We start from the raw sequence: 43,256 nt of genomic DNA, 5'->3' as shown, positions 1-43,256 counted from the left end.
CGGCAACGAGTCCGCCGCCGGTCTCGATCGCCGTGTCTCCGGCGTAGAGAGTGTGCTTGTGCACGAAGACCGGCACGCCGGGCACAGATGACATCCTCGCCTCTTCCTCGGAGGTCGGAATGCGGGCCCGCAGTGAGGTTTCGGTGCGCGTGACCTGCACACCAGCGTCGAGCAGCCACGCCATCGTGGTGCGTCCGGGGACCTCCACCGATGGATCGGTGAGCCCGATCTGCTTGGCAAGCTCGGCACTCATGTAGGAGTCGCTGACCTGGTGGGGAGTTCCGTCCGCGATGTAGGAAAAGGTCCGGTGTAGGACCTTCCCGGTCGTGCCGAGCTGCCCGGCGACATCGGCGGGTGGATCGACGATCGCGTAGGTGATGTTCACGTTCACCCCTGTCTGGATGCTGGTGAGGGTCTCAAAGCTGCGCGACCGCCCTGCCAGTGCCGCGCGGTATTCGCTGCGGTAGGCGTCGAGTTCACGGCGGACGAAGTGTTGCGCTCGCACGCGTACGCCGCGACGGGGTGCTTTCGGATCCGCGATGAGAAGGCCTTCGGCCCGCAGCGCGTTGATCGCGCGCTGAATGACGTTGGGATTGCCCACGTCGTAATGGTCGAGCAGCTGCCGGGAGGTTGGTAGCTGCTCGCCTGGCTGCCACTCACCGTCAGTGATTCGGGCGCGCAGATCGTCGGCGATGTCGCTCCACCGTGAGGGCGGGGGCAAGGGAACCTCCTCGGACTTTGTTACGTAATAACCGTTGCGTCAACGGCTTTGATACGTAACAATACTCCCATAGATTTGCTACGTAGCAAAGCGAGAGGGGAAACCGGATGACGATTCATCGAGATGGCGAGTGGCTCATCGCAACTCGCACCGAGCACGTGGGTTACGAGCTGGAGCAGGGCATGTACCGGCTGTCGCTGCTGCCGCAGCAGCTGGTCACCGCGCCGCAGGCCCTGGCCGGCCTCGCGATCGCCGAGATCGTCGACCAGTGGGGTCCGCTGCTGTGGGAGGACAACCCGAACGTCGACATGGTGTGGCGCCTGATCGCGATGCATGCCAAGACCCTCGGCATGGACGCCTTGGACGTGGTGCTCCGGGTGCTGCAGCTGGAGTGGCCGATGACCGCTGCTGAGCGTGAGGCGTGGTCGCGATGAACATTCCTTCGACCTGGAGCCGCGAGATCTGGCGCCGCGCAGCAACTCCGGTGATCCCCGTGGTACGGGTGATCGACGGGCACATGACCTCCGAGGCGACCAGCCATCACGCCGATTACGTCGGTGACGACCGCTGGGTCGTGGATTTCCTGCCCGGTCGTCAGCTGACCGTCGACCAGGCCCACGCGGCGATGAAGATCGCGGTCGCGCCCCAGCAGCTTGAAGTGCAGCGGTGGGCCGCCGCCCTGGGCATGACCGCGGCCGAGGCACGCGGATATGCGCAGCTGTCGGAGGTTTCGCGATGAGCCGCCGGATCTACCGCACCTACGACGTGTACGTCCCGGTCGGCACCGGTTCGCCGGTGTGGGCGATGTTCGCCCTGTTCGGGCTGTTCGTCGCGGTCGCGGTCGTGGTGATGGTGCTGGTGGTCCTGGCCTTCCCGGGCACGGATTACCCCTCGGTCGAGGTGACCCCGGGCCAGCCCGCGCCGGTCACCGCGGTACAGGGAGGTGCCCGATGATCCCGATCCTGCTCAACGACATCAGCCCGGAGCAGTGGCCGGACCGGGCCTGCCTCGGCGAGGACACCGACGTGTTCTTCGAGGACCTGGGCGCGAGTGCGGCGCAGGCGAAGTCGGTGTGCGCGGGGTGTGACCGGTTGCGTGAGTGCGCGCAGTGGGCGCTGACCGCGGAGTTGACCGACGGCGTGGTCGCGGCGGTGCGGATGCCCGGTGTGGGCCGCAACCGGGACGTGGCGCTGGCCGAGCTGGCCCGGATCGCGGCCACCGGTGCGGTGTTCGAGGCGGGGGAGGCGGCGGCCTGATGACGCACGAGACCGGCCCCGGCCCTCGCCTTTTCGAGCTCCAGCGCGACGTCGACGTCACCGGTTACTCGGGCGTGGGCGTGGTCGCGGACGGCGTGATCTGGCCGGACGGCACGGTCTCGATGCGCTGGCGGGGCGAGATCCGCACGACCACCGAGGCCGCGTGTGTGGCCGACATCGAAGCAATCCACGGCCATGGTGGCGCCTCGCGCGTCGTGCTGGTCGGTGAAGCGGAAGGGGTCCGGTGATGGACCGCAGTGTCAAGGCTCCCGGCGGTTCGGGCGGGTTCGACGAGATGAAGCCGCTGATCGCGGTCGGCGCGGGGTTCGGCCTGGTCGAGGGCGCGGGCGCGTCGCTGCGGATCGGTGAAGCCCTCTACGGCGGGCCCGCTCAGGAGGTGAGCCTGCACCCGGTCAACCTCGCGCTGGGGCTGGCCACCGGGCAGCTGGACTGGACCTGGGCCGCGACCGGGGGCGCGGTGACGCTGGTGGCCGGCCTGGCCGGGACCGCGCTGGGGTCGGCATGGTGCTGGGGCCGGTTGTGCGAGAAGTGCGCCGACCTCAAGGCTGGACGCAAGCGCCCGAAGGGCAAGAAGAGCAAGGAGTCCATCGACGAGCGGGCGAAGTTCATGGCCCGTGGCAAGGATCTGGTCGCGTTGTCGGCCAAGGCGATCCGGGCCAAGGCCGAAAGCCTCGGGGTGCCGTTGGGTGCCTCGGATGCGCCTGGGGTGATGATCGGGCGCGCGGCGATCGACGGGCAGGAGCTGTTCGCCAGCTACGAGGACCTGCACGTCGACATCTGGGGTCCGCGTCAGGGCAAGTCCACCTCGCGGGTGATCCCGGCGATCATGGACGCGATCGGCCCGGTGGTCTCGACGTCGAACAAGCGCGATGTCGTCGATGCGACCCGCGCCTTGCGGGAGAAGCGCACCGGTGAGCGCTCGTGGGTGTTCGACCCGCAGGGCATCGCTGGTGAGGCGCCGTCGTGGTACTGGGACCCGATCGAGTGGGTGTGGGGTGCCGATGGTGACGGCGCGGAGGAACGCGCCGCCGAGCTGGCCGGGATCTTCGCCGCCAGCGGCGGTGACCGTGAGGGCGATCCGTTCTTCACCACCGAAGGCGAGGATCTGCTGGCCGGGCTGATCCTGGCCGCCGCGGTCGGGGCGCGCCCGATCACCGACGTTTACACCTGGGTGACCGACGTCAAGGACAAGACCCCGACGAACCTGCTGCACAAGTCCGGGGACTTCCCGCGCTTCGCGGTCGGCTTGTCGGCGCAGTACGCGATGACGGAGAAGACTCGCTCGGGTGTGTTCACCACCGCCAAGAAGATGGCGGCGTCGCTGCGCTTCGCCAAGACCAGCCGGTGGGTCACCCCGCCCGCGGCGGGCGAGGCTGCGCGGGAGGCGTTCGACGTCGAGGCGTTCGTCACCAGCAAGCAGACCCTCTACCTGCTCTCGGGGGAGAAGAAGGGGTCGGCGGGTCCGCTGATCACCGCGCTGGCGGCCGCGGTCGCCGAGGCCGGTGCCATCGAGGGCAACCGTCGCGGTGGCCGGCTGCCGGTGCCGTTGCTGGTCGTGCTGGACGAGGCCGCCAACATTGTGCGCTGGCCGGACCTGCCCAAGCAGTACTCCCACTTCGGTTCTCGCGGAATCGTGGTAATGACCATCCTGCAGTCGTGGGCCCAGGGCGTGCGCTGCTGGGGCTCGGATGGCATGACCGCGCTGTGGGGGGCCGCCAACGTCAAGGTCCTGGGTTCGGGCCTCGACGATGCCGGGTTCCTGCGGGACCGGTCCGAGCTGATCGGTGACCACTACGAGCTGGTCTCTGCCCTGTCGCGTAGTGAGGGCGGACACCGCTCGACGAACGTCTCCCGGATCACCGAGCGCACCTTGACCACCTCGGACCTGTCGTCGATCCCTCGCGGTCGCGCGGTGGTGTTCACCTCCGGCCGCCCAGCGGTGCTGGTCAAGACCGTGCCCTGGATGGAGCGCGACTACGCCCCCGCGGTGAGCAAGGCGATCGAGCAGGCCGAAAAGGCTGCTGCCTCCAAAACTTCCGATCCCACCACCGCCCGCGCGCGACGCCGGTTCCGCGTGGTCGATGGCGACAACGACAACGGCAACTACAACAGCGAAGGACGTAGCGCATGACCACGACCGACAACCTCGACGTCGCGAATCCGACCGATCCGGTGAGCCCGGCCGAGGAGGCGGTGACTGCCGCGGTGGAGCAGGAGATCACCGCGCTGCTGGATCTGCCCGAGCTGCTCGACGAGGCGGTCAAGACCTCGGTGATGGGTGAGCTGGCGAGTGTGTCGAAGCGGATCGCGCGCGGCGCGGTCAAGGACATGCTCACTGACGACGTGCTGGCCGGGATGGTCGAGACCGCCCGCCACCAGGTCGAGGTGGTGCTGAACCCGGCCGCCGGCGGCAGCGGGCAGCCGGAACCGCAGGAGGAGCAGGAGGAGGAGCCGCAGACCTACTACGCCGACGTGGTCGACTTCGTCGACAACTACCTGGGCGTGAACTACCGCCGCGACGTGCACGACTACGACCCGTCGATGCGCTGGTGCCCGGAATGGATCCGCCATGGCGAGGCCAAGTCCCGGTTGAGCGCGCTGTGGCTGGCGTTCGAGCACCTGCGCCAGGGCGAGCACCTCGAGCAGATCAAGTTCTGGCGCGACTGTGTGGACCCGACGATGGACCGGCTGCTGTCGCCGAGCGGCCCGTTCAAGCACTGCAGCGTCTTCTCCGGCCACTCCGATGCCTACAAGAAGATGCCGACCGCGGCGATCGGCGCCCAGGTCGTCGCGGTGACCCGCCACAGCGGGCACCCCGGCACCTGGGTCGAGACCTCCTCGCAGCTGATCGTCCCGGCCTCGGTGATCGCGGCGCGGGCCACCCGTGATGTGGGTGATCCGTTTTGACCCGCCAGCAGGCCACCCAGGACGCGGGCCCGCGTAGTTGGGTGCGCATCACCACCGCGCTGGAGCAGACGATGGGCCCGGGCCGTCAGGCGGGCAGCTGGATGCAGTACTGCTGCCCGGTGCACGAGAACGACGGTCGCCGTCATCGACCGTCGTTGGCGGTCAAGTACTTCGAGGACAGGGGCAAAACCCAGATCCAGTGCTACGCCAGCTGCGACTACGAGCTGGTGTTGGACGCGATCGGGTTGGCACCCGGCGACCTCTACGACCGGCCCCGCAGCGGGCGAGGCCGGGGACCTCGGTCGGCCAAGCCCGCTCGACCGGTCTCGCGGGTTGAGGCCGCGATCGAGGCGGCCGGGCTGCCACCTCGCAGCACCCGTCCGGATCTGGGTGCGCAGCGGTCGGCGTGGCGCACGACCGCGAGCTATCCCTACATTCGGGCCGATGGCACGGTCGCCGGCGCGGTGCTGCGTCGTGAGGCTCGCTTCGACCGCGGCATCGACAAGGAGTTCGCGCAGCGATCCTGGGACCCGGCAACGGGTTCGTGGGCCAAGACCGGATTCGACAAGATCCCGTACCGGCTGCCGGAGCTGCTGGAAACCATCGCCGAGGGCGAGCGTGTCGTCTACATCGTCGAGGGCGAAAAAGACGTCCACGCCGCCGAATCCGCCGGTCTGACCGCGACGACGAACGCCGGTGGCGCGCTGTCGTGGACACCCGAGCACGCCCGCTGGCTCGCCGGTGCGCCGACGGTGATCATCGTCGCCGATCACGACGCCCCCGGATACCGGCGCGCCGAGAAAGTCATGGACACCTTGGCCGGTGTCGTGCCGCGCGTGCGGGTCGTGACCGCCGCGACCGGCAAGGACCTGCACGACCACCTCCAGCTCGGCCACGAGATCGCCGAGCTGGTGCCGGTGGCGGGCCTGGACCCGTTCACCGCCATTCCTGCGCCCGCGCCGACCACGGCCGCGGGCACCACAACTCCGGGAGGACCCGTCATGCCTGATTACCTGCTCGCCCCCTCTGGTGATGTTCCCGTCCAGCAGTCCGACGAGATCGACCACATGGGGCGGCATTGGGGCCAGTTCGTGCAGATGCTGTTCGCGAAGGTGATGGCGGCCGCGGTGGCCGCAGCCGAACGGCGCAAGCGCGATCTCGAACGCGCCGCCCAGCGCAGCGCCGAGCAGGAGGCGGCCGAGAAGCGGCAGCAGGAGATCGAGCGCAAGAAGATCGAGGCCCGGCTCAAGAAGGTGTTCGACCGGGGCCTGGACAACGCCACCCGCGACGAGCTCGCCGCCGCGGTCAAAGACGCGGCCACCGTCGCGGGAGACTCACCACTGGCCGCTGAAGCGTTGGGGCGCATGGCCAAGCACGTGCGGACCCGCTACGGCATCGACATCGACCCCGCCACCGGCGCGGTGTCGATGACCGAACAGGTCGCCGCGGCACCGGAACTGCTGTCAGCGCTCAAGGCCGCCGAGGGCGAGCGTGCAGATGGTGCGCGGTTGAAGAAGGCCCAAGAGCGGATGGTGGAGATGGTCGCGCGCGCTCCGGGGTTGTCGGAGGAGACGCGCACCGAGCTGTACGCGGCGGTGCAGTCCTGGCGTGAGCGTCCGGGCCAGCCGCAGCTGGAGTCGCTGACCAAGAAGCTCGCCGCCGCCAAGGTCGCCCCCGAGGTGCGGCACCGGATCCGGTTCGTGGCCGCCTATCTGGGCCAGGCCAACGGGATCGAGGCACTGTCGGAGGCCACGACGTTCGAGGCCGCGCTGGCGACCCGCGAACTTCGTCGGGTCGCCGAGCCGCTCGTCGATGCCGGGGAGGAGGCCAAGGCGCGGATCGACAAGCTGCTGGTGCGCTATCAGGACGGCCTGGCCGCTGGCGGCCCGACCGACCGGGTGCGCGAGCAGCTCGCCGACGAGGTCTCGCGCCTGACGCCGGAGGACCAGAAGACCGCCCGCGCGCGCGGTGTCGCGATCCGCGACAACCCGGCAGGCAAGTTCAAGCCGCTGTGGCCCGATCACGTCGACCGCGCCGAGCTGTCGGACACGGTGCAGATGTATGCGGTGCTGGCCTCCCACGCCGAGCGGGTCCAGGCCGAGGCCGGGTCGCTCGAAAGCGTGGCCGAGGACGGGGTGGTCAAACGAGCCGCGGCCGCACGCAAGAAGATCGAGGGCGCCATCGCCAACGGCCAAGGCCTGCACGAGCTGGAGAAGGACCAGCTCAAGGCGGTGATGGCCGACATCAGCGCGGGCAAGACGAAGGTTCCGGCGTTGATGTTCGCCGATGAGCGGTCCGCGGCCGCGCTGGATCGAGCCCGCGCCGACATCTACGCCCGCGACAACGCACGCATCACCCGCCGCAAGGCCGAAGCTGTCCTGGAGTCCTCGGCGGTCCCGGCCGGGACGGCGAGGCGGGCCAAGGCGCAGCTGGTGAGCCTGACCGACGCCACGACCCAGCTCGGCGCTGGGCGGATCAGCCTGCACGAGCACGAGCAGTCCCAGCGGCTGGAGAAGCTCGACGTCACGCTGACCCAGCTCGGGGTGCCCGAGCCGTTGCGCAACCAGGTGCGCGGGATCTTCGAGCAGGGCCGCGAGACTGCGGCGATCGATGGTCGTCAGGCCCGCAACATCGCCGACACGTGGACCGAGCGCGAGGACGGTGTCGTGAAGTCGCGGATGCCCAAGCCCAAGCAGCACGTCCACGACCGGCACGAACGCGCGGCCGCGCTCAAGCGCGGCCTGGCCCAAGTGGGGCTGTCCGCCGACGAAATCGCCCAGCAGGTCGCCGCGGACGCCGACCGGGTGCCGCCGCCGGCGGCCGCAGCGGCCGCGCCGACCGCGCAGTCCACCCGGGGTAGCGCGGTCGGCGGGATGCGCAGCCGCCACCTCGGTCTGCACCACGACCATCCCGAGCCCGAGCTGTGACCCGCCGGAGGATCGACCGGTCATGCCCGACCAGCACGAAGATCTCGATCGCTACGACTGGATGAGCGCTCCCGCGCATTTGAAGACCCGCCGTCAGCTCCGGGCGGCGGGTCTTCGCCCCAACGGCCAGGACGTCGCAGCGCTGATGGTGCGAGAGCGGCGCGGGCGCCGTCTGGTCGCTCACCTCTACGACGTCCGTCTGGCCGCCCCGAAGCGAACTGCGACGCCCGCCCAGCTGATCGCGGTCGCGAAAGCCGTTCGTGGCCACCAGCTCGCCGCCGCTCTGCGCCGCGGCTTCACCGAAGAACAACTCACCACCGTCGCCGATCCCGGCGACGCCTGGACCACCCCGGTCACCCCTGAGAAAGGAAATCCCATGTCGAACAACGAGACCGCCGAGGCCGAGATCACCGACAAGTCGGTCGCCATCGACTACGCCCGCTACCTCGCCGAACAGCTCACCCAAGCCGAGAAGGACGCGCGCACACCCGGGCTGTTCGTCGGCCAGGTCGACGGCGCGCCGACGCGGGCGGTCGGTCCCGCCGAAGGGGTCGGCTGGGTGGTCGAAGAGTCGCGGCGCCAGTTGCACACCCACCTGATCGGGTACCGGTTCCTGCTCGGTGATGCAGCCGAGGAGTGGGCGGAGCATTTCGCCGATATCGACGACGCGTCGGTGATCTCGACCAAAGTGAAGCCGGTCGGGCACGGGCAGCGCTTGGCGCACCTGCACGCGGTCGTCGCGCTGAACCAGTCGCGGCACCGCCGCGAACAGCGTGATCGTGAGCGTGAGATCGCCCTGGGGGAGAGTGTGGAGGCCGGCGTCGAGTTCACCGAGCTGTTGACCGAGGCGCGCGAGGCTGCGGAAGCCCGTTTGTCGCAGCCGATCCGGTGGGCCAACCGCGACCGGGTCGCAATGACCCTGACCGACGCACTGAGCTGGCGCGGCGAGCTCGACATCGCCGACGACGTGGTCACCAAGGTGGTCGGCGCCTACGCCAGCGACTGGGGCGTGATCGTCGATCCGGACAAGCGCACCGTCCGGATCGACGAGAAGCACAATGCCGCCGAGCGACAGGCCTTCGACGAGGTCGCGGTGGTGTGGGACCGGGAGTCCGCGGTGATCGACATCGTGTCCGCCTCCGGCCTGGCCCCGGAGGCGAAAGGGCCGGTGATGGAAGCGATCCACCGCTGGCGCGGCGAGGCGACCGACCTGCAGGACCCGCAACGTCACGTCGCTGACCAGCCCGAGCGGCGCGAGCAGCTGCGCGCGGAGCTGGCCGAGCTGCCGATCCCGGCCGAGGCCCGCGCCTATGTGGAGATGACCGTGGACTACCTGCGCGGCGATGTCTCCGAGGTCGATCTGCTGGCCACCCCGGTGCTGGTCGACCCCGGTCAGGAGGCCCGCGGCCGGATGCGGGGCCTGCTCGACCTCTACGCCGACGGCAGCATCGCCCCGCAGATTATGGCCGAGGAGATCGCGGTGCTGTCTCCGGCCGATCAGCAGATCGTGCGCGAGATCGGGCGCGGCATCCGCGACGGCAAGAACCCGGATCGGGCGGTGTGGGCGGACTACATCGACCGCGACGCCTTCGCCGAGGACCTGCTCAACTACCTCAACGACGCCGAGGAGCAGCGCGCCGAAGCCGACTACATCGTCGAGAACCACCACCCCTACCCCGACCAGCTCGGCATCAACGACGACATCGAGGACCGGCTGCCCCGCATGGCCGCGGCCCGCGACGCCTTGCACGCCACCGTGGAGAAGTCGCAAGGTCTGAACTCGACCGAGCGCCACCAGCTCACCGCGCTGCTGGCCGACATCGAGGTCGGCCGCGTGCTCACCGACGAGCAGCTGCCCGAGCTGCTGTTCCTCGACGAGCGAACCAAGTCCGATGTCGACTCCCGCCGTGAAACCGCTGTCGTCGACGCCGCGATCGCTGACCTCCCGACCGAGGTGAGCACCCTGGTCACCACCAAAACCAACCTCGCCCAGGACAACCCGGTACACCAGGTGATCACCACCGCCGCCAAGAACCTGCACAGCACCGTCCGCGACGTCGCCCGCGGCATCGGTCCCGTCGAGCAGAACCGCGAGCTCTACTCTGCCCAGCGCACCGCCTTGGGCAAGGCGCTGAGCCGGGCGGGAGTCGACCGCGACACCATGGGCGAGATCCGCACGCTGGTCGACACCACCGCCAAAGCCGCTGCCCAGACCCGGATGGCGGCAACGGCGCGACGTGAGCAGTGGCCGGCCAAGGTCGAGAAGGCCTGCGCCGATCGTGACCGTGCTGCCGCCAAACCCCAGGCCCAGGCCGCGTCTGCCCGGGGCTGCCGGACCCGGTTGGACCGCTCGGCGGCGCGGGCCACCGAGGCGACAGCTGACCCTGCGCGAGTGCCCGCTCCTCACTCGGAGATGGCGGAGCAGGGGTTCGAGCGGTGAGCGGCGCCGTGGTCGAGCTGCACGTGATCGCCCGGGTCGACGACGGGGATTGCGCGGCCGACCTGTTCGGATGCGAGACGTACTACGACGTGGACGACGGCGCCGCCGGGCGTGCGGTGACCGGGTTCTGGGAATCGGTGACGGTGCCGCCGGGCGCCGGCGGTCTCGATGAGCTCGATGCCGCGCTCGCCGGGGCGGGCTACACGCGCACCAGCGAATGGCGGCGCCGGGTCACCGCCGCAGGCCAGATCCGCTACTTCACTGACGCCACCATCCGAATCGAGGAAGCGCTGTAGCGACCGCGACCCACCCGGCAAGCCGGTCTCGGCACCGCAAGTAGGCCCGGCCAGGGAAGTTTCCTGGCCGGGCCTACTTGCGTCTGGAGGGCGGTGGGTTCAGTTCGCGGCGAGCATGAAGGCCAGCAGCACGATCACGGCGGTGACGAACACGGCCAGGCGCAGCCGGTTACGCCACGCGGGCTCGGGGTTGTAGCGGACGGCCTGGCGACGTTCGATTTTGGCTAGCACCCGCATCGACGGGTGGAACGGCGGCTGCCGGAATCCGGGCAGCTCGCTTTGGATCGGACAGTCCGAGGTGCGGTGCGAGAGCTCTTTGCAGTGCCAGTTGCGGCACGGGTAGCGACGCTCGTAGGTGACAGAGCCGTCGGGGTGGACGGTCTCGATGTCCACGCCAGGAACCCGGAAGTGGGGCTGGAAAGCCCGCTGCTTCTTCACGTTCTGCCACCTCCTCGCACCGGCGCTCGCCGATGCGAGGGCAGTGTAGGCGCCGCCGGCCGGTCTGGACAGCACGGACAAGCTCGGCGGCGCGCGGATCAGCGCGGGTGTTTGGGTATCGAGACCGCGGTCTCGTCCTCTTCCAGGAGTAGCTTGGCGAGGGTCTGTTCGTCGACCGGATCGCCGGTGACGAGCACGACGCCGGGGGTCTCGGTCGTCTCGAAAGGCACGGTCATCCCTGGTTCTGCCCAGTCGCTGATCGTCGCAGGTACCAGCACTGCCGCCCCGTCGCGTGCGGTGCGGCCCTGCACGATCAGTACGTAGGCGTCGGTGTCGTAGAGCGCGGGGCACCCGTGCTCGGTGGACCCGCAGCCGAGTAGGCGCAGCATCGGCACGAGAACCTCCTCGAGGATCGGAACAGACCGACGCAGGCTACCCCGCCACGTTCCCCGGCTCTTGTGGTGAGGGCTCGGTGTCGGTGCCCGCGCTCACACTGATGGCTCCCCGTCCTTCTCACCAGGGAGCGTCCAACATGACTGAGACAGAGAGCATTTCAGCGCTTCGCCGATCGGGCGACCAACTGCGCCGACAGTTGGCGCACCAGTACGCGACCTCGAGACCCGCGATGACGGCGTTCGCGTTCATCGCCGTCACCGTCTTCACCGCGGCGGCCTCGTTCGGACCCGAGTGGGCCAGGCTCGCAGGTGCGTCGGCCTGGGAGGCTGCGGTGTGGCCGGTCGCGGTCACCGCGGTCACCGTCCAGTCCCTCTACTGCATGGTGCGGGCGGCGCCGGACTGGTACCCGGTCTGGGCGCAGTGGTTGTTCGCCGCTGTCGCTGGGTCGGGGATTCTGCTGGTCGGGACAGGCTGCGGCCTGAATCTCGGTGGCTATCCGCACGAGCTCGGCGACGCTGCTGTGGTGTGGGTGCTCGCGGTGCCCGGGTGGTCGATGTTCCTGTCGGTGATGGTCGCGGCGACCTTCATGCTCGCTGTCCATCTACCGCGGTCGCTGCCGACGGCAGCGATCTCGGCAGCGGTGCCGAAGCTCACTGACGATGACGCCGCGCCGGTGGATATCGACTCTGCGGTTGCTCTGGGGCTGCCCGACTTGCTGGACGGGTTTCCCGGCCGGTCGGGCAACGAATGACCATCACACTCCGGCCGCACGCTCGGCGCATTTCCGCTGATCAGACGATAAAATCGGGGGATGTGGGCAGAGCAGTTCCCGACCGAGTTCGCCAAGCTGACCGATGAGCAGGCGCACGGGCTCGAACGCACGTTGGCCAGCCATGCCCTCGAAGGGCTCGTGCCGGACCGGATGTTCGTGGCGAACCTGGTCGCGGTAGGAACCGGTGTGATCGACCGTGCCGAGTACTGGCGCCGAGGTAGGCGATGGGCAGCACTGCGGCGAGAGAACAGGTTGAGCCACCTCACCTCGTGACCTCGGCCCGATCCTCCTGAACTGCGGGTTGTCCGGTTTCGCGCAAAATAGTGAGAGCAGGATCTGCAGGCGTCACGGACGCACAACGGCCCCGCCGGTTGGCGGGGCCGTTGTGGTCTGCGGGCTAGAGTGCGGTCTGCACGCCGAACCCGCCGTGCTCGGCGGCTCTGTGCAGGAACCGCACGAAGTCCTTGGCGACCTCGCCGGTAGTGGCGGCGGCCAGCGCGCTGCGGCACTCCTGCTGGGTGACCCACCAGTTGTTGCGACCGCCCCTCAGCTTGTGCAGGGCGATGCCCTGGGCGCCGAAAGTATCGACGGACCATGCCCTTTCGGCGGCCTCGATGCTCTCTGTGGTGTCGTCGGTGGATTCAGGGTGCGGGGTGAGGTCGACTTCTTCGCCCATGCCGGCGGCGGCCAGGGCCGCGATCTGGCTGTCGACGTCGACAAGATAGTGGTGCAGGTCGGCCATGGCCGGGCTGGTGGGGACGTCGGGGAAGTGGGGAACAGGTCGGCCGTGGATGTCGAGCAGGTACAGGTCGACAGGAGCGGTCATGGTGGACATGGGGTTACCTCAGCTTCAGGGGAGAAGGACCGGCCGGGCTCAGGGGCCCAGGATTGCGCGGATCTGGTCGGCGGCCCGACGCGCGATTGCCTCGTCGAGCACCGCGATCGGGCTCTCGGCTTCGGCGAACCACGATGGGCCGACCGTGAACGGGGCGCCGGTGAGCGCGACCCCGACGGGGCCGAGGTCGCAGATGATGGCGTCGCCGGACAATGGGTCGGAGACGACCTCGACGATGACGTACTGGCGTCGGATGCGGTTGAAGTCGTCGCTGGACACGATCAGGCACAGCATTCCGCCGGGCAGCACCGATCCCGACGGGGCGTTCCACACCTCGCCGAATCTGGGGTTGGCCATCAGCTGGCCCGGGAGCGGGTGATCAGCTGCGCGGTGAGCGCGCTGGCCCGGTCCGGGGTGTAGCCCGCGGCGTTGAGCGTGGCACTGTCGGTGGCCAGGCGCCGGCGCATGTCGTCTCGGTGGATCAGCGACGCGAGGAATGCCGAGCGGTCCATGCCGGCTTCGTTCGCGCGGCGGGCGAGTATTTCCAGGGTTTCGTCGTCGAAGCTCACTGACGTCTTACGTCCAGCCATACCGCCGATCGTACCGCCGTCAGCGGTACCGGCGGCGGAGATCACGCCCCTTCGTCGTCGGGGTACTTCTCGTCGAGTTCGTCGTTGCTGAGGTAGTAGTCGGTGAACTGGCGCGGATCGGGTCCGATCTGCCAGGTCTCGTCGGCGTTGCCGAGCATGTCCTCTTTGGGCCACTGGTCGCGGTCGTCGTCGGCGATCTCGCGTGCGGTTCGGTTCCGGTAGTCCAGTTCCGTGTCGCCACGATCGGACACTTCGTTGAACTCGGCGTCGTAGACCAGCGCGGTGCGCCCTGCGACGGTTGCCGGGCGCATCTCGTCCGGGTCGGTCACCACGATCACTTTGGTGATCTGGGCGGTTTCGCCGTTCTCGTTGCCTTCGACGCGCACGAACACGGGGGCGTTGAACTGCACCCACCGCACGACGCGATCACCAGTCGCCATGGTCAGCCAACCTAGACCCCCGCTGCCGTGGCCCGCGACCTTTCCGGCTTCGAGGCCACCGGCTCGCAAGGTTCTGGTGGTGCCGAAACTCGCCGACAACTGTCTCTAAAACGATCGTTTTCGGGAACCATCTGCGCGCACCGGATCGCCCAGGTAACATGAGTCGCTAAACTCGGTCCTGGAATCAGCGTTTCAGGACCGCTCTGCAACGGATTAGGGGACATCATGCGCCGGGCGCAGCTGCACAAACTCGTCACCGAGCTGATCGAACAGACCTGGGGCGGCGACGACGCCGATGTCGCCGAAGCGATCCTGGCCGACGACGCCTTCGGCGCGCTCTGCCACCACCTGCACGAGGCCGGCGACGTCGAACCCGTATGGGCCAAGCTCATCGAGTCCTTCGACGACAAGACCCTCGACTTCCTCGCCGAGCGCGCCGACAACCCTGCTGCCTGGCTGGCCAGCCGCGTCCGCGACAGCTACACCCCCGAGCACCTCGCATGACCGTCTACCTTCCCGGCACCCACCCGGAAGAGACCCATCCGGCCGCGATCATCGCGGCCAGGTTGCGGGCACTGCTCCCGCCGGAGTGGCACGAAACCTCAGACGCCCCACGGCATTGGAGGTTCCTCGATTCCGAAGCCGATCCGGAACCCGACGGCAGCCTCAGCGCCTTCATCGAGGTCGACGGCCGCGAACGTCCGGTGCCTGCCCTGGTCCCACAGGTGTCGGGCACGCAGACCGGCCCGACCGTCACCGCCTACCGGGACGGTCGGCAGATGCTGGTGGTCCTGCCCGAGATGCTCGACCGCTGGGACATGGAGGCCGCAATCCGCGCGGCGGCCACGATCGCCAGCGTCGTACTGAGCGAGGAATGGAGGTAGCGGGGTGACCCGATACGGGTACGCGCGGGTCTCGACCCGCGACCAGTCCACCGATCACCAGGTCGACGCGCTGCGTGATGCCGGGATCGCCGCGGAGAACCTCTACGTCGAGAAGGTTTCCGGCAAGCTGTCTTCCAGGCCCAAACTCGATGCCTTGCTGGCGGTCCTGGAACCGGGGGACGCGGTGGTGGTCACCCGGCTGCGGCGCATCGGCCGCAGCCACCAGCACCTGCTCGACCTCGTGCGCCGCTTCGGTGAGGACGGCATCGACTTCGTCGTCCTCGAACAGGGCATCGACACCAGTACCCCTGGTGGGCGGCTGATCTTCCACTTCCTGGCCGCCCTGGCCGAGTACGACCGCGAGCTCATCGTCGAGGGCACCCTCGACGGCCTGGCCGCCGCCAAGGCCCGCGGCCGGGTGGGCGGGCGGCCCGGGGCGCTGAGTCAGGCTCAGCTCGACCAGGCCCAGCGTCTCTACGACGAGGACAACCACACCGTCGATGAGATAGCGGCGATGTTCGGTGTGGGCCGATCGACCCTGTACCGGCACCTGGCCAAGGTCGACGCCCTGTGCGCGCTGGTGATCTACCGCAACAGCCGGGCCAAGGTCGACGACGACAACCGCCGATACGGCGAGACCGCCGCCGGCGAGCGGGTCCAGCACGAGGCAGACCGCAAGTGGTGGAACATCTCCCAGGCCCGCCGCAAGCACCTGCGCGCGGTGGTCTACGTCGTCGACGGCACCGTCGCCCGGGTGCGCGCGGTCGACCCCGATTTGGCGTGGAATCCCGACGACGACCGCGGCTACGCCGACCTCGGAAAGGCGTTGTCGGCACCGATCACCGATCCGGTCCGGGTCGCTGACCTGGTCCCCGCCGGACTTCGGCTGGGCGACAAACGACCTCACGTCAAAGGCAAGATCCGCGAGTACGTCTCGCTTTGACCGTCACCAAGGCCGCGCGCGCGGATGTCTATACATCAGTTGTATAGACAATCCTGGCTGTCACCGGATCGCGGATATGCCCCGCGACCTGCGGGAACCGCCGAGCCGGGTGGGTCGATTTGATCGCCCCACGTACATCACCACGTAAAACCACCACGTATCGCCCCACGGAAAATCCGGCACCACCTCACCCACCCGAGTGTGTACTTGTACGTAGTTCCGATTTCCGCCGCGTGTGACCGTGGACGTAGCCCCGCTACCGAGCCCGAACACGGAGGCAGACACCATGACCACCAACGGTTTCCAGATCATCCCGACACCTTCCGGCCCGGTCGGGATCGACACCGACCTGCCCCGGCGCTACCTCGCGCTGGCTGAGAGCTCCGATCCCGCCGCAGTCGCCAGCGCCGCCGCGATCCGGGCACGTCTGCATGATCCGGACGCCCCGCTGCCCGATAACGCCACCGCCGACCAGCGAGCACGGCTGCGCGGCGTGCTGCCCGATGAGGTCCTGGACCATCCCGACGCAGAGCGTGCGGTGACGCTGGCGGCGGCGGGGATGCTCATCGTCGAGACTCTCTACGGCGGCCCGGCGACCGGGCGGGTGCATCCGATCGTCGGCGACCTCGAGCAGCCCGAATTCGGGGTGTATGCCCACTACCATCACGGATTCGGCCTGCTGGATGCCGTGACGGCCCTGCACCAGCACTTCGTCGCTGACAGCGGCGAGATCGCCGACTTCCTGGACGCGATGGTCGCCGACTTCTTCAGCGACGCTGTCTACGGCCACGGTCGGCGCGCCGACACCGAGACCGGCTACGACGAGCTGCGCTCGGCGCGCCTGGTCTACGGTCACGCCCTGGCCGCCGGCTACGCGAAGGAGCGGGCGGCTCGGCTGCGAGATGCGGTGCTGGGCACGGCGTTCAGTGAGGCCACCGGCGCCCAAGCCGGGCGCGAGGACCACGACCCGGTCGTCGCCGCGGTCGCCGGAGTCGATCTGCACGTCCTCTCCACCCGGGCCTCGGTCGCGGCCGCGATCGAGCTGGCCATCGAGAACGGCTGCTCGGCGCGGTTTTCCGCCGACAGGATGCTGGGCAGCGCGGCCGCCGCGGCGGGTCTGCGGCTGTCCAGCACCCGCGAGGCCCTGGCGTTCATCGACGAGCGACCCGCGCTGCGGGAGTGGCTGGGGAGGACCCTGCGCGCCAACGCGCGGTTCACCGGCGAGATCTACCAGTATCCGCCTGCCTGGACCCTTGAGGACCCGGTCACCCGGTTCGCCAACGCCAGCCTGCAGTACCAGATCGCCGACCAGCTCGAAGCTGGCACCCTCAGCGCTGTCGAGGCCTACGCGCGCGCCCTGGAGCACCAGCAGGCCGATCCGGTCGAAAATTCTTCGGCGGCGCCGGTCACAGCGTGCTGAAATCCGACATCTCTTCCAGGTAGAGAGCCCGTACAGATGCGGGGTCGCTACTGAGAGAGGTGAGTGCGTGATCCAACGGGAGATCCGCATCCAGGTGCCCGTGCACCCCTGTTCCCTACCGTCCGCGCCCATGAACGGAAATGAATCTCGATCCTCCGCTCCCAGCACGGGTTCGGAGGCCGGTGAGCGGCATACGCCACCGGTGGCTGCGGCGGCCGATGATGACCGCAGCTTCACCCGCCGCGCGGGCCAGGAGGTCTCCTTGGGTGGGCTACGCCGCCTCGCGGACTGGGCTGCCGGAGAGCTGCTCGACCTGCTCGGCCTAGGCGGCGGGTAGCGCTCAGAACGGTCGCTGAGGAGCTTTCACCGTGTCTGTGGGTGCGGGCTCCTCGGCGGCCCGTCGCCGGCGCGCGTGTTCTTCGAGGGCTTTGTCCAGATCGGCGACCACCCAGGCAGGGCCGAACCGGAGCAGCCCCCACACCGCGGTGAACGCGGCCGCGACGAGGACCCACAAACCGAGCTCGCCCAGGTACTCCCACATGTGCGGTGACGGTACCTGGGCGAGTGGGAGATCGGCTCTCTGGCAACGAATCCGGCGTATCGTCGGAGTCTGGACTTCGGCAGCGTCAGGGGGCGTGATGGGCAGCTTGGCAGATCGGTACCTGGATCTGATCGCGGAGATGAAGCGGATCGGGTGGAAACCCGACCAGCAGCGCCTCGACGAGATCGGTGCCGAGCTCGTCGAGCTGGACCATCGGCTCAAGACCGAGATCGGCGCCGGCCGCGAGTACAACCGGCTCGACGAGATGAAAGGTGCCGCGCACGACCTGCTGTCGTCGGCGCGCAGCCGTCACCAGATCGAACTCGACACCACCCGTGCCGCTCGTGAACGCGAGGCCTACGACGCCGCGCACCCGACCATCTTGAGCCCGCAGCAGAATGCCTTCCGCCGTGTAGTGGAGCACGACTTCGGGTTCGAGCGTTGAAGCCGGGCGGTCTCGCTGGGCAGTCGAGCCCACGCGGTGGACTCCGTCCGGGATGGGGCGCACGCTGGAGGGGTGGGTGCTGAGGAACAGCGTCGAGCCATCCTCGCCCAGGTCACCACGCAACTACGCGACCTGGCGGACTACCTGCGTGGTGAGCGCGCCCGCATGGCGGCCGCCGGAACCAGCACCGACCAGATCGATCAAGTCATCGCCGAACTCGAACCGATCGTCGTGGGCGTCCACGAGGCCGAGGTCGCTTCAGCAATCACCGGCGCGCTCGACATCCACGGGCCCGGTCCGTGGATGGATGCCGACTTGGCGAGCGTGGCCGGTGTGGACCTGACCGACCTGCGCAGGCTCCGTGACCAACTCCTCGCCGCCGGCATGATCCACCGCCCCGACGAACCCTCTCCACCGCGGTGATAGCCCGGTTCGGTGGCAAGTTGCCAGAACCGGTAGGCGCATCGCCTACCGTCGCGGTCATGAGTGAGGGAATGACGATCGTCGGCTATGCCGTGCTCAACGGGCGCCTGCTCGAAGCCGAGATCCTCGCCGAGCTGCGTCAGCTCGGCGAAGCCCCCGACGACCGCTACGGGGCACTGTTCATCTACGAGACCGCGGCCGACGGCACACGGTCGAAGTGGACCCTGTTCACCGCCGACCCAACCTACGCCGAGATGCTGACCACAGGCACCGGTATCGAGGAGTTCGATCCTGCGGTGTTGCGTGCGAAACTTCCCGCGTATCAGCCGGGTTGGGTTATTCACGTCGACGACTGACTGGCCACCAGCGCGGTGGTGGCCACTGTCCTGGAGTGGTGCAGATCGGGTCAGGTGGCGTGGGTGTAGGCCTTGAGGGTTTCGCGTTCGGCGGCTGCGGTTTTCGAGTCGGGGAACTGTTGAGCCAGGGTCTGGTCGAGCTGGTGTAGGCGTTTCCGCACCCAGGAGAAGTGTGCCTCGATGGGTTGGCTGAGCACGGGAGCGACGGCGGCGAGACTGGCGTCGAGGTCGCCCAGGCGTGCGTTGGCGATGGCCAGGTAGATCGTGGTCAGCATCTCGTCGCCTGGCGAGCGTTGCACTTTCCAGGCGTCCAGGGCGGCTTCGGAGGCGGTGATCGAGCGGCGCAGCGTGGCCGAATCGTCGGCCCACATCAGCGAGAACCCGTGGTAGTAGATCTGTTTGGCGGGGGTGAAGGTGAACAGGCCGCCGATCTCGTCGGGTGCGCACTGCTCGCGCGCCCGGTCGGCCTGTTCGAGGAGTTCACCGGCTTGGGGTGAGTCGCCGAGGTTGGCCATGGAGGCGGCCAGACTGCACAGCAGCCGCGGTTGGGTGGTGCCGGTGGAGCGGTTGACGTAGTTGAGCCCGTCGATGGCGGCGTCGCGGGCTTGGTCGAAGTGCTTGGTGAAGCGCAGGGCCAGTGCTTGGGTGCCGCGGGCCCAGGCGCGCAGCTGGTCATGTCCGGCGCGTTCACCGAGCACGAACGCGGCTTGGGCGTGGACTTTGGCGTGGTCGGCTTGCCCGAGGTCGAGGGTGAGGTAGGACAGCACGCCACACACCCGGCCCAACGCCACCTGCAGATCGCGGGCCACCGCAGGCGGGTAGGTGCGGGTCTGCAGGCGCCGGGTCAGCTCCGCGCGCATGCCCAGCGCCTTTTCCAGGGTGAGCTCGTAGGACTCGAGGCGGGCGGTGGTGGCCAGCTCGGCGATGCGTTCGGCGATGTCATCATGGCTGGCCGCATCCGGTGCTACCAGCAGCTGCTCGGAGTCGCGGCGGGCGGTTTCGAGCAGGCGCAAGGTGTCCGCGGCGCGGGCCCGCTCGGCTTGGTCGGTGTCCCAGGCCGAGACCAACTCCCCGCCGGCGGCCAGTTCCAGGTCGGCGTTCTCGGCGAAGGCACGGTTGCTCGGCCAGCGGCGCCCGGCCTCGATCGCCGAGATGTAGGAGTGATCGCAGTACAGCGCGGCCGCGAGCGCGCGCAGGCTGAGGTTGCGGGCCAGACGGAACCGGCGCAAGACGGTGCCGGTCCGGTTGGGTGCCATGTTCGGCAATCGTGGTGTGGGCGAGGCCATCTCTGATCATCCCCGGTGGTGACAGATCGCGGAAACGCGTGTTGTCACCACGGTAGACCTGCGATGACGTACCCACTGCGTGGTGTCCTGGATTCACCCCGGCAAGGACCGGATCCGGGGAGAGGGGAGCCGCAGGTGTGGGGCAATTCCAAGCCCGGTGCCGGGTCGTTGACCGTCGATGACATCACCGCGCGGCTGGCAGCCGAGCAGACCCGTGCGGCCATCGCGCGTGAGGACGAGCAGACCGGCCGCGAGGTCATCGACTCCCATGCCGCCCCGCGCGCTCGGTTGACGCTGCCGCAGGCACGCAGGGTCTTGCAGGTGCACCGGGCCTGTGACCGGGCCACGTGCCCGAAGAAGACCGCCGCGTGGGATCTTCGGGTGACCGCTGGAGAGATCGTGCCGGACCGCCGTGTCAGCTACTGACCTCGAAACCGCCCGCCGCGCAGTCCTCGAGGCGATGCAGGTCGCGGACGCGGCCGCACGGGTCGTGGGCGCCCACACCCGTGTGGTGAGCGGGTGGCTACACCGCGAAGACGGATCTTGGGCCTCAGTTGATGAGCGCGGTCGTGTCGGGCCGGTGTTCGCGGTCGGCCCTGTCGACGACTCAGACCAGCGGGATCTGTTCGGCGAGGCCGATGCGGCCTTGGCCGTGCTCGGCGAACCGGTCGTGATCGATGTCGACCCGCTGTACTCGCCCGCGCTACGCCACGTGCTCGAGGTCGCCGAACGGGTCGCGGCCGGCGCCGGCGCCGCGACTGTCGAGATCGCCCATGTCGAGATCGCCCTGGCCCGCCACCGTGACCAGAGCGCAGACGGGCAGTCGTGTCAGCCCTGACCGTCACTATGTGACCTGGCGCATCACCGAATCCGGGTGCGCGACAGGGGAGCTGAGACAGGGAGGGCACCTGGAATGACCGAGAAGACCTACCCGCGCCGCGCCTACGAGCGCTGGACCGATGACCGCAACGTCGAACTGGTCGAGCTGCTGCGCGCCGGGACCGACGTCGACGAGCTCGCGGTGCGTACAGGCCGCAGCAAGACCGCGCTGGCCGCGCAGTGCCACAAAATGTTGCCGCCGAACTTCCGGCGCCGGACTCGGACCCGGGCAGTGGAGGATCTAGCCGTGCTGGTGGCCGACCCGTCCTATGACTGGCGCGAGCCGCTGCGCGAGGCCGCCCGCCGGGCCCGCAGCCTGTACTGGGACGGCGAGATGATCGATGTCCTGCGGCACGGATGGGATGCCGCGCGTCTCCTCGAGGATCTGTGTGTCGAGTTCGCCGCGTCGGAGGTCGAGGTCAGCCGCCAGCTGCTGCGCATCGGTGCGGCCGAGAACATGAGCGAGGTCGCCGCCCGGCTCGGCTGCGACCCGAACGGCACACTGGCAGCGCGGCTTCGCGTCGCGGCCGACCGGATCGGTGCGGCGGTGTGGGTGCTGATCGTCGACGGCCCGGTCACCCGCGCTACCAAGACCGGACTCGCCGCGGGCCCGGCGACCCGGCACGTGTCGGTGCACCCCGACTACGACACCGCCGACCTGGCGATGGCCGACATCCTGTTCGACCACCTGACCGGCGGCGGCCGCGTCGATGAGATCACTACCACGATCGTCGAGCGCACGATCGGCGACGGCGACTTCGGCGAGTCGATCTTCACCGAGGGCAGCGCTGTGCTTCCGATCCCTGCCAGTGACCGACCGGTCCCGCCAGGCCCGCAGGTTCCAGTCGTCGACCTCGACGACCCGCAGATCCTCGAGCAGGCCACGGCGGTAGAGGCCGCGGCGGCGGCAGCACCGCGACCAGCCCCGCCACGGCGGTGGTGGAAGCGGCGCCGCTGACCCCGCCCAGTCGGCAACGGCGTGAGCCCGGGATAACCCTGGGTTCACGCCGTTTCCGTGTCGAGCGAGGAGGAGGACTCAGCCACCCTGGCCGGGTGTGGTCGAACCCTTGGCGAGGAGGTCGGCCAACCATTGCGGCAGGTCGGCGATTTCGCAGTCGACCAGGGTGTAGTAGCTGCGTCCGTCGATGACCGAGTCCGGCCCCACGACGTAGCCACCGCCGCGCCCGGGGCGGCCTGGGGCTCGTACGTCGATGCCGGGTCCGAGCCCGCCCGAGCCGCCGGAACTCGACGCGATCACCCGGCCGGCGGGAGCCCGGAAGTACAGGTGCCGCCCACCCGAGGGTGTGGAGACGGTGAGGGTGTGGGGCCGATTGTGCCCGTGCACTCGGCACAGCTCCGCGAATGTCTGTGTGCCGTAGGGCCCGTCGGGGGTGTCGGGGACGTCCAGGTCGAGCACCACGATGCCCGACTCTGCGCAGCTGATGCCGATGTTGTCGCCTTCGCGCCACGTGGCCAGCACTGTGTCGGGGTCGGTGACCGCGGTGTGCGGGCCGACGCCGGGGGCGGGCTGCTTGCTGTCCGGTTCCAGGGCGAACACGGCCAGACCGTGCCGGAGCGCTTCGCGCGGGTTCGGCGGCCCGGCCGGGCAGGTGCACAGGTCGTAGGTGCTGTCGTTGGCGCCGCAGCCTTCGCAGTAGTAGCCGTCGTCGTCATCGGGTTCGTCATCAGCGCCGAATTCGTGGTGGCGCCACCCGGTGCAGCGGTCGTTGTAGCAGCCGCAACCGGGGCATTCAGGACAAACCATCCTGTTGGTCCAGCCGCATGTCTCACACAGGGTCTGGTTGAGCGGGTTGTTCATTTCGGCGAGAGCTTCGGCGTAGGTGGTGATCTCGTCGAAGGTTTCGAGGTAGTAGCACAGGGTTTCGCGTTCGTCCGGATCGGAATGATCCAGCAGCGCGATCGCGTCGTGGTGTTTGATCTCGAGGCGGTTCTTCAGCGCGGCCAGCGCGTTCTTGCGGGCGTGGTCGATCGGCATTGTGGTCTCCTGGCTTGCGGTGATCCCGTGACTCACCGCAGGGGAGAGAGTCCGACTGCGACAAGGGAAGACGAAGAGGAGGGTGGTTCGGTGCGGGGCACCTTCGGGAACAAAGGATGCGTGGTCACGGGCCGCGCATCGGTCCCGGGCCTCGAACCGGGCCCACGGTCTTGCACCGCAGCAGCCACCTTAGACGCCCGCACCGACAACTGTGCGGGCGTCCGCGGCGACTCGGCGCTTGCGGCTACTGGTCGAGGTAGCGCCACCAGATCCGGGTGACCTCGCTGGCGGGTGTGCAGCCTTTGTGGGTGCGGCAGAAGAACTCGACGAACTCCTGCGGCGACATCGCTGGAAAGCCCTCGGCGGTCACGTCGTCGGGGGTGATGGCGTCGAGACGTTCGCGGCGGATGTCGAGGACCTCGACGTCAACGATGCGCACCAGCGGTTCACCGCGGCGGCGGCCCATCACCTTGCGGCACAACGTCAACCGCTCGCCGGGCCGGAGGTAGGCCCAGCCTGTGCGGCGGGTGACGAATTTGGCGCGGTCGCGAACCTGACTTTCGGTCAGGCTGACCGACATCAAACGGGGCATCAGGTATTTCTCCTCGTGATGGTGGAAGGATGGCGGTGGGACCGGGGTGTTACGACCACCCCGGTCCCACCAAGCTCAGTGAGTGGCGAAGCGTTCGATGGTTTCGCCGGTGATGGTCTCGACCAGGGCGCAGCCCAGCACTTCCGAGACCGGCGGGGTGACGGCGTTGCCGAGCCCGCGGGCCCGGGTGCGTTTGTCACCGATCATGCGGAAGCCCTTGGGGAAGGCCATGCCGTCGCGGATCTCCGGGATCTCCAGCATCCGGAACGTGCACTGCTCGGCGAGCCGGGTGACCTCGTCGACGCCGAGCACCCCGAAGCGGTCGCGGGTGGTCAGCGTGCCCATCGGCTCGGTGACCGGCCTGGCCACCCCGGTCGAGTAGTAGGGCACCAGCAGATCGGCACGGTCCTGGGGCGGGCCGACGAGACCGTGGTGGAACCCGCTCGCGGAGAAGGTGCTCAGGGGTTCGTCGATCCGGTAGGAAGTGCGTTTGCTGCCGCCACCACGCAGCGAGGTCAGAAACGGCGGCACGACGACGCCGAGCTCGCGGCGGGTGGTCTGGGTCGGCATCGGCGCCGACATCGCGCGGGCGGGCTGGGTGGAGCGCTTGCTGGTCTGCACCAGCATCGGCGGCAGCACCAGCGCGTCGGTCTCGCGGGTGGTGCGGGTGGGCATCGGCTCCGTCACCGGTGTCGCCGCGGTGCGCCAGGTCCCGCCGGCCGGGCTCAGTATCGCCTCCCCCGCGTATCTGGCGAGTCCGATCCGGATGCGTTCCATCGTCGCCGCCGCGAGGGGCTTGTCGCGGTCGGCGATCACCGCGCCGGGGTCGATGCTCCAGTCGATCGCCGACGAGGCGGGGGCGGTGAACGGTTCGACGGGCCGGTTGCGGCAGTGCGGGTGCGGGCAGCGGTAGAAGTACTGGCCGTGGCGGGCGCCGTAGCGGCCCATGTCCTGGCCGGGGCGCTTCCATGACTGGATCGCGTCGACGACCTTGTCGCAGCTGGGGCAGTAGGCCTTCGGGCGCAGCCACTTGTCCCAATCCGGGGTCCGTCCGAGGGATTTCAGCGTGTAGGCCACATACAGCCGATCGCGGGACTGCGGTGCGGGCGAGCACACCCGGGGCATGGCGTGCATGGAGTTCAGGGCGATGACGCGCACGTTGTAGCCGGGCCCGATCTCCTCGATCGAGCGGATCCACTCGGCCCACCGGTCCCAGCGGCGGCACTGGATCACGTTTTCCATCACCCCGCCCAGCACCGGGGTGCCGCGGGCGGCCATCGCGCGCAGGTAGCGCGGGATCTGCTCGATCAGCGACCGTGACCGGGATTCGGCCGGGTCGTCGATGACCAGGCCGAGCTCGGTGTCCTCGATCAACGAGTACTGGTTGGACTGGTCGAAGTGGCGCTTCTTGCCCGCGGCGTCGGTCCAGGCCGGGCACGCCGGTGAGGCCCAGAACAACTCGGCGTAGGGCAGGGTGGCCAGGTCGATTTCACGGACGTCGCCAGGTGGCAGGTGGGTGATGTCCGGGAAGTTGAGGGTGTGGACCTGCACGCAGACATCGGAATGGTTGGCATAGATCTGCCCGGTCAGGCCCGGGACAGCTTCCCAGCCGACGGTGTCGCCGCCGAAGCCGCCGAAGTAGACGTTCGAGCGCAGGCTCATTCCACACCGACCTGGATCATGGTGCTCATCCAACGGCCCAGCAGCTCACCGAGCGCCTCGACCCAGTCGTCCTCAAGCGGCGTCAGATCCTGTGCGCGCGTGAGCAGGTCGTGCTCGGCGGGAGCGAGCGTGCGACGGGGGTGCAGGGCCCCGCGCAGATGGTCCTCGTCGGTGTCGACGAGCAGCCACTGGCCGATCGGGTCGCCGAGCGCCTTGCCGACATAGACCAGCCGCGTCTGCTGCGAGGCACCCAGCCTGGCGTGCCGGTCGGTGGCCACCACGCCGAGGGTGTAGCGGTCGGTGGGGTCGTACTGCACCGACAGCAGGTACTCGCGGACGTCCTGCCCGGCACGGTGGCGGCGCCAGAAGGGCGCGGTGCGGTGGCGGTGCAGGTGCCACTCCAGCACCAGCGGGTCCAGGGTGTAGAAGCTCTCGATCAAGGTGTCGGCCAGGTGCGCGCTGCGGCGGCCCACCGTGGTGACGTCGGTGGGGTCGGGCCCGGCAAGCAGCGCGCCGCGCAGGAACCACAGCTCGGTGGCCCAGCCCCGTGCGGTGGCGGGGTCGGCGGTGGGCAGGCCGCGTTCGGCGGCGGTGAGCAGGTCGGCGGCGCGACGCCGATGGCCGAACAGTTCGGCGCGCACCGATTCCGAGGCCAGGGTGGTGGCGACGGCGAAGTCGGCGAGATCGTCGCGGTCTTCCCAGTAGTCGGCGATCTCGCCGGTGTAGTGGCGGGGGTCGGTGGCCGGGTAGGCGCTGACGGGAGCGGTGGTCATGGAGGGCTCCAGGTGAGAGTGGGAAACGAACCTTGCGCAACCAATGTTCGCGAACATAGGTTGCGACCACTGTTCACGTTAAGTAGTGTCGTGAGCCATGTCAACACTGTTCGCGACCACTGGTTATATTCGGAGGATGAGTGCCGATGCCCACGACTCCCTGCCGCTGCGGATCGAGCAGGCAGGCCAGGCCTACCGCGAGACCAAAGCCCGTTACGACGACGCCCGCGAGGAGCTCTTCGACGCGATCCTCGACGGGCTCGACGCCCAAGACGCCGACGGCGCACCGGTATTCGGGCCCAGCGCGGTGGCGCGCTTGGCCGGCTTCACCCGCGAATACATCGCTCGCATCCGCGACGGCAAGGTCAAACGCACACGGCCACGCCGCTGACCTGGCGCTCGCGCGCCGCTACCGCGCACCCGTTGCCGTAACTAGGATTTCCGCGCTCGTGGCGCTGCAGGAGCGCCCACGCATCACCATGAAGGGGGACTTCACATGACGATGTCGTTCGATCCGGACGCCCTGGCCGCCTACACCCGTGCCGCCGCACGGGTCTCCGAGCTGCTGGGTGAAGCCGCGACCAACACCACCGCCGCCGCTGGAATCGACCTGTCCGGGTTGGGGCTGCTCGGCAAGGAATTCGCCGCGGCCTGGTCTCGAGCTGCTACCCAGCACGCCGCGACGCTGTCGACCGCGGCCAACCTGGTCGGCAACTACGAGCAGATCCTGACCGGCTACGGCACCGAGGTCACCGACACCGACACCAGCTGGGGCGCCGACCTCACCACCATCGAGGAAGGACTGGCCTGATGCGCCGTGCAACGACAGCGACCGACACGACGGTCTCGACCACCACGATCGCCGACGCCGAAGCCAAGATCGCCCCGGTCATCGCCCTGCTGGAACAGCCGCTGCTGCAGCTGCGGGAGGCGTTGGGCACCAACACCTCCGCCGACCCACACCCTGATGCGGTCACCGCCCTGCTCAGTGCCTCGACCGCGACCAGGGCGACCGAGGACCCGCAGCGGCTGGGCCTGTACGCGCTGGAGTCGACCCAGACCGCTGCGGTGGCCACTCCCGCGCTGCGCCGCACCGCCACCGAGGTCTCCGACGCCGGCGGCCGCGGCGAGAAGCTGACTACCCTGCTCGGGCAGGCCCACGCGACACAGTCCAGCGCGGCGGCGAAAGTGGACGCGATCATCGCCGACTTCCGCACCAAGGCCAAGGCCGCCGCCCCGGCGGTCAACGCCACCAACCTCGACGCGATCGTCGCCCTCGCCGAGGAGGCGATCAGCGAAGCCGTCGGAGTGGTGGGCACCGCCAACACCGAGATGGACACCCACACCCGCGACAGCAAGGCGCTGACCACCGATCTCGGCGGCACCAACGGCGTCACGATCCCACCGGGCGCGACCGAGGTCTCCCCGGGCGTGTACGTGCTGGGCACCGGCGGCACCGACACCTCGGGCACCTCCACGTTCGGCACCACTACAGGTGGATCGACGACCAGCACCGGCGACCCCGCGATCGACGCCCAGATCGCGTTGCAGAACGCGCTGATCGAAGGAGGGGTGTCGCTGGGCACCGCCGCGATCGATGCCGGAGTGTCCTTCGGCACGCACCTGATCGACAAGATCGCCGAGGTCGCCATGCACGGCATCGACACCGGCGCCGAGCTGGCCACCACCGGCATCGACACCCTCGCCGCCGGGGTGACCGGCACCGACACCACCGCCACCTCACCAGCGACGCTCACCCCTGGCGCGACCGCCCCGACCACCAGCGGTGGGGGCGGCAACTCCGGTGGCCTGTTCGCCGGGCTCGGCGCCGGTGCGGCCACGAGCAAACCCGAAGCGCCCGCGGCCGCCGAGGGCGACGAGTCCGCCAAGCCGGAACCGGCCAAGCCCGCACCCAGTTTCCAGGCACCCAAGACCGAGATGCCCCTGCAGCAGGCTCCCGCGAACTCCTCACCGGCGCCCGCGACACCGGCGCCCGGCCTCTCCGGTGGTGTCGTCCCGCCGGCGGCCGGGAAACCGGCCACCGACCAGGAGACCGAGCGGCCCTCCACGGCCCCCAAGCACGGGCAGCCCGGCGCTGTCCCGGCCACCGCGTAATCCGCCGTGTCCAGCGACAACGCGTTCAGCGCCTACCTCGAGCAGCCGAGCACCCCCACCCCGGCGCGACCGCAGGGCAAGCGGTCGCGCCGGGCCCGACGCCGCCGTGAGGCCGAACCGCAGACCATCGGGCAGAACCCACCGACCTGGCCACCGCCGGAACCCGACGACGACCTCTACGACAACACCATCGTCGACGACGACCCGTTCCCACCCGCCGTCCCACCACAGCACACCGACGGCGGCGAGGACGGGTTCACCGGCGACTGGAACGACTGGACCGACCAGGCCAGCGCACCCGACGACGACGCGGCGGCCCCACGCGGCGACGAGGTCGACTGGAACGACTGGGCGACCACCACCGCGACCGAGCAAAGCGGTGACTACGTCCCGACACCGACGTTGCCGCGGCTGACCGACTACGGCGGTGGCGGCAAGATCGCCCGCCGACCGCGCAAGAACTTCGACGACGAACGCTACGACCAACAGCGTGGCCGCGGCCGGGTCCTCGCCGCCGTCGGCGGGGTGCTCGCCGCGGTCACGGTGCTCGTCGCGATCGGTCTGGTTGCCACGACCTTCGGCGTCGAGGACACCAGCGCGACCGACACCACCGCCGCGACACCACCTACCACGGTGGGCGCGGGCTCGACCACCGTGGCGGCGACGCTGCCGGTGTGGGGGCTGCCCGGCTGCGAGGCCTTCCGCAGCGCCACGATCACCATCAGCGCCGAACCCGGCGACACCCGCACCGCCCAGGGCGCGATCCTGGGTTTCGAGCACAGCTACTTCGTCGCCCGCGACGCCGCGAAGGTCCGCTCGTTCGTCACCGACGACGCCCACGTCGGCGACCAGGCCGCCCTCGCCGACGGCATCGCAGGCTTGCCCGCCGATGTGCGCTACTGCGTCCACATCACCCGCGGCCACGCCACCGATCCGTCGGTGTGGAACGTCGACCTGCGCCAGCAGTGGCCCGGCGACGTCGGCATCGAGAAGATCGCCTTCACCATGCGCACGACCGAACTCACCCCCGGCGAGCACCGGATCACCAGCATCACCTACCGCTGACCCCGATCAGCGACCAACGGTTAGAGGTCGCCCTGGCACGTGCCGGGGCGACCTCTAACCGTGTGCGGTGCTGATTGTCGGCAGGTCCTGAGATCATCCGCGCGAGAAGGGTCAGCGAAGGACGGCGGTGAGGTCGGGTGGGTGAGGACGGGCTCGAGGTGCGGGTGGCCGACCAGGTGGCCGACCAGGTGCCGGTTCTGCTGGCCGGGTTCGCCGCCGAGATGGCCGGCCGCGACGTCGCCGACCGCACCCGCACCGGCTACCTCGACCGGGTCACCCAGTACCTGCGCTGGCTCGCCGAGGCCGACCACACCGACGCACTCGACACCGAGGCTGCCCGCGACGTCGCGGTAGCGGCCTGGCTCGCCGAGGCCGACCTGGCACCGCGCTCGGTGCAGACCTCCCTGGCCGCGCTCGCCACGTTCTATGACTGGCTCGGTCTCGGTGCCCCGACCACCGCGCGGGTCAGCGCCGAGCTGCACATCCCGCGCACCCTCAACCCGGCCGAACACCGCGCCCTGCTGACCGCGGCCGCCGCGCGGGGCCCGCGCGAGTTCGCGCTGATCGTGCTGACCCTCGACACCGGGGTCCGCGTCCACGAGATACCTGTCCTCGACGTCGACGACCTCGACCTGACCGGCTGGCCCGGACAGATCACTCTCACCGCCGCGTCCGGGCGCGCCCGCACCGTCGCGATCACCGCCGCGACCCGGGCCGCGCTCACCGCGTGGCTGGCCCAGCGCCGCCAGCAGCTACGCGGCCGGACACATCCGAGCAGGGCACTGTTCATCGCCCGCACCGGTGCCCGGATCGCGCACCGCTCGGTCGACCGCGTCATCCGCACCGTCGGCCACGACGCTGGCCTGGTCCTCGCGCCGGGCACGCTGCGCGCGACCGGCGCCGCGCAGCTGCTCGCCGCCGGAGTCGACCCGGCTGTCGTCGCGGCCCGGCTCGGGGTGCGCGGGCTGCCGGCGACCCGGATCGCGGCCTTGCTCGGCCATCACCAGCCGCGCGTGCGGGCAGCACTCACCGACAGCGAACAACTCACCCTGTTCGGCGACATCACCGCCTGACCGCCCCATCCGCCTCCCGCCACCGACGTCGTTCCCCCGAGCAGGCGACCCTTCGAGCTCGCCGCACCCACACACCTTTTCCACCATCGGTGACGCCGAGGGAATTTCGTCCTGGATTAACTGTCCGAATCGGGGACACACCTTCTGCACCATCGTGGATATCGGGGACTATTTTCGTCCGGGAAAACTCGTAGGCTGGGCGGATGCACCCGCCCCGCCCCTGCGCCCAGTGCGGAAAACTCGTCACCTACAGCGGTCGCGGCCGACCGCGCGTGTGGTGCTCGGACAACTGCCGCAAACGCGCGTTCGAGGTTGGATCGCGGGTGGAGACCGTCGTCGTCGAACGCGAGGTCGTGCGGACCGAGCGGATCACGCCGCAGCGTCAGATCGAGCGGATGCTCGACGACCCGGAAACCGCCGTGCTGCTTTTGCGGATCATCGCGCACCGCTGGCGCCACCAGGGCGTGGCAGGCTCCGCGACCGACCGTCGAACGATGGCGCCGGTGCTGGCTGAGGTGTGGCAGAGCTTCCACGCCGGAAACGAGCACAAGCCCGTTCCGGCACCGCCGCCGAAACTGCCGACCGTCGCCGCGGAATACCGCGCTGCGGTGGAGAAGGTGTTGTCGTCGCCGCGCTCGATCGCGGCGGTGCTGAACCGGGTCAAGGAGATGCTCGACAACGACGAGCTCGCTGATACCAGCGCCAACACCCCGATCTTTCAGGCGATTGTCGGGCTCACCGGATGGCTTCGGCACATACGTTGAGCAACACACGCCAGCGCCGCGGTGGAGAGCTGTGGCAAGCCGGCGAAGCTGGCGCGGCAGCATCGTTTCCCCACGCGACCGAACGACACAGCCGCCGCTGCGCGCCTCCGCCGCGCCGCCCCGACCGCACTTCTCCTCACTCACTTTCTCGACCAGTTCCCGTTGGTATTCCTGTTCCGCCCCGTCCCCGGTTTGTTGACCATCCACTGACCAGGTACGCAGACAGTGGATGGTCAACAAACCGGGAGCTTGCGGACGGAGGGGACGGGGCGGAACAGGAATACCCGCAGTTCACACCAGGTGCAGAGGGGTCCGTAGGGGGGCGTGTAGCCCCTTCCGTAGGGAGGCGTCCAGCCCCTTCCGCAGAGGGGCGACACCGGTCCGGTGCTGATCGCCCCCCTGCGGCAGGGGCTACGGACCCCGCCGACGGAGGCCCAGGTCAGGGCTAATTACTGCCTTCCAATTACATCACTTTTCACAGCCCGAGTCCGCTGTCGCGGTCCTGCCCGAACTGCGGCGGAGTGATTCCGTAGTTGTAGTCGCGGGCCGGTGGTGTCGGTTTCTGCGGGGATTGGCCCGGCTTCTTCGCCGACTTCTTGCCCGGTTCCTTGCCCTTGTTCCGGGACTGTTGTTCGGCGTCGCGCTGCTGCGGGGTGAGCGCGGCCCGGCGGGTCTGCTCGGCGTCCAGGCGCGTGTATTCACGCTGCAGGTGGGAAAGGTAGCCGCGGTCTTCGCTGAACTCGCGCGCGTCGGTTTCCGCCGCGGCGTCGAGCCGGTTCTTCTGCCGTCGGGTGTCGGCTTCCCGGATCGTTTCCTCCCAGGCGTGGCGAGGAGTGCCCGTGGTTTCCGCGGCGGTTTTCGCCGCCGCCCGGGCCGCTTCGGCGTGCGGGCCGGTCCGCTTCAGTTCGTCCTCGGTTTCACCGATATCTTTCGCCAATTTCTGGCGCGCGATCATCTTGTGCCGCGCGGTGTTGTCGAGCTGGGTCCGCAGCTGGGTGCGCCGCGCCGACAGTTGCCGTTCGGCGCCGGTGAGCGCGGCAGCGTCACGTTCGGCTTCCAGCGCCGGTTCGATGAGCTCGGCGCGGCGCACCAGCTCGATGTTGTCGAGCTTGGCTTGGCGGACGTGGTCGCCGCCGTCGGTGCGGCGCCGCTCCAACTCGCGCGCCAGCGCCTCGATCTCTGCGCGCCGCTCGGCGAGCTCGTCCGCCAGCACCCGGTCCGAGCTCATCCGCGCCCGCACGCTCGGGTCGTTGATGGCCTCCATCCGCGCATGGTGATCGGCGATCAACCGAGCGGTGGAGCGCTGTTCGGCGGTCATGTCGGTGTAGAAGACCCGCGGCTTCCGATCCGCGGCGGGCTTGGCGCTCGGTGGGGTCAGCGGACCGGCCGCCGCTGCGGCCGCCTTGCGCACCCGGTCACTGGACAACCACGACTTCGGCGCGGATGCCTCTCGCTGGGACCGGACAGGTTCGGCGACGGGCTCGGCTGTCGGCGCCGATTGTGTGTGCGCGTGCTCGTGCTGGCGTCGCTGCCCGACCCGGGATTCCCAGGTGTGCCGGGTCGGCTCGAGGTGCGCGGTCACGACACCTTGCACCGCGACCGCGCGGGCGAGTTCGCCGCGTTCACGGTGAGCGCGCGCGATCTCGAGCGCGATCGCGATGGCCGCGAGCAACAGCAGCAGCAGCGCCGCGAGCGCGGCTGCAGTCGCTGCGGTGAGGTCGACAGTTCCGCGCGCGTGCGGGCTGCCCGACAGATCCGCTCGGGACGGACCGCCCGACATCAACAGTTTCGCGACATCGCCGATGCCCTTCTCTACCGACGACGGCCGGTAACGGCGCTCGCCCTTGGGTAGCTGCGCCGAGCGGGTCAGTTCTTGAGCGGCCGCAGCGAGCGGGCCGGGCTGCTCGCCTTCGAGCTTCTCCGACCATGCCGCGAACACCCCGGCGGCTTGCCCGGCCGCCCACGCCCACCGCGCCCGATCGGTGCGCGGGATCTGCCCGAGCTGACGGTGCCACGCACCGAACTCGGTCGCGGCCTGCTGCCACAACTCCGCGTCGTCCAGGCTCCGCGCCGCGCGCTCGCGGGTCTCGGTCGTCGGCGACATCCAGGTCGCGACCGCCGCCGCGCGCGCCTCAGCAGTGTCGTCCCACTGCTGCTCGCGCAACGCGTTCAGATTCAAATCCTTGGCCAAGGTTCCGCCGCCGAGCCAGGGCCCGGCCTCGGTAGCGCCGTGGCGCAACCGCACCTTGTAGCCGACCACCTCGGTCTGCCCGCCGGCGGCCCAGCGCGGCACCACCGAGATCCCCGCCTCCCGCAACCCGCGCACGAACTCGGCCTCGGAATCGGCGGCCACCGCCGTCGCGCGCACCATCCGCCGCAGCCGATCCCGTTCGGTCTCCGGCGCCTGGTCGCGCTTGGCGCGTTCGACTTCGGCGCGGGAGTGACCCGACAGTTCCCCGCCCTCGGTGCGCGAGGCGTGGATCTTGAGCCCGTACTGCTGCTCGATCAGCGCGCAGACTTCCTTCGCCCGCGACCAGTCGCCCTTGGCCTTGCCCGGCCCGTAGTCATAGGTCGAGACCTTCGACCCGTCCTCGCGCACGAGCGACGCGGCGATGTGGATGTGGTCCTGGCCATCCCCATGCTCACCGGACAGCCCGTGCCGCACCGCGCCCCACCGCGCCTGGGCACGCTTGGCATCCGCTGTCGCGGTGAATCCCATCTCGGTCATGAACGTGTTGGTGATCTGCGCCCACACCTCGTCGGTAAGGTGCTCACCCGGCATCGCCGCGAGGATGCAGTGCCACACCGGCGCGTCCCGCATCACCCCCGCCTCGCCCTTGGCCGGGCGCTCGACCACATCCGCACCGCGCCCCCGTGCACCGACCGCGGCGGGCTTGGCCTTCATCCGCACCGGGGTGTTGTAGAGCTTGCGCGGCAGGTCGATCTCGCGCGCGATCTCCAACGCGACATCCCGCGCGGCGCGCTTGGCCTCGGGGCCGTGGAAATCGACCATCCACGCCTCCCGCAACACCGTCGGCGAACCCGCGATCAGATGCCGGTGCTCGTGCTCGTTGGCATCACCCTCGCCGAGCAGATACACCATCAACCCACCCAGCCGCTGCCCGCGCTTGATCTTCGCGATCATCGCCGCGTCACATCCTGAGCCAGCTGCTCGATCCGCGCGCCGCGCTCGGACAACTCCGCACTCAGCTCACGCCACTGCGCCAGCGCCTCGACCAACTCCTCGGCCAACTCCGGATCGATCGCCCCCGTCGAGTTCGCGATCCGCGCGAGCTGATTGATGTTCGACCCGATCTTCGACACCTGCTCCAACCGCACCACATGCAACGCGCTCGCCGCCGACAGCAACAACCGCTGCAACGCCAACCGCTTCGGCCACGGCAACCACGCACGTTCCTTGCCGCTCTTGGTCCTGCTCGGCGCGACCGGATTCGTCGCGCACTCCCCCAGATACCGCGGCACCGTCATCGACGACTCCTCCGCCGCCTCGGCCACCTTCGCGTACTCGGCATCAGTCAACCGGACCTTCACGATCTTCCGGCCTTCCCCGTCGCCGATGTTGGCTCGCCGGCGGCGCGAACGAGCGCGCTCGAGCTCCTGCGATCGCCACTTGCCCGACGACTCCTCCGCCGCGTCCACACCCACCGAAACCACCTCCCACTCGCCCCGATCCGACAGCCCAGCGCAGCGCCCACCCGGCTGGGTGGTTCCCTCGCCCCGCGAGGGCTCCCACAATTACGGTCCCGTAATTGTTACCTTGCTCTGCCGGGGCTGAGCTTCAATGGTACCGCGTACGTGGGTGCCGTGTCGGCTTGGGAGACGGCCGCATCGCGCGGATTTCCGGCCGGGGCGGGTACCGGCGGATCTACCGTTTCGGGCATGGAATCGACACACGCGGGACGGGCTGACGAGCTCGCGAACGAGGCGAACCGGATGCTGCAGGACGCGCTGGTCACGAGCGTCGACGCCGGCGAGGGCGGCCTGGCGAACTACGTCGGGACGGGGCGCGAGGCCGCCGAGCGGATCATGTGGTGGAACGGCTGCGCGCGGTGCAGGCACAAGCGCAGATCCACGCCACGCTCGCGCTCAACGACGCCATGCGGGCGAGGTGACCAGGTCGCACGGGTAAGGTCCGAACACGACGAAGGCCCCCGGCGGATACCCGCCGCCGGGGGCCTTCGTCGCTGTGTGAGGGGCGAGAAATCAGATCAGGCGGGGTCCCATGACCTGGTCCACGCGCGAGAGTGCGCGCCCGACCGTGGAGTGCGGCAGACCGACCTGCGTGCCGATGGCGTTGGCCTTGTGGCCCTGCGAGGCGAGCAGGTAGATCTCGGTCAGCATCGACACTGGCTGTTTGCTGAGTCCGCGCTCGGACACCGCGCGCGCGAACCGGTCGGCCTCCGCGCGCGACAGCTCGCGGTCGAACGGACCGCGATCGGTCGCCGCGCGCGATCGGTCGCCGCGCGCGATCGACGCGGGCTCGGTCGCGCGCGCGAGCGCACCCGTGGTCGAGGATTCCCGCGCGCGATCGGTGCGCGGTTCCCGCGCGCGATCGGCCGGTTCGCGCGCGATCGATACGAGCGCGATCGGGGTGTTCCGCGCGCGATCGGAGGGCTCCTGATCGCGCGCGATCGGCTCCTCGACGACGGTGTCGTCCGCGCGCGGCTCCTCCGGGTCGACGGTCGCCGCGGGGAGGGTGTCGCTGCTGTGCGCGGCGATCGAGTCGTGATCGGTGGCCAGCTCAGCGGGGCTGTGCGCGGCGATCGATGCGCGGTCGTCGTGCGCGACGGGCTCCTGCTCGCGCGCGACCTCGCCGCGATCGGTGTCCGCGAGCGAGCTCTCTTCGGCGTCGCGCGTCGCGTGGTGATCGCGCGCGGCCTCCGCGATCTCCTCCAGCGTCGCGCGCGGGATCTCGTAGTCCTCGCGCGCGATCGGTGCGCGATCGGCGTCCTCGCGCGCGGCAGTTTCGCGCGCGATCGGTGCGCGGTCGAACTCCTCGCGCGCGATCGGCTCGACCGGCTGCGCGCGATCGGCGAGGGCGGTGGTGGCCTCGCGCGCGGCGGCGCCGTAGTCCTCTGTCGCGCGCGACGGCTGTTCGGTTGCCGCGATCGGTGCGCGGTCGTCCGCGCGCAGTTCGGCTTCGTACTCCTCGATCACCGCGTCCTCGTCCGCCGGCGGCGTGTGCGCGGCCGCGGTGTCCGAGGGCGTGGTGGTGCGTGAGGCGGCGGCGGTGAGCGCGTCGAGGCGGGCGGCGATGTCGTCGCCCTCGGCGTCGGCGGCGACCTTGGCGGAGTCGATGGCCAACCCGTAGCGGCGCTGGACCACCGGGTGCAGCAGCAGCGCGACACCGACCATCACCGGCGCCACGGCGTGCACGGCCGCACCGACCACGTCTAAACGGGACGGGTACAGGTACGGGTAGACGTTGAGGCCGATGCTGCCCAGCAGCAACGCGATCTCGAAGCGGCGGATCCGCTCGTCGCCCTCGGTGATGTTCCACCGCGACACCGAGGCACCGGAGACCATGATCACCACCAGGACGATGGAGATGGTCGCCTCAAGGGCGTAGCTGAACCAGAACAGCGGGTCGCTCGGTCCGCCGGGCGCGAGGTTGTTCTGGACGTTGGCCGCCGACCACAGCATCGACGCGACGACCACACCGGTCAGGCCGCGCGCAGCCAGCCGCTTCTCGCGGTGCAGGCGCGCGATGTCGAAGGTCGCCGAACTCGACCGCAGCCGCTCAGCGATCGCACGCCGCGCGACGACCAGGTCGGCGGCCTCGGCGCGCACCATCTCCTCTTGAGCGCGGCGGACCTCACCGGCGATGGTCTGCGCGGACTTCACCGACGCGATCGACTCGTGGCGCTGGTGATCGCGTACCAGCTCGGCCGCGGCGCGTTCGTCGCGCAGCTCACGTTCGGACAGGGCCTCGATCAGTGCGGGGTCGCCCTGGTGCGCCAAGCGCGAGTGCGCGGCCTCGACGCGATCGGGCAGCGGGGCGTGCAGCAGCGGATCGACTTCGGCGGGGGGTTTGCGTCGGAACATCAGCGAGTCTCCTTCGGTGCGGTGTCGGCGAGCTGGTTTTCGAGTCGGGTGATGGTCTTCTCGGCGGCAGCCAGTGCCCGATTGAGCGCCTCGGCGCCGGCCTCGGCGGCCTGCTGTACGCGCGCGATCTCAGCGGCGTGATCGGCGCGCTGCTGCTCACGTTCGGTGCGGGATTCGGACCGCAGGTCGGAAAGTTCGCGGCGCAGTCCGGCGATTTCCTCGCGTGCGGTGGTGGCATCCTCGCGCGCCTGCTCGCGCGCCGCCACCAGCTCCGACCTGACCTGGGCAAGTTCGGTGCGGGCGGTCTCGGCGCGGGCCTCGGAGGCGCGGGCCTCGGTCTCGGCGCGCTGCTGGGCGGCCGCTGCGTCGGCGACGCGGGCGTCGGCGTCGGCGTTGACGCGCTCGACCCGGGCGGCGTGATCGCGGGTGAGTGTCTCGACCTGCTCGGCGGCGTCGCGGCGTGCCTGCTCGGCAGCAGTTTCGGCGGCGCTGGCGCGCTCCTCGGCCGCGCGGGCGTCGGTCTCGGCAGCGGTCGCGCGTGCTTCGGCGGCCTCGACGCGTGCGGACTCGGCCTGGCGGATCGCTTCGATTTCTGCGGCCGCTTCGGCGCGGATGGCCTCGATCTGCTGCTCGGCGTCGGCCAGGGCGCGGTCGCGCTCGGCGAGCGCGTCCTCTGCGGCGCCGTCGGCCAGTTCCTTGTCCTCGAGCGCGCGGTCACGCTCGCGACGAGCGGCGATGGCCTCGGCTTCGGCTTCGTCGGCGCGGGCTTTCGCGGCCTCCACCTCGGCCTGGGCTTCGCGGCGCATGGAGGTGACCTCGGCGACGGCTGCGTCCGGGTCGCCGGCGGCCGCGACGACCTCGACGACGCGGTCGAGCAGTCCGCTCATCTGCTCGCGGTGCCCGGAGGCGACCATCTCGATCTGAGCGAGCAGGTCGGCCAGTGACGCCCGCGCCGAGGTCACCGGCCGGGGTGTCGGGCGTTCTCGCTGCGCCGGCGCGGCCGCGCCGAGGGCGGCGCGCTCCAGTTCGCGCTTGCGGGCGAAGGCGCCGGTGCGGTCGTGGCGGCGCTGGTGCCCGTCGGGGTCGATGCGCGTTTCCCCGCAGTACTCGGCCTTGCGGCCGGGGCGGGGCGCGACGGCGTCCAGGGCGCGGCCGCACACGACGAAGTCGCCGGTCTCGGGGTCGCGTGCGGTCGGGAACTGGCACACCCGCGCCCCGGCGGCGGCTGGCGCGGCCGGGGCGGAGGTTTCGGGCTGAGGCTCGGTCATACCACGATTCTACCTTATTTCGTCAGATTTGATACGTTTTCCAAAACGTTTTTTCAATACGTTTTAACGAAACATAACGTATTAGTCCGGTTCCCAGTCGCGCGGTTGGGCCGGGCAGGCGTTTCGGCGAGAGCCGGGCGAGTGGGAGTCCTATGCTGCGGTCGTCCGAGTAGCCCGGGCGGTAGGCGCCGGGTGAAGCCACGGAGGAGAACTGAATGGCGTACGTGACCGTCTTGGTGAATCAGAAAGGCGGGGTCGGGAAATCGACCTTGGCCGTGAACTTGGCCGCGGTGACCGCCGATGTCGCCTCGAAGCCGGGCGCCGATGACGCCCCAGCTGATGTCGCCGCTGTGTCGATCGACCCCCAGGGCTCGGCGATGTGGTGGGGTTCTCGGGTTACGAACCTGCCGTTCCACGTTGTCCAAGCTCACGAGGACCTCGACGAGTTGCGGAGGTTGCGGGACCTTCCCGGCATCAACCACGTTTTCGTCGACACCCCTGGCTGGATTGATATGGCCCCGGCCGACGACGACAGCGATCCGCTCGGCGAGGGGCCGGCCGCGGATGCCATGCGCGCGGTGTTGGAGGTCGCCGATCATGTGGTCGTGCCGATCACCCCGGACGCGCTGAGTTTCGACCCGACTGTGCGGACGATCCGGAAGGTGATCGCCCCTCGGGGGTTGCGGTACACGGTCGTGCTCAACAACTGGGATCCCCGTGACGGGGAGGCTGAACGGGACGAGACCTTGGAGTTCATGTCTCGCAACCAGTGGCCGAGCGCCCGGACGGTGGTGCGGCACTACAAGGTGCATGCCCGGGCGCCGCTCAACGGGCAGGTTGTCACCGAGTACGCCAGCTCCGGGACGGCGCTGCGGGCCCGGGAGGACTTCTTCAGGCTCGCGCTCGAGTTGAAGGTCGCGTGATGGCGCGCGGTGGAACGCGGCGAAGTCTCGCCGATCTGACCGAGGCGACCGGCGACCACTCCCCCGTCGACGGCCGCGACGCCCAGCAGCGGCGCGTCGCGGCACAGACGTCGGCTCCGCTGGCGGATCTGGTCGCGAACCCGCACAACCCGCGTATCGATCTCGGGGACCTGGCCGAGTTGGCGTCGATCGCCGAGCTCCAGCTGCAGCCCGCGCTGGTCATCACCCGCGCCGCGTATCTGCGGCTCTATCCCGAGGACGAGGCGCTCATCGGCAAGGCCCGGTGGATCGTCGTGAACGGGTGCCGTCGGCTCGCGGCGGCGCGCCAGTACGGGTGCACCGTGCTGGAGTTCGTCATCCGGGATCAGGTCGCGACGTCGAGGGCGAGCCTGCTCGCGGCATCGATCGCCGAGAACGTGGATCGGCAGAATTTCGATGTGCTGGAGGAGGCCCGCGCGGTCGACGCGCTGGTGACCGAGTGCGGGACGGCGGCCGCGGCCGGCGAGCAGCTCAAGCGGTCGAAGGGGTGGGTGTCGCAGCGGCGTGCGCTGCTCGAGCTCGCGCCCGAGCTGCAGGATGCGTTGCGCCGCGGGGATCTGGCGGTGCGAGTGGCGCGCAGCCTGGCCAGGGTGCCGCGTGAGGAGCAGGTGGCCCGGTGGCTGGCCGCCAGCTCCCCCGACGGGGAAAAGGCTGAGCGGCCACCGAGGGCGCCCGCGGCGGCCTCGGCCCCGAGGATCGCCAAGGCGTTGAAGAAGTTCGGTGCCGGACCGGAGACCTTGGCGGCCGCGTTGACCGACTACCTCGACTACGGCCAGCTCCAGGAGCTCACCGCAGTACTCACTACGGCGGTGGCCGAGCGCTCGGGCACCGCCGACTGAATCGTGGCGTGGCGCGGCCTGCTGGCGTTTACCGCGGTAAACCTCGGCGGGCGTGAGACGGGCACGGTGCATCAGAACGCTCGGTTGTCGCGGGCACCACGGGCGATCTCGCGGCGGGCGGCTTCGGCGGCCGCGCGGGACGCCGAGGTGGTGCCGATGGCACGGCGTCCGGCGGCGGCCGCGGCCGCCATCGCGGCGGCGCGAGCGGGGGAGTCCGGCGCCGCGGGCACTTTCGCCATCGCTTCGGCGCGTAGCTGCTCGCGGTGAGCGCGGTCGCGTTCGGCCTGCTCGAGCTCGAGCATCCGTTCGCGGGCACGGTCGAGCAGCATGGGCGGCTCGTCGATCGGGATGGGTTTGAGCAGCCAGGCCAGGTAGGCGTAGGGGTCGCGGGGCCGGTCGAAGATCTTGCGGCCCGAAAGGTAGATCTGGTCGAGCCCGGCGTGGACGTCGTCGACGGTCCACCCGCCGTCGACCACCCGGCGCGTCAGGACGGCCGCGAGCCCCTGGGTGCCCAGCTGCCGTATCCAGAGCGGGAAACGCTCGTCAGAACGGCATCTAGAGGCCACCAACAGTGCCCTGGAGTCGTAGGAGCGAGCTTTCCGGCGGGCCCGCTTCGTGTCCTTGCCGCGCGGAGCGCGTCTTTCGATCCTGTTCTGTGTGGGAGTGATTGAGCTGGATCGTGAGAGAGAAAGCGAACCGCCACTTCGTGGCAGTGGGGTGACAAAGTCCTGCTCGAGCAGTGAATCGAGGGTGGCTTTATCCACAAGGTGTGCGTAGGCGGGGGAGGGGATGAGGGCGGCCTCGGCGGCCCAGCCGCGGTAGCGGTCGCCGCGGTTCCAGCTGTCGAGGCGTTCGAGTTTGGTGCGGTGGCGGCCGGTGACCACGACCTGGCGCAGGTCGAGCTGTTTGGCGAGCTCGCGGCACCGTTTCACGGTGCGCGGGTGGCGTTCGATGCGCTGGCTGAGGCGGCGCACTGTGGGTCGGCACTGGCGGCCGGTGGTGAGGTCGGCGTGCTTGGACTCGGCGATCACCCAGGCCTGAAAGGTGCTGCGCGACACCGACGGCGCCCGCAGTGTGGCCCTCAGCTCCGTGTAGAGGCGGTCGTAGAGCGCCATGGCCGTTGCGGCCCAGTGCCGGCGGGACCACCAGCATGCGGGCACGTCGGCGTAGAGGTCTTCGGGCTGCTCGAGGCGCAGCGGTGGGATCTGGATCGGGAGAACGTCCGACAACGACGGTTTGGCGTGATGTCGACGGTTCCAAGTGTGGTGTCTGCGCTGATCAGGACGTGTACGCGCGACTTTGTTCTGACAAAGTACGTGTCCACGCGTGACCGTGCGTGGACGTGCGTTATCCTGAGACCTGTCGTGCAAGACGCGGCCTCTCATTTGAGGGGCGAGACATAAGCCCCTGGCGTGCAGGCCGGGGGTTTCTCGCGTTTATAGGTTTGGTGAGTGGTAGCTCAGTGGCTGCGAGTCAACCTCTGACTGCCCTCCCTTCCTTCGATCGACCGAAACGGTACGGCTGGGAGGACTTGCCTCACAGCCGAAGTCACACAGTTGGTGTGGTAGCGCGCTAGCCAGCCATTGGAAACTGCTGCTGCATCGCGTCTTTCGCACCCTTCTTCCGCAGATCGTGTGCGCGCGGTCGTCGGGGTTTACCGAGCTCGCGGACGAGATCGGGTCGGCCGACGTGCAGCGCCATGAGGTCTGCGATGTACTGGGACATACTCATCTTGTTGGCCTCGGCCCGCTTTCGAACTTCTTCGTACACAGCGTGATCGAGACGCGGTCCAACCTGCGCCCGGTCACCTTTCGATACCTGAGCCATCCCCACACTCAACCATGCCGTAACTGTTAATCGAGTCGCGACACGCGGATTCACGGGGTCAGTTCGGCGGATCGACCGGCACTGCGGCTTTCAGTGACGGAACAACCCTGACGTCGTAGCCCGAGTCCTCGTCGGCTGGTTTGGCGTCAGCGAGCCGGAGACCGGAATTGCGCACTGCAACAGCACGTTGCAGTGCCATCCGGCGAGTGACATCGCCCCATGCTCGGTGATGGGGTCCACGTACGGTCTGCGCTTCATGCTGGCGGTAGAGCCAGGTTGTCGTGTCATCGAAGTAGCCATCCGCGGCACCGGACACCCCCGCGAGCATGACCAAGTCGTCGTTGGTTGGCACGCCGCCCCAACCGCCCATGACGCGCACTGTGGTGCTGCGCAGCATGAGTCCAGCGCAATGCACGGGCCAGCTGCCGCCGGACTCAATGGCCCAGTTGTTCACCGCGCCTGCGGGAACACGGCCGAAGGGCAGGCCTTCGTAGGGCGGGAACGACTTGCGCGTGCCGTCCGGAAGAAGATCGTCAGCCTGGCCGAGTGCCCAGTGGATGCCTGGGTCGTCGAAGTGGGGGATGAGGGTCGCTAGGGCATTCGGCAGCAGCAGATCGTCGCCGTCAAGCACCTGGATCAGGCTGCCTCGCACTCGATTGAGCGCGAGGTTTCGCGTGCCAGCGATGCCGAGCTTCTCCCCGTTGGCTTCGTAGCGGACCCAATCACGGTCACCCGCCAGGCCGGCCATATCAGAGCTGGGGCCGTCTTCCTGGAGAACCCACTCGAGCTCCCAGCCTTCGGGGAGTTGCTGCTCCTCGATGCTCGCGAGTGTTTCGGGCAGGAAAGCGGCGCCAGGTTGGTGCACTGCGGTCAGGACGGATATCAGCATCCGGTCAGGCCTCCTTGGTGAGATCAGCACTCATTGTGTACTCGACTTGGTCGGCGGCAACGAGTCCGCCGCCGGTCTCGATCGCCGTGTCTCCGGCGTAGAGAGTGTGCTTGTGCACGAAGACCGGCACGCCGGGCACAGATGACATC

49 protein-coding genes are annotated in these 43,256 nt (G+C 69.4%); 30 read left to right on the top strand and 19 right to left on the bottom strand.

Features of this window, described 5'->3' with window-relative positions; translation table 11 throughout:
• Positions 1-721 (bottom strand): GntR family transcriptional regulator (locus tag ACWEMY_RS22655; RefSeq protein ID WP_452391628.1); only part of this gene is annotated, 721 nt, incomplete at its 3' end.
• A gap of 107 nt (positions 722-828) precedes the next feature.
• Here ACWEMY_RS22655 and ACWEMY_RS22650 point away from each other — a divergent pair.
• The 10 genes from ACWEMY_RS22650 to ACWEMY_RS22605 are packed head-to-tail and all read left to right on the top strand — an operon-like array spanning position 829 to position 10,568.
• Positions 829-1,155 carry a hypothetical protein gene (locus tag ACWEMY_RS22650; RefSeq protein ID WP_452391627.1) on the top strand — a complete coding sequence of 109 codons (327 nt, stop codon included), beginning with the start codon at positions 829-831 and terminating at the stop codon, positions 1,153-1,155.
• Positions 1,152-1,460 carry a hypothetical protein gene (locus ACWEMY_RS22645; RefSeq protein WP_452391626.1) on the top strand — a complete coding sequence of 103 codons (309 nt, stop codon included), beginning with the start codon at positions 1,152-1,154 and terminating at the stop codon, positions 1,458-1,460. The genes ACWEMY_RS22650 and ACWEMY_RS22645 overlap by 4 nt, the downstream gene beginning before the upstream one ends.
• Positions 1,457-1,675, top strand: coding sequence for a hypothetical protein (locus ACWEMY_RS22640; protein WP_452391625.1), 219 nt, complete (start codon positions 1,457-1,459; stop codon positions 1,673-1,675). The genes ACWEMY_RS22645 and ACWEMY_RS22640 overlap by 4 nt, the downstream gene beginning before the upstream one ends.
• Positions 1,672-1,977: a WhiB family transcriptional regulator gene (locus tag ACWEMY_RS22635; protein WP_452391624.1), complete on the top strand. Its 306-nt coding sequence runs from the start codon at positions 1,672-1,674 to the stop codon at positions 1,975-1,977. The genes ACWEMY_RS22640 and ACWEMY_RS22635 overlap by 4 nt, the downstream gene beginning before the upstream one ends.
• Positions 1,977-2,225 carry a hypothetical protein gene (locus ACWEMY_RS22630; RefSeq protein ID WP_452391623.1) on the top strand — a complete coding sequence of 83 codons (249 nt, stop codon included), beginning with the start codon at positions 1,977-1,979 and terminating at the stop codon, positions 2,223-2,225. Before ACWEMY_RS22635 ends, ACWEMY_RS22630 begins: the two co-directional genes overlap by 1 nt.
• Positions 2,225-4,129 carry a type IV secretory system conjugative DNA transfer family protein gene (locus ACWEMY_RS22625; RefSeq protein WP_452391622.1) on the top strand — a complete coding sequence of 635 codons (1,905 nt, stop codon included), beginning with the start codon at positions 2,225-2,227 and terminating at the stop codon, positions 4,127-4,129. The genes ACWEMY_RS22630 and ACWEMY_RS22625 overlap by 1 nt, the downstream gene beginning before the upstream one ends.
• Entirely contained in the window at positions 4,126-4,905 is a 780-nt protein-coding gene (locus ACWEMY_RS22620) for a DUF4913 domain-containing protein (RefSeq protein ID WP_452391621.1), read from the top strand. The genes ACWEMY_RS22625 and ACWEMY_RS22620 overlap by 4 nt, the downstream gene beginning before the upstream one ends.
• Complete coding sequence (locus ACWEMY_RS22615; protein ID WP_452391620.1) at positions 4,902-7,832, top strand: toprim domain-containing protein; 2,931 nt, start codon at positions 4,902-4,904, stop codon at positions 7,830-7,832. The genes ACWEMY_RS22620 and ACWEMY_RS22615 overlap by 4 nt, the downstream gene beginning before the upstream one ends.
• 22 nt (positions 7,833-7,854) lie before the next feature.
• Positions 7,855-10,272 (top strand): RRQRL motif-containing zinc-binding protein, encoded by a 2,418-nt coding sequence (locus ACWEMY_RS22610; protein ID WP_452391619.1) that lies wholly within the window; start codon positions 7,855-7,857, stop codon positions 10,270-10,272.
• Positions 10,269-10,568, top strand: coding sequence for a hypothetical protein (locus tag ACWEMY_RS22605; protein ID WP_452391618.1), 300 nt, complete (start codon positions 10,269-10,271; stop codon positions 10,566-10,568). Before ACWEMY_RS22610 ends, ACWEMY_RS22605 begins: the two co-directional genes overlap by 4 nt.
• 99 nt (positions 10,569-10,667) lie before the next feature.
• Here ACWEMY_RS22605 and ACWEMY_RS22600 read toward each other — a convergent pair whose 3' ends face one another.
• Positions 10,668-11,006: a hypothetical protein gene (locus ACWEMY_RS22600; protein WP_452391617.1), complete on the bottom strand. Its 339-nt coding sequence runs from the start codon at positions 11,004-11,006 to the stop codon at positions 10,668-10,670.
• Between the two features lie 98 nt (positions 11,007-11,104).
• Positions 11,105-11,401 (bottom strand): hypothetical protein, encoded by a 297-nt coding sequence (locus ACWEMY_RS22595; RefSeq protein ID WP_452391616.1) that lies wholly within the window; start codon positions 11,399-11,401, stop codon positions 11,105-11,107.
• Between the two features lie 77 nt (positions 11,402-11,478).
• Here ACWEMY_RS22595 and ACWEMY_RS22590 point away from each other — a divergent pair, with 77 nt between their 5' ends.
• Positions 11,479-12,153, top strand: coding sequence for a hypothetical protein (locus ACWEMY_RS22590; RefSeq protein WP_452391615.1), 675 nt, complete (start codon positions 11,479-11,481; stop codon positions 12,151-12,153).
• 60 nt (positions 12,154-12,213) lie between these two features.
• Positions 12,214-12,447 (top strand): hypothetical protein, encoded by a 234-nt coding sequence (locus ACWEMY_RS22585; protein ID WP_452391614.1) that lies wholly within the window; start codon positions 12,214-12,216, stop codon positions 12,445-12,447.
• Between the two features lie 124 nt (positions 12,448-12,571).
• Here the strand turns inward: ACWEMY_RS22585 and ACWEMY_RS22580 are convergent, their stop codons facing one another.
• Genes ACWEMY_RS22580 through ACWEMY_RS22565 form a run of 4 tightly spaced genes read right to left on the bottom strand, consistent with a single transcriptional unit; the run spans position 12,572 to position 14,039 of the window.
• On the bottom strand, positions 12,572-13,009 hold the full coding sequence (locus ACWEMY_RS22580) for a hypothetical protein (protein WP_452391613.1): 438 nt from the start codon (positions 13,007-13,009) through the stop codon (positions 12,572-12,574).
• 39 nt (positions 13,010-13,048) lie between these two features.
• Positions 13,049-13,366 (bottom strand): hypothetical protein, encoded by a 318-nt coding sequence (locus tag ACWEMY_RS22575; protein WP_452391612.1) that lies wholly within the window; start codon positions 13,364-13,366, stop codon positions 13,049-13,051.
• Positions 13,366-13,599 carry a hypothetical protein gene (locus ACWEMY_RS22570; protein ID WP_452391611.1) on the bottom strand — a complete coding sequence of 78 codons (234 nt, stop codon included), beginning with the start codon at positions 13,597-13,599 and terminating at the stop codon, positions 13,366-13,368. The genes ACWEMY_RS22575 and ACWEMY_RS22570 overlap by 1 nt, the downstream gene beginning before the upstream one ends.
• Before the next feature lie 41 nt (positions 13,600-13,640).
• Positions 13,641-14,039 (bottom strand): hypothetical protein, encoded by a 399-nt coding sequence (locus tag ACWEMY_RS22565; RefSeq protein WP_452391610.1) that lies wholly within the window; start codon positions 14,037-14,039, stop codon positions 13,641-13,643.
• A 225-nt stretch (positions 14,040-14,264) separates the two neighbouring features.
• On the opposite strand from ACWEMY_RS22565, the gene ACWEMY_RS22560 reads away from it, so the two are divergent.
• The 4 genes from ACWEMY_RS22560 to ACWEMY_RS22545 all read left to right on the top strand — a co-directional run bounded on the left by ACWEMY_RS22560 (position 14,265) and on the right by ACWEMY_RS22545 (position 17,286).
• Positions 14,265-14,543 (top strand): hypothetical protein, encoded by a 279-nt coding sequence (locus tag ACWEMY_RS22560; RefSeq protein WP_452391609.1) that lies wholly within the window; start codon positions 14,265-14,267, stop codon positions 14,541-14,543.
• Positions 14,540-14,923: a hypothetical protein gene (locus ACWEMY_RS22555; RefSeq protein WP_452391608.1), complete on the top strand. Its 384-nt coding sequence runs from the start codon at positions 14,540-14,542 to the stop codon at positions 14,921-14,923. Before ACWEMY_RS22560 ends, ACWEMY_RS22555 begins: the two co-directional genes overlap by 4 nt.
• Positions 14,924-14,927: 4 nt before the next feature.
• The gene (locus ACWEMY_RS22550; protein ID WP_452391607.1) at positions 14,928-15,866 is read left to right on the top strand and encodes a recombinase family protein; all 939 of its coding nucleotides are present in this window, start codon (positions 14,928-14,930) and stop codon (positions 15,864-15,866) included.
• Positions 15,867-16,152: 286 nt separating this feature from the next.
• Positions 16,153-17,286, top strand: coding sequence for a hypothetical protein (locus ACWEMY_RS22545; RefSeq protein ID WP_452391606.1), 1,134 nt, complete (start codon positions 16,153-16,155; stop codon positions 17,284-17,286).
• Positions 17,287-17,626: 340 nt separating this feature from the next.
• Here the strand turns inward: ACWEMY_RS22545 and ACWEMY_RS22540 are convergent, their stop codons facing one another.
• Complete coding sequence (locus ACWEMY_RS22540; RefSeq protein ID WP_452391605.1) at positions 17,627-17,827, bottom strand: hypothetical protein; 201 nt, start codon at positions 17,825-17,827, stop codon at positions 17,627-17,629.
• 97 nt (positions 17,828-17,924) lie between these two features.
• Here ACWEMY_RS22540 and ACWEMY_RS22535 point away from each other — a divergent pair, with 97 nt between their 5' ends.
• The 3 genes from ACWEMY_RS22535 to ACWEMY_RS22525 all read left to right on the top strand — a co-directional run bounded on the left by ACWEMY_RS22535 (position 17,925) and on the right by ACWEMY_RS22525 (position 19,051).
• Positions 17,925-18,272: a hypothetical protein gene (locus ACWEMY_RS22535; protein ID WP_452391604.1), complete on the top strand. Its 348-nt coding sequence runs from the start codon at positions 17,925-17,927 to the stop codon at positions 18,270-18,272.
• 72 nt (positions 18,273-18,344) lie between these two features.
• Positions 18,345-18,695: a hypothetical protein gene (locus ACWEMY_RS22530; protein ID WP_452391603.1), complete on the top strand. Its 351-nt coding sequence runs from the start codon at positions 18,345-18,347 to the stop codon at positions 18,693-18,695.
• Positions 18,696-18,754: 59 nt separating this feature from the next.
• Positions 18,755-19,051, top strand: a complete 297-nt coding sequence (locus ACWEMY_RS22525) for a hypothetical protein (RefSeq protein WP_452391602.1) — start codon at positions 18,755-18,757, stop codon at positions 19,049-19,051.
• 50 nt (positions 19,052-19,101) lie between these two features.
• Here the strand turns inward: ACWEMY_RS22525 and ACWEMY_RS22520 are convergent, their stop codons facing one another.
• The gene (locus tag ACWEMY_RS22520; protein ID WP_452391601.1) at positions 19,102-20,307 is read right to left on the bottom strand and encodes a helix-turn-helix domain-containing protein; all 1,206 of its coding nucleotides are present in this window, start codon (positions 20,305-20,307) and stop codon (positions 19,102-19,104) included.
• 165 nt (positions 20,308-20,472) lie between these two features.
• Here ACWEMY_RS22520 and ACWEMY_RS22515 point away from each other — a divergent pair, with 165 nt between their 5' ends.
• The 3 genes from ACWEMY_RS22515 (at position 20,473) to ACWEMY_RS22505 (ending at position 22,174) form a co-directional block, all read left to right on the top strand.
• The gene (locus ACWEMY_RS22515) at positions 20,473-20,763 is read left to right on the top strand and encodes a hypothetical protein (protein ID WP_452391600.1); all 291 of its coding nucleotides are present in this window, start codon (positions 20,473-20,475) and stop codon (positions 20,761-20,763) included.
• A gap of 154 nt (positions 20,764-20,917) precedes the next feature.
• Positions 20,918-21,175: a hypothetical protein gene (locus ACWEMY_RS22510; RefSeq protein WP_452391599.1), complete on the top strand. Its 258-nt coding sequence runs from the start codon at positions 20,918-20,920 to the stop codon at positions 21,173-21,175.
• A 75-nt stretch (positions 21,176-21,250) separates the two neighbouring features.
• Positions 21,251-22,174, top strand: coding sequence for a hypothetical protein (locus tag ACWEMY_RS22505; protein WP_452391598.1), 924 nt, complete (start codon positions 21,251-21,253; stop codon positions 22,172-22,174).
• Between the two features lie 78 nt (positions 22,175-22,252).
• On the opposite strand, the gene ACWEMY_RS22500 is transcribed toward ACWEMY_RS22505, so the two are convergent.
• The 4 genes from ACWEMY_RS22500 to ACWEMY_RS22485 form a co-directional block, all read right to left on the bottom strand.
• A complete protein-coding gene (locus ACWEMY_RS22500; RefSeq protein ID WP_452391597.1) occupies positions 22,253-23,212 on the bottom strand; it encodes a bifunctional DNA primase/polymerase in 960 nt (319 codons plus the stop codon).
• 244 nt (positions 23,213-23,456) lie between these two features.
• Positions 23,457-23,804, bottom strand: coding sequence for a hypothetical protein (locus ACWEMY_RS22495; RefSeq protein WP_452391596.1), 348 nt, complete (start codon positions 23,802-23,804; stop codon positions 23,457-23,459).
• A 75-nt stretch (positions 23,805-23,879) separates the two neighbouring features.
• Positions 23,880-25,466, bottom strand: coding sequence for a DNA cytosine methyltransferase (locus tag ACWEMY_RS22490; RefSeq protein WP_452391595.1), 1,587 nt, complete (start codon positions 25,464-25,466; stop codon positions 23,880-23,882).
• Positions 25,463-26,239, bottom strand: a complete 777-nt coding sequence (locus ACWEMY_RS22485; RefSeq protein ID WP_452391594.1) for a hypothetical protein — start codon at positions 26,237-26,239, stop codon at positions 25,463-25,465. Before ACWEMY_RS22485 ends, ACWEMY_RS22490 begins: the two co-directional genes overlap by 4 nt.
• Positions 26,240-26,375: 136 nt before the next feature.
• Between ACWEMY_RS22485 and ACWEMY_RS22480 the strand changes: the two genes are divergently transcribed.
• The 6 genes from ACWEMY_RS22480 to ACWEMY_RS22455 all read left to right on the top strand — a co-directional run bounded on the left by ACWEMY_RS22480 (position 26,376) and on the right by ACWEMY_RS22455 (position 31,256).
• Entirely contained in the window at positions 26,376-26,630 is a 255-nt protein-coding gene (locus ACWEMY_RS22480; RefSeq protein ID WP_452391593.1) for a hypothetical protein, read from the top strand.
• A 105-nt stretch (positions 26,631-26,735) separates the two neighbouring features.
• On the top strand, positions 26,736-27,050 hold the full coding sequence (locus ACWEMY_RS22475) for a hypothetical protein (RefSeq protein WP_452391592.1): 315 nt from the start codon (positions 26,736-26,738) through the stop codon (positions 27,048-27,050).
• Complete coding sequence (locus ACWEMY_RS22470) at positions 27,050-28,354, top strand: hypothetical protein (protein WP_452391591.1); 1,305 nt, start codon at positions 27,050-27,052, stop codon at positions 28,352-28,354. Before ACWEMY_RS22475 ends, ACWEMY_RS22470 begins: the two co-directional genes overlap by 1 nt.
• Before the next feature lie 6 nt (positions 28,355-28,360).
• Positions 28,361-29,419, top strand: coding sequence for a hypothetical protein (locus ACWEMY_RS22465; protein WP_452391590.1), 1,059 nt, complete (start codon positions 28,361-28,363; stop codon positions 29,417-29,419).
• 137 nt (positions 29,420-29,556) lie between these two features.
• The gene (locus tag ACWEMY_RS22460; protein WP_452391589.1) at positions 29,557-30,492 is read left to right on the top strand and encodes a site-specific integrase; all 936 of its coding nucleotides are present in this window, start codon (positions 29,557-29,559) and stop codon (positions 30,490-30,492) included.
• Positions 30,493-30,815: 323 nt separating this feature from the next.
• A complete protein-coding gene (locus ACWEMY_RS22455) occupies positions 30,816-31,256 on the top strand; it encodes a hypothetical protein (protein ID WP_452391588.1) in 441 nt (146 codons plus the stop codon).
• Between the two features lie 475 nt (positions 31,257-31,731).
• Here the strand turns inward: ACWEMY_RS22455 and ACWEMY_RS22450 are convergent, their stop codons facing one another.
• From ACWEMY_RS22450 to ACWEMY_RS22435, 4 genes are all read right to left on the bottom strand, one after another.
• Positions 31,732-34,401, bottom strand: coding sequence for a relaxase/mobilization nuclease domain-containing protein (locus tag ACWEMY_RS22450; RefSeq protein WP_452391587.1), 2,670 nt, complete (start codon positions 34,399-34,401; stop codon positions 31,732-31,734).
• Positions 34,398-34,922 carry a MobC family plasmid mobilization relaxosome protein gene (locus ACWEMY_RS22445; protein ID WP_452391586.1) on the bottom strand — a complete coding sequence of 175 codons (525 nt, stop codon included), beginning with the start codon at positions 34,920-34,922 and terminating at the stop codon, positions 34,398-34,400. The genes ACWEMY_RS22450 and ACWEMY_RS22445 overlap by 4 nt, the downstream gene beginning before the upstream one ends.
• Before the next feature lie 558 nt (positions 34,923-35,480).
• The gene (locus ACWEMY_RS22440; RefSeq protein ID WP_452391585.1) at positions 35,481-37,322 is read right to left on the bottom strand and encodes a hypothetical protein; all 1,842 of its coding nucleotides are present in this window, start codon (positions 37,320-37,322) and stop codon (positions 35,481-35,483) included.
• Positions 37,322-38,590 (bottom strand): hypothetical protein, encoded by a 1,269-nt coding sequence (locus ACWEMY_RS22435; protein WP_452391584.1) that lies wholly within the window; start codon positions 38,588-38,590, stop codon positions 37,322-37,324. Before ACWEMY_RS22435 ends, ACWEMY_RS22440 begins: the two co-directional genes overlap by 1 nt.
• A 215-nt stretch (positions 38,591-38,805) precedes the next feature.
• On the opposite strand from ACWEMY_RS22435, the gene ACWEMY_RS22430 reads away from it, so the two are divergent.
• On the top strand, positions 38,806-39,513 hold the full coding sequence (locus ACWEMY_RS22430) for a nucleotide-binding protein (protein ID WP_452391583.1): 708 nt from the start codon (positions 38,806-38,808) through the stop codon (positions 39,511-39,513).
• Entirely contained in the window at positions 39,513-40,391 is an 879-nt protein-coding gene (locus tag ACWEMY_RS22425) for a ParB/RepB/Spo0J family partition protein (RefSeq protein ID WP_452391582.1), read from the top strand. Before ACWEMY_RS22430 ends, ACWEMY_RS22425 begins: the two co-directional genes overlap by 1 nt.
• Positions 40,392-40,462: 71 nt before the next feature.
• On the opposite strand, the gene ACWEMY_RS22420 is transcribed toward ACWEMY_RS22425, so the two are convergent.
• A complete protein-coding gene (locus ACWEMY_RS22420; protein WP_452391581.1) occupies positions 40,463-41,620 on the bottom strand; it encodes a hypothetical protein in 1,158 nt (385 codons plus the stop codon).
• A 656-nt stretch (positions 41,621-42,276) separates the two neighbouring features.
• Positions 42,277-43,107: a glycosyltransferase family 2 protein gene (locus ACWEMY_RS22415; RefSeq protein WP_452391580.1), complete on the bottom strand. Its 831-nt coding sequence runs from the start codon at positions 43,105-43,107 to the stop codon at positions 42,277-42,279.
• Positions 43,108-43,256 lie beyond the last annotated feature (149 nt).

The sequence above is a fragment of the Nocardia sp. NPDC004415 genome, from assembly GCF_053602435.1.
Note: the sequence above shows the minus strand (reverse complement) of the source record. Positions and strands in the feature narration are given on the sequence as shown.

Excerpts from the sequence above, each read along its gene's own strand:
- ACWEMY_RS22475 (WP_452391592.1), top strand. The coding sequence starts at position 26,736 with ATGACGATGTCGTTCGATCCGGACGCCCTGGCCGCCTACACCCGTGCC.
- ACWEMY_RS22640 (WP_452391625.1), top strand. The coding sequence starts at position 1,457 with ATGAGCCGCCGGATCTACCGCACCTACGACGTGTACGTCCCGGTCGGC.
- ACWEMY_RS22580 (WP_452391613.1), bottom strand. The coding sequence starts at position 13,009 with ATGTCCACCATGACCGCTCCTGTCGACCTGTACCTGCTCGACATCCAC.
- ACWEMY_RS22470 (WP_452391591.1), top strand. The coding sequence starts at position 27,050 with ATGCGCCGTGCAACGACAGCGACCGACACGACGGTCTCGACCACCACG.
- ACWEMY_RS22500 (WP_452391597.1), bottom strand. The coding sequence starts at position 23,212 with ATGCCGATCGACCACGCCCGCAAGAACGCGCTGGCCGCGCTGAAGAAC.
- ACWEMY_RS22630 (WP_452391623.1), top strand. The coding sequence starts at position 1,977 with ATGACGCACGAGACCGGCCCCGGCCCTCGCCTTTTCGAGCTCCAGCGC.
- ACWEMY_RS22495 (WP_452391596.1), bottom strand. The coding sequence starts at position 23,804 with ATGCCCCGTTTGATGTCGGTCAGCCTGACCGAAAGTCAGGTTCGCGAC.
- ACWEMY_RS22440 (WP_452391585.1), bottom strand. The coding sequence starts at position 37,322 with ATGTTCCGACGCAAACCCCCCGCCGAAGTCGATCCGCTGCTGCACGCC.
- ACWEMY_RS22545 (WP_452391606.1), top strand. The coding sequence starts at position 16,153 with ATGACCACCAACGGTTTCCAGATCATCCCGACACCTTCCGGCCCGGTC.
- ACWEMY_RS22505 (WP_452391598.1), top strand. The coding sequence starts at position 21,251 with ATGACCGAGAAGACCTACCCGCGCCGCGCCTACGAGCGCTGGACCGAT.
- ACWEMY_RS22560 (WP_452391609.1), top strand. The coding sequence starts at position 14,265 with ATGCGCCGGGCGCAGCTGCACAAACTCGTCACCGAGCTGATCGAACAG.
- ACWEMY_RS22610 (WP_452391619.1), top strand. The coding sequence starts at position 7,855 with ATGCCCGACCAGCACGAAGATCTCGATCGCTACGACTGGATGAGCGCT.
- ACWEMY_RS22585 (WP_452391614.1), top strand. The coding sequence starts at position 12,214 with ATGTGGGCAGAGCAGTTCCCGACCGAGTTCGCCAAGCTGACCGATGAG.
- ACWEMY_RS22485 (WP_452391594.1), bottom strand. The coding sequence starts at position 26,239 with ATGACCACCGCTCCCGTCAGCGCCTACCCGGCCACCGACCCCCGCCAC.
- ACWEMY_RS22520 (WP_452391601.1), bottom strand. The coding sequence starts at position 20,307 with ATGGCACCCAACCGGACCGGCACCGTCTTGCGCCGGTTCCGTCTGGCC.
- ACWEMY_RS22650 (WP_452391627.1), top strand. The coding sequence starts at position 829 with ATGACGATTCATCGAGATGGCGAGTGGCTCATCGCAACTCGCACCGAG.
- ACWEMY_RS22555 (WP_452391608.1), top strand. The coding sequence starts at position 14,540 with ATGACCGTCTACCTTCCCGGCACCCACCCGGAAGAGACCCATCCGGCC.
- ACWEMY_RS22450 (WP_452391587.1), bottom strand. The coding sequence starts at position 34,401 with ATGATCGCGAAGATCAAGCGCGGGCAGCGGCTGGGTGGGTTGATGGTG.
- ACWEMY_RS22535 (WP_452391604.1), top strand. The coding sequence starts at position 17,925 with ATGGGCAGCTTGGCAGATCGGTACCTGGATCTGATCGCGGAGATGAAG.
- ACWEMY_RS22620 (WP_452391621.1), top strand. The coding sequence starts at position 4,126 with ATGACCACGACCGACAACCTCGACGTCGCGAATCCGACCGATCCGGTG.
- ACWEMY_RS22570 (WP_452391611.1), bottom strand. The coding sequence starts at position 13,599 with ATGGCTGGACGTAAGACGTCAGTGAGCTTCGACGACGAAACCCTGGAA.
- ACWEMY_RS22435 (WP_452391584.1), bottom strand. The coding sequence starts at position 38,590 with ATGACCGAGCCTCAGCCCGAAACCTCCGCCCCGGCCGCGCCAGCCGCC.
- ACWEMY_RS22415 (WP_452391580.1), bottom strand. The coding sequence starts at position 43,107 with ATGCTGATATCCGTCCTGACCGCAGTGCACCAACCTGGCGCCGCTTTC.
- ACWEMY_RS22635 (WP_452391624.1), top strand. The coding sequence starts at position 1,672 with ATGATCCCGATCCTGCTCAACGACATCAGCCCGGAGCAGTGGCCGGAC.
- ACWEMY_RS22525 (WP_452391602.1), top strand. The coding sequence starts at position 18,755 with ATGAGTGAGGGAATGACGATCGTCGGCTATGCCGTGCTCAACGGGCGC.
- ACWEMY_RS22645 (WP_452391626.1), top strand. The coding sequence starts at position 1,152 with ATGAACATTCCTTCGACCTGGAGCCGCGAGATCTGGCGCCGCGCAGCA.
- ACWEMY_RS22490 (WP_452391595.1), bottom strand. The coding sequence starts at position 25,466 with ATGAGCCTGCGCTCGAACGTCTACTTCGGCGGCTTCGGCGGCGACACC.
- ACWEMY_RS22430 (WP_452391583.1), top strand. The coding sequence starts at position 38,806 with ATGGCGTACGTGACCGTCTTGGTGAATCAGAAAGGCGGGGTCGGGAAA.
- ACWEMY_RS22540 (WP_452391605.1), bottom strand. The coding sequence starts at position 17,827 with ATGTGGGAGTACCTGGGCGAGCTCGGTTTGTGGGTCCTCGTCGCGGCC.
- ACWEMY_RS22565 (WP_452391610.1), bottom strand. The coding sequence starts at position 14,039 with ATGGCGACTGGTGATCGCGTCGTGCGGTGGGTGCAGTTCAACGCCCCC.
- ACWEMY_RS22625 (WP_452391622.1), top strand. The coding sequence starts at position 2,225 with ATGGACCGCAGTGTCAAGGCTCCCGGCGGTTCGGGCGGGTTCGACGAG.
- ACWEMY_RS22575 (WP_452391612.1), bottom strand. The coding sequence starts at position 13,366 with ATGGCCAACCCCAGATTCGGCGAGGTGTGGAACGCCCCGTCGGGATCG.
- ACWEMY_RS22425 (WP_452391582.1), top strand. The coding sequence starts at position 39,513 with ATGGCGCGCGGTGGAACGCGGCGAAGTCTCGCCGATCTGACCGAGGCG.
- ACWEMY_RS22480 (WP_452391593.1), top strand. The coding sequence starts at position 26,376 with ATGAGTGCCGATGCCCACGACTCCCTGCCGCTGCGGATCGAGCAGGCA.